The 56,022-nt window shown below is 66.5% G+C and carries 56 protein-coding genes and 1 other RNA gene (2 of these 57 only partly in view); 34 read left to right on the forward strand and 23 right to left on the reverse strand.

The window, feature by feature from the left end:
• A protein-coding gene (locus LZC94_43580; protein WXB14693.1) for a hypothetical protein crosses the window boundary here: on the reverse strand, window positions 1-162 show its 5' portion. 1,302 nt of this gene lie to the left of the window's left edge; only the first 162 of its 1,464 coding nucleotides appear in the window; its start codon is at window positions 160-162; its stop codon lies beyond the left edge, outside the window.
• 14 nt (window positions 163-176) lie between these two features.
• A complete protein-coding gene (gene rpe / locus LZC94_43585) occupies window positions 177-863 on the reverse strand; it encodes a ribulose-phosphate 3-epimerase (GenBank protein WXB14694.1) in 687 nt (228 codons plus the stop codon).
• Between the two features lie 65 nt (window positions 864-928).
• On the opposite strand from rpe, the gene LZC94_43590 reads away from it, so the two are divergent.
• Together LZC94_43590 and LZC94_43595 are read left to right on the forward strand one after the other, a co-directional pair.
• A complete protein-coding gene (locus LZC94_43590) occupies window positions 929-1,459 on the forward strand; it encodes a GNAT family N-acetyltransferase (GenBank protein ID WXB14695.1) in 531 nt (176 codons plus the stop codon).
• Window positions 1,446-1,973 (forward strand): cyclic nucleotide-binding domain-containing protein, encoded by a 528-nt coding sequence (locus LZC94_43595; GenBank protein ID WXB14696.1) that lies wholly within the window; start codon window positions 1,446-1,448, stop codon window positions 1,971-1,973. Before LZC94_43590 ends, LZC94_43595 begins: the two co-directional genes overlap by 14 nt.
• Here LZC94_43595 and LZC94_43600 read toward each other — a convergent pair whose 3' ends face one another.
• Together LZC94_43600 and LZC94_43605 are read right to left on the reverse strand one after the other, a co-directional pair.
• A complete protein-coding gene (locus tag LZC94_43600; protein ID WXB14697.1) occupies window positions 1,974-2,285 on the reverse strand; it encodes a hypothetical protein in 312 nt (103 codons plus the stop codon). It abuts the gene before it with no gap.
• Window positions 2,282-2,545: a hypothetical protein gene (locus tag LZC94_43605; GenBank protein ID WXB14698.1), complete on the reverse strand. Its 264-nt coding sequence runs from the start codon at window positions 2,543-2,545 to the stop codon at window positions 2,282-2,284. The genes LZC94_43600 and LZC94_43605 overlap by 4 nt, the downstream gene beginning before the upstream one ends.
• A 460-nt stretch (window positions 2,546-3,005) precedes the next feature.
• On the opposite strand from LZC94_43605, the gene LZC94_43610 reads away from it, so the two are divergent.
• The 4 genes from LZC94_43610 (at window position 3,006) to LZC94_43625 (ending at window position 5,560) form a co-directional block, all read left to right on the forward strand.
• The gene (locus LZC94_43610; GenBank protein WXB14699.1) at window positions 3,006-3,707 is read left to right on the forward strand and encodes an ABC transporter ATP-binding protein; all 702 of its coding nucleotides are present in this window, start codon (window positions 3,006-3,008) and stop codon (window positions 3,705-3,707) included.
• Between the two features lie 97 nt (window positions 3,708-3,804).
• On the forward strand, window positions 3,805-4,845 hold the full coding sequence (locus LZC94_43615; GenBank protein ID WXB14700.1) for a hypothetical protein: 1,041 nt from the start codon (window positions 3,805-3,807) through the stop codon (window positions 4,843-4,845).
• Window positions 4,846-4,961: 116 nt separating this feature from the next.
• Window positions 4,962-5,294: a nitrous oxide reductase accessory protein NosL gene (locus tag LZC94_43620; GenBank protein ID WXB14701.1), complete on the forward strand. Its 333-nt coding sequence runs from the start codon at window positions 4,962-4,964 to the stop codon at window positions 5,292-5,294.
• Window positions 5,291-5,560: a hypothetical protein gene (locus LZC94_43625; GenBank protein WXB14702.1), complete on the forward strand. Its 270-nt coding sequence runs from the start codon at window positions 5,291-5,293 to the stop codon at window positions 5,558-5,560. Before LZC94_43620 ends, LZC94_43625 begins: the two co-directional genes overlap by 4 nt.
• A 210-nt stretch (window positions 5,561-5,770) precedes the next feature.
• Here the strand turns inward: LZC94_43625 and LZC94_43630 are convergent, their stop codons facing one another.
• The 3 genes from LZC94_43630 to LZC94_43640 all read right to left on the reverse strand — a co-directional run bounded on the left by LZC94_43630 (window position 5,771) and on the right by LZC94_43640 (window position 8,835).
• Window positions 5,771-6,277, reverse strand: coding sequence for a CarD family transcriptional regulator (locus tag LZC94_43630; GenBank protein ID WXB14703.1), 507 nt, complete (start codon window positions 6,275-6,277; stop codon window positions 5,771-5,773).
• 530 nt (window positions 6,278-6,807) lie between these two features.
• Complete coding sequence (locus LZC94_43635) at window positions 6,808-7,947, reverse strand: Ppx/GppA family phosphatase (protein WXB14704.1); 1,140 nt, start codon at window positions 7,945-7,947, stop codon at window positions 6,808-6,810.
• 78 nt (window positions 7,948-8,025) lie between these two features.
• Complete coding sequence (locus tag LZC94_43640) at window positions 8,026-8,835, reverse strand: OmpA family protein (protein ID WXB14705.1); 810 nt, start codon at window positions 8,833-8,835, stop codon at window positions 8,026-8,028.
• A gap of 471 nt (window positions 8,836-9,306) precedes the next feature.
• On the opposite strand from LZC94_43640, the gene LZC94_43645 reads away from it, so the two are divergent.
• The gene (locus LZC94_43645) at window positions 9,307-9,654 is read left to right on the forward strand and encodes a hypothetical protein (GenBank protein ID WXB14706.1); all 348 of its coding nucleotides are present in this window, start codon (window positions 9,307-9,309) and stop codon (window positions 9,652-9,654) included.
• 208 nt (window positions 9,655-9,862) lie between these two features.
• On the opposite strand, the gene LZC94_43650 is transcribed toward LZC94_43645, so the two are convergent.
• On the reverse strand, window positions 9,863-11,467 hold the full coding sequence (locus tag LZC94_43650; GenBank protein WXB14707.1) for a hypothetical protein: 1,605 nt from the start codon (window positions 11,465-11,467) through the stop codon (window positions 9,863-9,865).
• 228 nt (window positions 11,468-11,695) lie between these two features.
• Here LZC94_43650 and LZC94_43655 point away from each other — a divergent pair, with 228 nt between their 5' ends.
• From LZC94_43655 to LZC94_43665, 3 genes are all read left to right on the forward strand, one after another.
• Window positions 11,696-11,992, forward strand: a complete 297-nt coding sequence (locus LZC94_43655; protein ID WXB14708.1) for a hypothetical protein — start codon at window positions 11,696-11,698, stop codon at window positions 11,990-11,992.
• A 198-nt stretch (window positions 11,993-12,190) separates the two neighbouring features.
• Window positions 12,191-13,063, forward strand: a complete 873-nt coding sequence (locus LZC94_43660; protein ID WXB14709.1) for a DUF692 domain-containing protein — start codon at window positions 12,191-12,193, stop codon at window positions 13,061-13,063.
• Window positions 13,060-13,890 (forward strand): DNA-binding domain-containing protein, encoded by an 831-nt coding sequence (locus LZC94_43665; protein WXB14710.1) that lies wholly within the window; start codon window positions 13,060-13,062, stop codon window positions 13,888-13,890. The genes LZC94_43660 and LZC94_43665 overlap by 4 nt, the downstream gene beginning before the upstream one ends.
• A gap of 94 nt (window positions 13,891-13,984) precedes the next feature.
• On the opposite strand, the gene LZC94_43670 is transcribed toward LZC94_43665, so the two are convergent.
• Window positions 13,985-14,605: an AgmX/PglI C-terminal domain-containing protein gene (locus LZC94_43670; protein ID WXB14711.1), complete on the reverse strand. Its 621-nt coding sequence runs from the start codon at window positions 14,603-14,605 to the stop codon at window positions 13,985-13,987.
• Between the two features lie 110 nt (window positions 14,606-14,715).
• Here LZC94_43670 and LZC94_43675 point away from each other — a divergent pair, with 110 nt between their 5' ends.
• Window positions 14,716-16,395, forward strand: coding sequence for a serine/threonine protein kinase (locus LZC94_43675; GenBank protein ID WXB14712.1), 1,680 nt, complete (start codon window positions 14,716-14,718; stop codon window positions 16,393-16,395).
• Entirely contained in the window at window positions 16,392-16,928 is a 537-nt protein-coding gene (locus LZC94_43680) for a hypothetical protein (GenBank protein ID WXB14713.1), read from the forward strand. The genes LZC94_43675 and LZC94_43680 overlap by 4 nt, the downstream gene beginning before the upstream one ends.
• Here the strand turns inward: LZC94_43680 and LZC94_43685 are convergent.
• Window positions 16,915-17,490 carry an HNH endonuclease gene (locus tag LZC94_43685; GenBank protein WXB14714.1) on the reverse strand — a complete coding sequence of 192 codons (576 nt, stop codon included), beginning with the start codon at window positions 17,488-17,490 and terminating at the stop codon, window positions 16,915-16,917. The genes LZC94_43680 and LZC94_43685 overlap by 14 nt on opposite strands.
• Before the next feature lie 178 nt (window positions 17,491-17,668).
• Here LZC94_43685 and LZC94_43690 point away from each other — a divergent pair, with 178 nt between their 5' ends.
• Genes LZC94_43690 through LZC94_43700 form a run of 3 tightly spaced genes read left to right on the forward strand, consistent with a single transcriptional unit; the run spans window position 17,669 to window position 19,821 of the window.
• Complete coding sequence (locus tag LZC94_43690; GenBank protein ID WXB14715.1) at window positions 17,669-18,229, forward strand: cytochrome c maturation protein CcmE; 561 nt, start codon at window positions 17,669-17,671, stop codon at window positions 18,227-18,229.
• A gap of 4 nt (window positions 18,230-18,233) precedes the next feature.
• On the forward strand, window positions 18,234-18,836 hold the full coding sequence (locus LZC94_43695; GenBank protein ID WXB14716.1) for a hypothetical protein: 603 nt from the start codon (window positions 18,234-18,236) through the stop codon (window positions 18,834-18,836).
• 10 nt (window positions 18,837-18,846) lie between these two features.
• Window positions 18,847-19,821 (forward strand): hypothetical protein, encoded by a 975-nt coding sequence (locus LZC94_43700; GenBank protein ID WXB14717.1) that lies wholly within the window; start codon window positions 18,847-18,849, stop codon window positions 19,819-19,821.
• 52 nt (window positions 19,822-19,873) lie between these two features.
• Here the strand turns inward: LZC94_43700 and LZC94_43705 are convergent, their stop codons facing one another.
• Window positions 19,874-20,377 (reverse strand): DUF4920 domain-containing protein, encoded by a 504-nt coding sequence (locus tag LZC94_43705; protein ID WXB14718.1) that lies wholly within the window; start codon window positions 20,375-20,377, stop codon window positions 19,874-19,876.
• Window positions 20,378-20,441: 64 nt separating this feature from the next.
• Here LZC94_43705 and sppA point away from each other — a divergent pair, with 64 nt between their 5' ends.
• Window positions 20,442-22,178: a signal peptide peptidase SppA gene (gene sppA / locus LZC94_43710; GenBank protein WXB14719.1), complete on the forward strand. Its 1,737-nt coding sequence runs from the start codon at window positions 20,442-20,444 to the stop codon at window positions 22,176-22,178.
• On the opposite strand, the gene LZC94_43715 is transcribed toward sppA, so the two are convergent.
• The 4 genes from LZC94_43715 to LZC94_43730 all read right to left on the reverse strand — a co-directional run bounded on the left by LZC94_43715 (window position 22,116) and on the right by LZC94_43730 (window position 25,544).
• Window positions 22,116-22,799, reverse strand: a complete 684-nt coding sequence (locus LZC94_43715) for a TetR/AcrR family transcriptional regulator (GenBank protein ID WXB14720.1) — start codon at window positions 22,797-22,799, stop codon at window positions 22,116-22,118. The genes sppA and LZC94_43715 overlap by 63 nt on opposite strands.
• Before the next feature lie 51 nt (window positions 22,800-22,850).
• On the reverse strand, window positions 22,851-23,702 hold the full coding sequence (locus tag LZC94_43720; protein WXB14721.1) for a hypothetical protein: 852 nt from the start codon (window positions 23,700-23,702) through the stop codon (window positions 22,851-22,853).
• A 298-nt stretch (window positions 23,703-24,000) separates the two neighbouring features.
• Window positions 24,001-24,426, reverse strand: coding sequence for a (deoxy)nucleoside triphosphate pyrophosphohydrolase (locus tag LZC94_43725; GenBank protein WXB14722.1), 426 nt, complete (start codon window positions 24,424-24,426; stop codon window positions 24,001-24,003).
• 2 nt (window positions 24,427-24,428) lie between these two features.
• Entirely contained in the window at window positions 24,429-25,544 is a 1,116-nt protein-coding gene (locus LZC94_43730; protein WXB14723.1) for an FHA domain-containing protein, read from the reverse strand.
• A gap of 159 nt (window positions 25,545-25,703) precedes the next feature.
• On the opposite strand from LZC94_43730, the gene LZC94_43735 reads away from it, so the two are divergent.
• On the forward strand, window positions 25,704-26,279 hold the full coding sequence (locus LZC94_43735) for a peptidylprolyl isomerase (GenBank protein WXB14724.1): 576 nt from the start codon (window positions 25,704-25,706) through the stop codon (window positions 26,277-26,279).
• An 85-nt stretch (window positions 26,280-26,364) separates the two neighbouring features.
• Here LZC94_43735 and LZC94_43740 read toward each other — a convergent pair whose 3' ends face one another.
• Window positions 26,365-27,279, reverse strand: coding sequence for a CHAD domain-containing protein (locus LZC94_43740; GenBank protein WXB14725.1), 915 nt, complete (start codon window positions 27,277-27,279; stop codon window positions 26,365-26,367).
• Window positions 27,279-28,979 carry a ribonuclease J gene (locus LZC94_43745; protein WXB14726.1) on the reverse strand — a complete coding sequence of 567 codons (1,701 nt, stop codon included), beginning with the start codon at window positions 28,977-28,979 and terminating at the stop codon, window positions 27,279-27,281. Before LZC94_43745 ends, LZC94_43740 begins: the two co-directional genes overlap by 1 nt.
• A gap of 123 nt (window positions 28,980-29,102) precedes the next feature.
• Between LZC94_43745 and LZC94_43750 the strand changes: the two genes are divergently transcribed.
• The 3 genes from LZC94_43750 (at window position 29,103) to LZC94_43760 (ending at window position 32,231) form a co-directional block, all read left to right on the forward strand.
• Window positions 29,103-30,026 carry an ArsA family ATPase gene (locus LZC94_43750; protein ID WXB14727.1) on the forward strand — a complete coding sequence of 308 codons (924 nt, stop codon included), beginning with the start codon at window positions 29,103-29,105 and terminating at the stop codon, window positions 30,024-30,026.
• Window position 30,027: 1 nt separating this feature from the next.
• The gene (locus LZC94_43755; protein WXB14728.1) at window positions 30,028-30,708 is read left to right on the forward strand and encodes an NUDIX hydrolase; all 681 of its coding nucleotides are present in this window, start codon (window positions 30,028-30,030) and stop codon (window positions 30,706-30,708) included.
• A 77-nt stretch (window positions 30,709-30,785) separates the two neighbouring features.
• Entirely contained in the window at window positions 30,786-32,231 is a 1,446-nt protein-coding gene (locus LZC94_43760) for a hypothetical protein (protein ID WXB14729.1), read from the forward strand.
• Here LZC94_43760 and LZC94_43765 read toward each other — a convergent pair.
• Window positions 32,121-33,590, reverse strand: coding sequence for a cytochrome P450 (locus LZC94_43765; GenBank protein ID WXB14730.1), 1,470 nt, complete (start codon window positions 33,588-33,590; stop codon window positions 32,121-32,123). The genes LZC94_43760 and LZC94_43765 overlap by 111 nt on opposite strands.
• Window positions 33,591-33,693: 103 nt before the next feature.
• Here LZC94_43765 and LZC94_43770 point away from each other — a divergent pair, with 103 nt between their 5' ends.
• Complete coding sequence (locus LZC94_43770) at window positions 33,694-34,431, forward strand: TetR/AcrR family transcriptional regulator (GenBank protein ID WXB14731.1); 738 nt, start codon at window positions 33,694-33,696, stop codon at window positions 34,429-34,431.
• Window positions 34,432-34,506: 75 nt separating this feature from the next.
• On the opposite strand, the gene LZC94_43775 is transcribed toward LZC94_43770, so the two are convergent.
• The 5 genes from LZC94_43775 to LZC94_43795 form a co-directional block, all read right to left on the reverse strand.
• On the reverse strand, window positions 34,507-35,106 hold the full coding sequence (locus tag LZC94_43775) for a hypothetical protein (GenBank protein ID WXB14732.1): 600 nt from the start codon (window positions 35,104-35,106) through the stop codon (window positions 34,507-34,509).
• A gap of 285 nt (window positions 35,107-35,391) precedes the next feature.
• Complete coding sequence (locus tag LZC94_43780; GenBank protein ID WXB14733.1) at window positions 35,392-36,240, reverse strand: hypothetical protein; 849 nt, start codon at window positions 36,238-36,240, stop codon at window positions 35,392-35,394.
• Window positions 36,241-36,693: 453 nt separating this feature from the next.
• Window positions 36,694-37,611, reverse strand: coding sequence for a hypothetical protein (locus LZC94_43785; protein ID WXB14734.1), 918 nt, complete (start codon window positions 37,609-37,611; stop codon window positions 36,694-36,696).
• Window positions 37,612-37,833: 222 nt separating this feature from the next.
• The gene (locus tag LZC94_43790) at window positions 37,834-38,196 is read right to left on the reverse strand and encodes a PilZ domain-containing protein (protein ID WXB14735.1); all 363 of its coding nucleotides are present in this window, start codon (window positions 38,194-38,196) and stop codon (window positions 37,834-37,836) included.
• Window positions 38,193-40,817, reverse strand: coding sequence for an Rne/Rng family ribonuclease (locus LZC94_43795; GenBank protein WXB14736.1), 2,625 nt, complete (start codon window positions 40,815-40,817; stop codon window positions 38,193-38,195). The genes LZC94_43790 and LZC94_43795 overlap by 4 nt, the downstream gene beginning before the upstream one ends.
• Before the next feature lie 389 nt (window positions 40,818-41,206).
• Here LZC94_43795 and ffs point away from each other — a divergent pair.
• The 13 genes from ffs to LZC94_43860 form a co-directional block, all read left to right on the forward strand.
• An RNA gene (gene ffs, locus LZC94_43800) (signal recognition particle sRNA small type) lies at window positions 41,207-41,293 on the forward strand.
• 186 nt (window positions 41,294-41,479) lie between these two features.
• On the forward strand, window positions 41,480-42,319 hold the full coding sequence (locus LZC94_43805) for an ABC transporter permease (protein ID WXB14737.1): 840 nt from the start codon (window positions 41,480-41,482) through the stop codon (window positions 42,317-42,319).
• A complete protein-coding gene (locus tag LZC94_43810; GenBank protein WXB14738.1) occupies window positions 42,319-43,431 on the forward strand; it encodes an ABC transporter ATP-binding protein in 1,113 nt (370 codons plus the stop codon). The genes LZC94_43805 and LZC94_43810 overlap by 1 nt, the downstream gene beginning before the upstream one ends.
• 63 nt (window positions 43,432-43,494) lie before the next feature.
• Window positions 43,495-44,949, forward strand: coding sequence for a hypothetical protein (locus LZC94_43815; GenBank protein ID WXB14739.1), 1,455 nt, complete (start codon window positions 43,495-43,497; stop codon window positions 44,947-44,949).
• Window positions 44,946-46,259 carry a cation:proton antiporter gene (locus tag LZC94_43820; GenBank protein WXB14740.1) on the forward strand — a complete coding sequence of 438 codons (1,314 nt, stop codon included), beginning with the start codon at window positions 44,946-44,948 and terminating at the stop codon, window positions 46,257-46,259. The genes LZC94_43815 and LZC94_43820 overlap by 4 nt, the downstream gene beginning before the upstream one ends.
• A gap of 724 nt (window positions 46,260-46,983) precedes the next feature.
• Window positions 46,984-48,168 (forward strand): PepSY domain-containing protein, encoded by a 1,185-nt coding sequence (locus LZC94_43825; GenBank protein WXB14741.1) that lies wholly within the window; start codon window positions 46,984-46,986, stop codon window positions 48,166-48,168.
• Window positions 48,165-48,431, forward strand: coding sequence for a hypothetical protein (locus LZC94_43830; GenBank protein ID WXB14742.1), 267 nt, complete (start codon window positions 48,165-48,167; stop codon window positions 48,429-48,431). The genes LZC94_43825 and LZC94_43830 overlap by 4 nt, the downstream gene beginning before the upstream one ends.
• 3 nt (window positions 48,432-48,434) lie before the next feature.
• On the forward strand, window positions 48,435-51,038 hold the full coding sequence (gene mxcH / locus LZC94_43835) for a TonB-dependent siderophore myxochelin receptor MxcH (protein WXB14743.1): 2,604 nt from the start codon (window positions 48,435-48,437) through the stop codon (window positions 51,036-51,038).
• A 22-nt stretch (window positions 51,039-51,060) separates the two neighbouring features.
• Entirely contained in the window at window positions 51,061-52,293 is a 1,233-nt protein-coding gene (locus LZC94_43840) for a hypothetical protein (protein ID WXB14744.1), read from the forward strand.
• Window positions 52,294-52,720: 427 nt separating this feature from the next.
• Window positions 52,721-52,903, forward strand: a complete 183-nt coding sequence (locus tag LZC94_43845; protein WXB14745.1) for a hypothetical protein — start codon at window positions 52,721-52,723, stop codon at window positions 52,901-52,903.
• Between the two features lie 82 nt (window positions 52,904-52,985).
• Window positions 52,986-54,497, forward strand: a complete 1,512-nt coding sequence (locus LZC94_43850) for a leucyl aminopeptidase (GenBank protein ID WXB14746.1) — start codon at window positions 52,986-52,988, stop codon at window positions 54,495-54,497.
• Window positions 54,498-54,562: 65 nt separating this feature from the next.
• Window positions 54,563-55,408, forward strand: a complete 846-nt coding sequence (gene ttcA / locus LZC94_43855; protein ID WXB14747.1) for a tRNA 2-thiocytidine(32) synthetase TtcA — start codon at window positions 54,563-54,565, stop codon at window positions 55,406-55,408.
• Window positions 55,409-55,420: 12 nt separating this feature from the next.
• Window positions 55,421-56,022, forward strand: partial view of a hypothetical protein gene (locus LZC94_43860; GenBank protein WXB14748.1) — the 5' portion only. The gene runs 157 nt beyond the window's last position; 602 of the gene's 759 nt are visible here — the first part of the coding sequence; its start codon is at window positions 55,421-55,423; its stop codon lies off the right edge, out of view.

Below are 56,022 nucleotides of genomic sequence, written 5' to 3' on the forward strand. Positions count from 1 at the left end.
TGCCGCCAGCGGGACGGTGGCCACCGGGGTCGGTGCCGGCTTGGAGCTCGAACACGCCGCCCCAAAGGTGACCAGCGACATGGCCAAAAGCGAAAGAACGGGTGCAGAAAACGCCGAAATCAATGCGCCGCGGTCGAGCCGGCGCGCGAGCCTCGTCATCACGCAGTCACCTCAACTCAGTTCGTAAGCCCTTTGCGGGCTTCGTTCAAAATAGTCGAAATGGCGCGATCGTAGGGAGGTTGGTTGAAAACGGCGTTTCCAGCCACCAGCGCCCGCGCCCCCGCCCGCACCGCGCGCTCCGCGGTGTCCTTGGAAATACCGCCGTCGATCTCCAAATCGATGTCCCGTCCCGACGCGTCGATCATCTTGCGGATGGCCGCCACCTTGGGGAGCACGCTCTCGATGAACGACTGACCGCCGAAGCCGGGGTTGACGCTCATGACCAAAATGAGGTCGGCCAGCTCCATCACATAGCGCAAGGTCTCCTCGCTCGTGGACGGGTTCAGGACCACCCCGGCCCGCAGACCGAGGTGCCGAATCCGCTCCAGGGTGCGATGCAAGTGCGTACAAGCTTCCACGTGCACCGTGAGGCCATCGGCGCCCGCCTCGGCGAAAGCATCGATGTATTTTTCCGGCTCCACGATCATCAGGTGCGTATCGAGCCTGAGCTTGGTGATTTCGCGCAGCGCGCGTACGACCAGCGGGCCGATGGTGATGTTCGGAACGAAACGCCCGTCCATGACATCGACGTGAATCCAATCCGCGCCCGCGGCCTCAACGGCGCGGACCTCCTCCGCCAGCCGTCCGAAATCGGCGGACAAGATCGAGGGTGCGATGATGATGCGATCCTTAGCCTGCTTCATGATCTTCCTTGCCCGAAAACGAATTCGGGAAGAACCTGTCTAGCGTAGTTGGTGTGGTTGGCCTATTGGCCCTGACTGCCATTTCAGCACATACGCGTCCCATGGAAACCCGTCGCATCACCAAAGCCGACTTCGATCATATCGTCGAGGTGATTGATCGCTGGTGGGGTGGTCCTATCCACGCGCAGGTCCATCCGATGTTCTTTTACGAGCTGGGCGACCATGCCCTCATCGTGGAAGAAGGCGGCATCATCATCGGATTTCTGCTTGGGTTCGTCGCCACGAGCGAGGTCGTCCGAGACTACCCCAAGGCGCCCGGCGCGGGGATAGGGGTTAAAACCGGCTACGTTCACCTGGTCGGTATCCACCCCGAGCACCGCAGGCGCGGCGTCGGGCGGCTGCTTTACAGGGATTTCATCCGCGAGTGCATCGCGGCCGGCTGTACCCGGATGAAGGCCATCACCACCACCGGCAACGAAGGATCCATCCGCTTTCACGTGGCCGTCGGCTGGGAATCGCTCGAAATGGAAGACTACGCCGGCTACAAGCGCAAGCGCATCGTTTTCACCAAAGATCTCACGAATGAGCGAGACTGATCCCGCTGCCGCCCTCTCGAGCCTGGCCCCCGTCACCGCGGCCCGGCTTCGTGAAATCGGCTTGTTCGGTGCCCTCTCCGATGAGGTCATCACCCATCTCGCAGCCTCCTTGAAGCCGCTCCACCTCGCGCCGGGCGACGCCATCTTCCGCGAAGGCGACTCGGCCCGCGAGATGTACGTCGTCCTCGACGGCGAGGTCGAAGTGCTCAAACGCAGCCGCCGCAGCCGCGACGTTCGCGTCGCCATCCTCGGCCCGAACGACACCTTCGGCGAGATGTCCCTCATCGACGTCCAAGCCCGCTCCGCCACCGTGCGCGCCGTCGCGCACACGCGCCTCCTGCGCATGGCCAGCGAAGATCTGGACTGGCTTTACCGGCACGATCTCAAGTCGTATGCCCTCATTACGCTCAACATCGCACGCGATCTGTCCCGCCGCTTGCGCGTCGCCGACGGCATCCTGGCCGACTTCGCGGCGAGCGTCCTCGACGAGTACGTGGTCGGCGGCCGTACGTAGCTAGTCGCCGTCGTTGGCGTCGGCCGCGCCAGCGTCGGAGCTCGCGTCGACGCCCGCATCCGCGGGGCCGGCGTCGGCGTCCGTGGGACTGGCGTCGCCCGCGTCGCGGGGGAGCATCGCGCCGGAGTCCCCGCGCGGGAACGATACGCCGCCCGAGTCGGGTTGGTCGCCGGGGGGAATCGGCTGCGGGTTGAGGGTGCAGGCCACCCACGATGCACCCGTCAGCATCGCGCCGAGAAGGAGCTGCGCGCTGCGGCGAAGCTTGGGCGTCCGCCGTTTTTCTCGTCCGCTCGTCCGTCTCCGGGCGCTCAAGCATCACCTCCGTCGCCGGCATCTCCGGCATCGCCCGCACTGGAGTCTCCGCCCGATCCTTCCACCGCCCCGTCCTTCCGCGTGCCGGGGCAGGGCGGCTTTTTGCACCCGCCGCCGCTGGTGAATCCTCCATCTTCCAATGTATCGCCCGGCGGAATCGGCTGCGGATTGAGGGTACAGGCCATCCATGCTGCACCCGTCAGCGCGAGGCACCCGTAGGAGCGCCACGCGCGAAGCCGCTTCATTTTTCGCGGGCTCATGCACCGTCTCCATCGGCCGCACTGCCGGCATCGTTGCCGCCATCCCCGCCATCCCCGCCGTCGCCGCCATCCCCGCCATCCCCCGCGTCGCGCCCTGCATCCCCGGCATCTCCGCGCCCGCCGTCGCTGCTCCCATCGCCACCGTTGCACCCGCCCGGGCGCCCGCCGCAATTGGAACCCGGGGTTCCCTTCCCGCCATCGTCGGTCGCCCCGGGCGGAATGGGTTGGGGATTCAGCGTGCAAGCGCCCCAGACAAACGCTAGCCCAACGGTCCACAGGACCCCGCGCCACGCCTTCGCCTGTGACTTTGCCGTTCGAGCGCCCATCGAGTGGCGAACCCCCTCATTCTTGTGGGTTTTCCCCGCCGCTGTCCTAGCATCGTCGATGCCACGCCAAATAGCCCTGCAATCTCGTGGGGCCATTCCCCTTCCCAATGACAAACGTGCCAACTTGGCGCAACATGGCACAAATGGCAGCGGCGGTTCGAGTCGAAGGCTTGGTGAAGCGCATTCGCGACGGGCGCACCCGGCGAACGATCCTCGATGGCATTTCGCTCACCGTCGAACGGGGCGAGCTGGTTCTCCTTCGCGGCCCGAGCGGAAGCGGCAAAACGACGCTCCTGGCGCTGGTCGGCGCCATGCTCTCGCCCACCAGCGGCGAGGTGCACCTCGATGGCGAGGCCACCTCGCGCCTGCGCGAATCGTACCGCGCCAAGGTGCGTCGGCAGAAGGTGGGCTTCGTGTTTCAAGACGTGGCCCTGGTCGACACCATGAGCGCGCGCGACAACGTTCTTCTCCCGTGCGTGCCCGACGGCATCGGTCCCCGCGAGATCGAGCGCGCCGACGCCCTGCTCGCGCGCTTCGGCGTGGCCTCGCTCGCGCGCACCGAGGCCCGCGGCCTCTCCGGCGGCGAGCGCCAGCGCGTGGCCCTTGCCCGCGCCCTCATGCGCGATCCGCCGCTGCTCCTCCTCGATGAACCGACCGCACACTTGGACGAGGAGCGCGCCGCATCCATCGCCGGCGATCTCGTCGCGCTCGCCCGCGAGGGCCGCGCCGTGCTGGCGGCCACCCACGATCCTCGCCTGACCCAGGCCGCCGGCGTGGCGCGCATCCTGGACTTGCACGGCGGAAAACTTCACGAGCAGGAAACCCCGGCCGCGTGAGCTTCCGGTGCCGGCCGCCGCACATCTTCGCGCGCGCCGGGTGCCCGCACGTGCGCGCGCACGTCGCATGTGAAAGAGTGACGTCCCGGGCATCGCCGTGACCGTGCACCTCGTCAACCTCCTCGAGCCTTGGGTCCTGCTCCGTTTGGTCGCCGGGGTCGTTGCCGCCGTGTTGCTCGGCCGCGCCGCCCTCGTCGCGCTGCGCGTCCTGCTCCACTTCGATCTGCAGAGCGCCAACGAAGGGCAGCTGGCCCTGGAGCGTCACGTCGAGCTCAGCTCGACCTTCGTCCGCGTGGGTACGGTGGTGCAGGTCCTCGCGCTGGTCTTCACGGTGCTCGCGTCCGATCGACTGAGCCACGGCATCCGAGGCGCCATGTGTGCCTATGGGGTGTTCCACGCCAATGAGTGGGGCTTTCCCGCGCTCTACGCCACCTTCGGCGTCGCGCTCTTCGCCGGCATCGTCGCGCAGGTCTACGCGTTCGATCGGCGCCTTCCGCGCCCCGATCTGGTGCGGCCGCTGTCGATCCTCACCTTGGCCCTCGCGCCGCTCGCCACCATCGATCTGGGGCTCACCACGCGCTTTCTCCTGGAGCTCGATCTCTCGGTCGTGGCCTCGTGCTGCTCCGTGCAGCTCGATCGCGCGACGGCCGGGAACGTGACCTTCGCCAGCGGCCCGCGCGTCGCCTCGGCCATCGCCGCGCAAGTGGCCGTCGTGCTCGCGGCGGCGGCGGCGCTATGGGCGGCGCGCCGTCCGCGTGCACCCCGCGTGACCCTCGCGGGAGCGCTGTCGATCGTGGCCTTCCCCGTCGCCATCGCGGCGGTCGTGCTCGAGGTGGCACCCTACGCCTTCGAGCTGCCCGACCACATTTGCCCCTTCTGCCTTCTGCACGCGGACGTCTTCGGTCTGGGTTACTTCCTGTTCGGCGCCATCTTCCTCGCCACCACGTGGGGAGGCGGCGCCGCGCTCGTCGCCTTGCTCGCGCGCCGCTTGCCGCACGTCGATGCGGGCATCTTCGAAGGGTTCGCGCGCGGCCGCATGCGGCGCGAAGCCTGGGCGTGGGGCTTTGCGCTGCTCTGCGCCCTCGCACCCATCGCGCGCTACACGTGGATCAACCAAGGAGCGTCGCTCTTTCCGTGAGAAGCACCCGAAGAAGCCTCGCGCTCGTCCTGGCGCTCGCCTTGGCCGCGCCCGCCGCGGTTCTTTCGGCGTGCCGCTCGCCGGCGGATGCGCGCGACCGCTGCGCTCGGTGCGGGATGAAAATCGCGAACGGGAGCCTCTTCGCCGCCGAGCTTCGAGCGGACGATGGGCAAACGCTTCGGTTCGATGCGCTGCGTTGCGCGCTGGCCGCTCGCCTCGATGGACGTCCGACCGCCACGCTCCATGTTCATGAGTACTACGACGGTCGCGTTCGCGAGGTCGACGACTCCATCGTCTTTGCGCTCGGCAGCGATGTGATGGGCCCGATGGGCTCCGATCTCGTTCCGGTCGCAAAGGCCCAGATGACGAAATTTGCCGCGGACCACGGCGCCAAGCGATTCGTTTTGCTAAGGGAGATCGATACGGCGATCCTCACGCAGATCCCATGACTCAGCCCACCGTGCCATTGCCACCAAAGCTACGCCGCGCCCTCGAGCTCGTTTATGCGCTCGAGGGGGTCGCCTCTGCCCGCATTTGGCAATGGGGCGATCGCATCGCCCTCGGCGTTCGCGCCGGACGCGCAGCGGCACCGGCCGAGCTCCTCCGTCGTGTGGAAGATGCCGTCTCCGCGCTGCGTGAGCCGGGTGAAGTCTGGGATTTCGGGCTGCTCGACGACGACATCGTCCCCGAAGCCAAGCCGGACGAGCTGACCTAGCACCCGTAGCACCCGGTTTGGCGGTTTGGCGTAACGGACTCGATGTTACGCTTTGCGCCAAGCCGCGGCGCACGTCGTCGAAGACGCTTCGCGACGCTACCGCGGCTTACGCTGTCGAGAAATTCTTCAAATGCGACCGGCGGTCTGGAGAGCCTCGAAACCCGCAGATTTCGAGGGGCAAACCTCAAAGGCAGCAGTCGCGAGAGACAATCAATTGGCGATGAAGAGCGCTTCGATTTCGGTCTTGACGTCGTCTTCGGTTTGAGCGCGCGCGACGGCAATTTCTTTGACGATCAGCCCGCGCGCGGTTTCGAGCATGCGGCGCTCGCCGAACGAGAGCTGTTTGTCGGTCTTCAGGCGATAAAGATCGCGGAGGACCTCGGCGACATCGTAAATCGAGCCCGTCTTGATCTTGTCCATGAAACCGCGGTAGCGGCGATTCCAAGTCTGGTTGTCGAACGCAATGGTGCGCTCTTTGAGAATGTCGAAGATCTCGCGGATTTCCTGCTCGTTGATCACTTGACGCAGACCGACCGCGCTGGCATTCGTCACCGGGACCATGATCTTTCGGTCCGTATCGAGGATGCGGAGCACGTAGAAGCGCTGGCGGCTTCCTGCGATGTCTTTCTCCTCGATCTTGATGACCTCGGCGACCCCTTGGGCGGGGTAAACTGCCTTGTCACCAACGTTGAATTTGACGTCCGTCCCAGCTTGCATGGTATCTCCTTGTCCAAGTGAATCGATGGGTGCGTCCGTCACTTCGCAGCTCGCGCCCCTTTACGCGCCCCCCACGTAATTGAGGCCGCACGGCGCACCGCACCCTTTCCGGGAGTACCTGCAAAGGCCGCCCGGCTCGTAACAACATCAAACTTCATCCTCGCACTGGCCTTGGGGCACCGGTCTGGTTGGGTGGTGCCTTAGGCGTTACACCTGACCTATCGGAATGGTCGACAATGCGACTGACTGGCTGGCGGGAGGAACCAGGAACGAGGTAAAACCTGGAAAACTTAGAAAACCGGAAAACTCGAGGGCTTGAAAACAGAGCTTTCGAAACGAAAACGAAACAGAAACAGACGAGTTGGAGGGCCGAGTTTCCAGTAGGTCGGGCTGCCTTCCCGCAACAGCATCCTGCAACAGCCTACCGCAACAGCTCTTCGCGACCGGTGGATATGAAGCGAGGCGAGCGCACTCTAGTTCCGTCGCCACGTGTTTGTCAAATTCTTTCAGCCGCCTTCCATTGATCGCGCTCAAATTTCGAGCGCATTTTTCGGCGTTTTTTGTGAGGGAACGCTCACCTCACCACTTAATGTAGCAGCCGACCGACAGAGCGCAACCGCGAGCCCCCAGCGAACTCCACGGTCGGAAATCACGACGGATTCCGCACCCCAGTGCTCGAGCAGCGCGAGCGCCACCAGGCCCCCTGCCACGATCACGTCGGCCCGTTTGGGCTCGAGCCCGGGCACCTCGCGCCGCGCGGCCAGCGGCAACGACGCGAGATACTCCACCACGCGGCGAAGCTCGCTCGTGGGAAGACGCTTTCCGTGCACCCGGGTGCCATCGTAGGTGGTCATCTGCATCGACACGGCGGCCAAGGTCGTCATGGTGCCGGCGATGCCGATGGGCGGCATGTCGCCGGTGAGCGGAGGGAGCTCCGCGAAGGTCGCGCGAAGCTCGCGCGTGATCGTATCCAGCTCGTCCCGTGACGGAGGATCGCTTCGCACATGGCGCTCGGTGAGGCGCACGCTCCCGACGTCGAAGCTTTTCTCGTAACCGACGGACCCGCGCCCCGCGTGACGCTCCGCCCCATCGGCCGTCGTGGATCCTTCATCGAGACCCGACGCGGCATGTGCGCCGGGGTGCTCGATGGTGCCGCGCACCACCTCGGTGCTCCCTCCGCCGATGTCGAAGACGAAGACCTCGCGCCCGTGCTCCCTGCGACCATCGGGCTCCGCGGCCTTCGATGCGGGTGCGTTCGTTGCTTCGCTCCCGGGCTCGGCGCTGGGTAGCCCGACGAGCGCGCCGGCGAATGTCAGCTCCGCCTCCTCGTCGCCGCCGATGACCCGAAGGTCCACCCCGAACACCTTCCGGATGTGCTCCTGGATGACCTCACCGCCGCGTGCGTCGCGCATGGCGCTCGTGCCCACCACCGCGATGCGCTCCACGCCAAGGCGCTTCACGATGGCCCCGTAGGCGTCGAGGCAGGCCGTGGTGCGCGCAATGGCGTCTTGGTGGAGCGTTCGCGTGCGGTCGACCCCCTGGCCCAGGCGCGTGATGGTCGCGTGTTCTTCGACCGCCTGCGGGGCGCCGTCGGGGCCTCGCTCGGCGACCAGCAGCAAAACGGTGTTGGTTCCAATGTCGATGGCCGCGATGCGGGGGGAGCTCGTCATGGCGCAAAAAGTAAAGGGTCGACCCTCTCGGATCGACCCTTTATTTCGAAGCTCGTCGCGGCCGGTGCCGCGCCGGGCTCACTTGATGTTGTTCAGATTGAGCATCTCTTCGACGTTCGGCTGGAGGACCAGCTCGACCCGGCGATTCTTGTTCCGATCGTCCTTCGACTGGTTCTCGACCGTACCCGCGATCGGATCGGTCTCGCCGTAGCCGGCCGCCGACCAGTTCTTGGGATTAAGACCGCCGCCGCCTTTGCCCGTGGGCTTGGCGCCGGGCTTGGTCGCCTCCTTCGGCGTGATCAGGTAGAGCAGCACGGTGCGGGCGCGGGAGACCGAAAGTCCCCAGTTGTCTTTGAAGGGTCCGCCGCCGTACGGTTCGTTATCGGTATGGCCGGCGACCTGGAAGATGCGTTGCGCCAGCGTCCCATCGCTCCCAATGACTTGAGCGACTTGGGCGAGCACGTCTTTGCCCGTCGCTTTGAGCTCGTCCTTGCCCGAGTCGAAGAGCACGTCGCCCGGCAGCTGGATGACCATGCGGTTGTTGCGGACGACGACCTTGAGGCCCACCTGCGTGAGCTTGTCGAGGCGCGTCTTCAGGTCACGAAAGCGCTGCTCGATCGCGGCCAGCTGCTCGGAGCGTTGCTTGTATTCTGCAACGGCCTGCTTGAGTTTGTCCGAGTCGACGCCAGCTTGCTTGAGTTGGCCCCGGAGCTCGTTGATCTCGGACTGCGCCTGGCCGTACTTCGCCTGGTCCTCGGCCAGTTGACCGTTCGCGGTCTTGAGATCGGCGGAGAGCTTGTCGATCTCGCGCTGCTTGGCGGCCATCTCTTCGTCCGTGTGGCCGCAGCCCGCGACCGTGAGCAACAACGCTGCCGATCCGGCGAGCATGCTCCATCTGAAACTCCCTCTTGCCATCACCTCCGCACCTCCTCTTTCATCAGGAACCGGCGTAAAAACGCGGCTAAATTCGTCTGTCGTGGGTTACTCGAAGTCCGTGTCGGCGAACCTAGCTTCGGGTCGTTTCGCGCGTCAAGTCGGGCATCGCTCGCGCACATGCACCTTGCGCCGAGCGTCCGCGGACCGCGCGAGTCGAGTGGCTGTGCGAAAAATCGACACCGGAGAACGAAGCCAGCCTCGGCGACATGGCATCGGAATCACCGGAATGCATGTTCGAGGGTGATTGCAAGGCAATTCTGCGCCGGCTCGGTTCGAACATTTCCGCAATGTGCGGGCAGAAAGAAAAATGATCCGAGTCAAGCTGGGAAATGCTTCGCCGACCGACAAAGCAACTTTTTTGTTTGACAACTGACGTAGGTGACCATATACGTCATGTAAATCACCTTCTAGGAGGGATAGGGAATGGCTGCGAAGAAGGCTGCGAAGAAAGCACCGAAGGCTACGAAGAAGACGACGAAGACGCCGAAGAAGACCGCCGCTAAGACGGTCAAGAAGCCGGCCAAGCGCAAGGCCGCCAAGAAGGCCGCGACCAAAAAGGGAGGGGCCAAGAAGGCTGCCAAAAAACCGGCTAAAAAAGCCGCCCCAAAGGCGGCGAAGGCGGCGAAGTCTCGTGGCCGGGCGGCTGCGAAGCGTTCGTCGGGCGGCCGCGGCAAAGCGTCCGGCGCAAAAGCTGCGCCTCCTGCTGGTGTACCGTCCATGTTGGGTGGAGCCCCCACGTCGGCTCAGGGCCTCGACGACGGCGAGGAGTAGAACCCACCGTCCTCCTTATGAGGCGAGCCCCAGTATGGGGTGGGTTAGCGAAAGGCGTCGCATTCGCATCCAGCGAACGGCGCCTTTCGTATTTAAAGGCGTTTTGAAGAGCCATCGCATGCGGGCGGGCTCTTCGGCGCCTTTATCCTTTTAAGACATCCGTCGGGTTGCACCCGTATGAGCGGGCTCTTCGGAATTGCCGTGGACGTTACGCGCCAAGGTACAATTTGAGCGCTTCAGCCGCTGCCCGCCGATCGAAGGGGACCGAGGCGAGCTCGTCGCGGCGGCCGATCTGCTCGAACAGGTCGACCAAGAACTCTTGGAACTGTTCGGCCTCTGCAATGGCCCGATGGAGCCGAGCGGGCTCGAGCAAATCCGTCTCCTCGAGGGCGGTCATGGCGCTGACGAACGCATCGATACGCGGATAATCCGCCGTTCTCAGCAGCGGATACCCCATGGCCCGGAAGTAGGCGAGGAACTCGCGCACGAACTCCAGCGGCGATACCCCGCTCCAGCGCACTTCGCCGGCGGGGACCGCGCGGGCCTTCTGCGCAAAGGCGCGGACGATCTGCGCGAACATCCAGACATCGCGCCGCAAACGCTCCGAGAGGTTGCGGCGCGCGGCATGATCGTCGAAGACGCCTTGGGCCTCGAGCCGCGCACCGAGGGTCGCGCAGAGAAAGAGAATCCCGTTCTGGAGCGCCGGCCGCAAGGTGTGAATCACTTGCAGGGTCGCGCGCCGCACGTCGCCCTCGGCCACGGAGAACTCGGGCGCGGGGAAGTCGTGCTCGAAGGCGCGGCGCAGCTCGAGCCGCAGGTTGGCGGCGAGGCCCTCGAGGGATGCTTTGATGTCGAGCAAGCGATGGCCGTCCGCCAAGAGCGACTCGTAGCGCTGCCCGATGCGGCTGGCGGGCACGTTGAAGAGGTCGCGTTCGTAGCCCTCGGCGAGCAAACGGCCGGCGCGGTGCCGCAGATGGCTCGTGAGCGCGCGCGCGTCGGAGCGAAGGACGCTCATCACCAGGTAGATGATCCCCGTCGTACGCCGCGGCTCGCGCGGATCGCGGGTGGTCGCCTCGAGCAGGCCGAGGTAACGCAGCATGCGAAAGAGCGACAGGAACGTGAGGGCGATGAGCCTTCGCGCGTGATCCTGGGTGACCGAGCGGGTCAGCTCCAAGATGCGCTGGTTGGTGATGCGGTCGAACTCCGGCCGAAACTCCAAGGCCGAGAGCGAGTTGAAGTAAACCGACTGCGCCACCTCGCGCTGCGCCACGCCGAGCATCGCGTAGAAGGTGCGGAAGGGAACGCGGGGCAGCCGGGAGATGCCGCTGGCGACCTCGATGAGATTCGTCATGGCATGGCGCATCACGAAGAGCGAGCCGGCGGGGGAGTCCTGCGTCAGGTTCTCGGAGACGAGCCGCGAGCGGGCGCCGTCGTCGGGGAGCACCGTCTCCAGGTAACGCTGAAAGACGAAGGAGCGCTCGCGATCCATGAGCAAGGTGCGGCAGAGCACGATGATGCGCCCCATGGCCTCGCGGACGAGCGCCACCGGCTCGCGAAAGTCCTGGGCCACCACCGGCGTCCGGCGGGGTGCACCGGGGTGGTTGCGGGGATTGGCGAAGCAGGCGAGGCCCTTGAGCAGGATCTCCAGCTCGAACAGGTGCTCCTCTTTGCGCTCGGCCGAGAGCTGTGAGAACCACGCTTCGCGCGCGTGCGCGTGCTCCCGGCGCAGGCCCCGCGTATCGCGGAGCAGGTCGGCGTAAGCGTCGCGGTCACCCGGGGCGCGGGGCGGAACGAGCGAGGTCGTGTAGGCCACGGAAGAGACGAAGGATACCACCAGTCGCCTGCGGCCCGTCTGGATCGCGGCACGTTCTCGGAGCGGGTAGGATAATCGATGGAAAAAAGCACCACGGGAAATTTGTGGCCTCCCACCGGGATACCTCAGTAGCCTTGGCGCGTATCCTCGGACGAACTCGGCCCGAAACGACTCGGCCGAGATGCAGAGGATTGAACCGCGGCTTCGCGGGCAATGGAGGATGATCACATGAAGATCGGCAAGGTTCTCGCGGTGTCTGCTGTTTCCGGAATCTTGATGGGCGTCGCGGGATGTGGAGGCGAGAAGGCAGCAGCCGCCCCCGCGGCCGATCCCGCAACGACCTCGAGCGAGAAGACGAGCTGTGGCGGCAAAGACGGTTGCTCCGGAAAGGCCGCCCCCGGCTCCGCGGCAGCGCCCGCCGGCTCCGCAGCGCCGGCTGCGGGCTCGGGCGAAAAGCACAAGTGCGGCGGCAAGGATGGTTGCGGCGCCAAGAGCGGCACCACCACCACGCCCAAGGTGAACTGAGCTCCTTCTTTTTCGAGTAGTCCGCTCGCCGTCGCAGTCAATGTCACGTAGGGAGGCAAACGAGCCTCACCGATACATGGCGCGATGGACTGCGACGGCGAGCATCATCACGTGCAACGTGGCGCCTCCTACGGGCGCACTCGTGCGCACACCCGAAGGACGGACGGACGGAGCCGGCGAGCAAGCATTCAGGGGCATATGAGCTTTCGTGACAGGCACTCCATCGGGGATCTCGGCGTCGGCGTCGGCGCGCGGGCGAAGCACTATCCGCAGATCCTCGGGCCGGACGATCCGAAGGTCGATTGGTTCGAGATCATCAGCGACAATTTCCTCGTCGGCGGAGGGGCTCCCCAGCGCAACCTGGAGCGCCTGCTCGCCCGTTACCGGGTCATTCCCCATGGAGTTTCGCTTTCCATCGGCGCGAGCCACCCGCTCGATCGCGACTACCTCGGGCATTTGAAGGCGCTCGTCGCCCGGATCCGGCCGCCGTGGGCGTCCGATCACCTCTGTTGGAGTGACGTGCCCGGCGCCAATCTGCACGATTTGTTGCCGCTCCCATATACGCGCGCGGCGCTCGCGCACGTGGTCTCCCGGGTGCGGGAGGTGCAGGATTTCCTCGAGGTGCCGTTCGCGCTCGAGAACGTGTCGAGCTACATGACGTACCGCGCGAGCACCATGCCCGAGTGGGAGTTCCTCGCCGAGGTCGCGGAGCGCGCCGACTGTGGGATCCTGCTCGACTGCAACAATGTGTACGTGAGCTCGTTCAACCACGGCTTCGATCCGAACGTGTACATCGACGCCATTCCGGCCCATCGCGTGGTGCAAATTCATTTGGCCGGCTACACCGATCGGGGAGCCTATCTGCTCGATACGCACTCGCGACCCGTCGCCGATGCCGTGTGGCAATTGTATCGAAGGGCCATCCGCCGCATCGGGCCGACCTCGACCTTGATCGAGTGGGACTCGGATCTTCCCGACTTCGACGTCCTCGTCGCCGAGGCCTCCCGGGCGCGCCGCATTCGCGACGACGTCTCCGCCTCGGAGCGCGCCCTCACGAAGGTGGCTTCGTGACCGCGAAGACGCCGGCGGCTCCGGGCGGCGCGTCGCTCGAGTCGTTGCAAGCGATGCTGGCCGAGGCCATCCTGGCCGAGCGTCCGCTGGCGGAGGAGCCCGAGCTGCGGTCGCGCGCCGAGCGGGTGGCGACCGGCAATGGGCGGCTCTCGCCCGCCGACCAAGTCGAGATTTACCGCGAGCAGTTCTGGCTTCGCCACGAGGGCTCGCTCGAAGAAGATTATCCGACATTGCGGCATTTGCTGGGCGCCGAGGGCTTTCAGGAGCTTTGCCGCGCCTATTTGCGGGCGCACCCGCCGCGGGGCTTTTCCTTGCGCGATCTGGCCGGCGCCATGCCACGCTTCGTGACGCGCACCGCGCCGTATTGGGAGGACGCGCTCCTCGCCGATTGCGCGAACACGGAGTGGGCGTTCATCGAAGCGTTCGATGCGCCGGATGCTCCGCCCTTCGACCCTTCCGTTCTCACGAGCACCGACGAAGATGCCTGGGCGGGGGCTCGTCTGGTGTTCCACCCGTCGGTGCGGTTCCTCGCGCTTTCGTATCCGGCGCACGAGTTTCGTGCGGGCGTGCGGCTCGGCGAGGAGCCGGGGCGCCCCAAGTCGAAGCGGACGTATTTGGTCGTGCATCGGGCGAACGATGCCGTGCACTGCACGCCCGTGGAGCCCATGGCGTTTGCGCTTCTGGAGCGGCTCGCGCGCGATGTGCCGCTGGGGGAAGCGTGTGAAGCCGTGGCGGCCGCCGATGAAGATGCGGATATCGAGGCGAAGATCGCGCCTTGGTTTCAGGCGTGGGTGGGGGCGGGGTGGATTTGCGAGGTGCGGGTTTGACGTCGCCGCTCTTCGTGTGACGCCGCCCTCACGCGACCCCACCCTTTAGCGCGACGCCGCCCTTTAGCGCGACGCCGCCCCTAGGGTGCAGCGCTTATTTCGACGGTGGCGTTGCCCGTTGGGCGCCGCGGGGGTGGAAGTTGAATGGGTAGTGCATGCGCGACTCGAACCCCTTGGGGCTCTCGGCGAATTTGATCTTTTGGATGATGGCCACGATGCACTTGCCCAGGCTCTCGTCGTGGATTTGGCTTTTGGCCTCGTCGACGGAGGCGTCGGTTACCACGCCCTTGGGGTCGATGGTCCACTTGACGTCGAGATCGCCCTCGAGGCTCGGGTTGCGCTTGAGTGCGTCGTCGTAGCATTTGCGGGCGTCGTCGCGGCGGGCGCCGATGATGGCTTGGACGTCCTCGCGTCGGCGGCCGACTTCGCCTTCGGCGCCGGGCTTCGGGGCGCCCGTGCCTTTGGTCTCCATGGTGGTGGTCGACGTGGTCGTCAGTTTGGCGCCTTGGAGATCGCCGTTGCTGTTGAGCGTGGAGGTCGTGGTGGTGGTGGGACCGGGATCGACGGGTGCAGCGGGCGGGGCCGCAGCGGTGGCGCTGCTGGAGCCGGGCTCGCCGGAGGGGCTCTTGGGCCCGTCGGCGGCGCCAGAGGATCCGCCGCATGCTGCAACGAGGGACGAAACGAACGCCATGGTGGCGAAAAACGGAGTGCGCATGGGAAAACCTCCGACAATACCGGACAATCTCGGGTCTCGGATGAGCACCATGCTATCACGAAGGTGGACGCGGCGGACTCCCTGCCGCATCATGCAGATGGGTCGGGACGGTGCGAAAGATCCCTTCCATCCCGCCGTTGCGCGGACGCTCCAAGCCACCGCCGCTTCCCTCGGTTGGCGGGTCGAGCTCCGCGCGCCCGGCCGAGCTGCCGCGCGCGGGTACGTACGAGCTCTTGTTGGATCTGGCCTCCGGCGGCATGGCCACCGTGTTCCTTGCGCGCGCCCTCGGCGCGGGGCCGGATACCCCGCTGGTCGCCATCAAGCGACCGCATCGGCACCTCGCCAAGGACAAGAGGTTCCTCTCGATGCTGCTCGACGAAGCGAGGCTCGCGTCGGCCATCGATCACCCCAATGTCGTCAAGGTGCGGGAGCTCGCGTTCGAGCAAGGCGAGCCCTTCATCGTCCTCGACTACGTGGAGGGCGCCTCGCTCTCCGAGCTGCGCAAAGAGCTCTCGGCCGCCGAGCGCGCCCTCGATACGCGCGTGGCCGTGCGCATCGTGCTCGACGCGCTCGCGGGGCTCCACGCCGCGCACGAGCTCACCGATCCCACGGGCCGCCCGCTGGGCATCATCCATCGCGACGTCTCGCCGCACAACGTGCTCTTGGGCTCGGACGGGCGGGTGCGCCTGACCGACTTCGGCATCGCCAAAGCCGAAGATCGCATGCAGGAGACGCGCACGCACGAGGTCAAAGGGAAGCTCGCCTACCTGGCACCCGAGCGCATCGACCGGCGCCGCACGTGCACGAAACAGAGCGACATTTTCTCGATGGCCGTGGTCCTTTGGGAGTGCCTCGCCGGAAGGCGCCTGTTCCGCGGTGAGGAAGCCCTCGATACCCTGCACGAGGTGATGGAGGCGCCCATCCCGCGCCTTCGTCAGCTCGGCGCCGATGTCCCCCTGGCGCTCGACGAGGCCATCGCGCGCGGCCTCTCCCGCGATCTCGCCAGCCGTTATGCGACGGCGGCCGACTTCGCAGAGGCCATCGAGCGGGCCGCGGGGCCGGCCAACGTGGGAACCTGCGCGGACGTGGCGCGGGTCATGGCGGCGGTGTTCGGATCGAGCCTTCGGCACCGCCACCAGGAGATCCGCACGGTGCTCGGCAGCGACGAAATGGCGAACCGTTTGCTCATGGCGACCGGCATCACCCCGCGCACCGCGCCGCCGCCCGGCACCCCGCGAACGAACCCCGCCCTCTACGCGGCCGTCGCCCCGCCCGCGCCGAGCGAGCGTTACGCCTACGGCAATGTGCGGGACATTTTGCCGTCGGGTCGCGGGCGGAAACGCTCGTGGAAAACGATCGGCGCCATCGCGGTCGGCGGCATCGTGGGCGGCGTAGGGGTGCTCACCTTGTTCTCGAGCCTGCGCGCACCTCGCGACCCCGAGGCTTCACCGAGCACCGTGCTGCCGTCGTCATCGCCGCCGTCGTCCCCCTCGTCCCCGTCATCGCCGCCGTCCCCGACACCGTCCCCGACACCGTTGCCCGAGCCGGCCATGATCCCCTCCGCGGCGATGGGCGCGGCGCCCGCGGGCTCCCTCGAGGCGAACCGGCTCGCGAGCGACAGCGAGAGCCTGGAGCTCCCCTTGTCGGCAGACGACCTCCCCGCCTCGCCGCCGTCGTCCTCCTCCACACCCAGCGCGGGAACGAAGCCGGCCCACGAGGGGAGCAAGCCACGGCCCGGACACCCTCCGCAGGTGGGGACGAAACGAAACGGGTTCACCAAGCTGAAATGACCGCACGCGAAGGCGCCCGACGGCTCTTCTCCCGCGCTCTTCTCGTGCTGACGCTCGCGACCTGCGCGGGTCTTCCCATGGCCGCGTGCCAGGACGAGCTCCTCGCCACCACGCCCTGCGGCGCCATTCCCACCGGCGGATGCCCCCGACGCGGCGACGCCTGCCGCGATGCTACCTGCGCGGCGCTCTACACCTGCTCGGCCGATGGCGCCTGGACCCGCGTTCAAACATGCCCCGCCCGCGACGGCCGCGCGGACGCGGCGCCCTCCGACGCGGCACCCCTCGACGCGACGAGCGCCGATCCATCCGACGGATCCGCCATGTACCGCGATGCGAGCGCCCTCGACGTGCCCGGCGCCTCGGGCGGACCGGGTTGCCGCGCCCTCGAGCCGCCCGACTGCCCGCTGGGGCGCATGGCGACATGCCCGGAGGATCGGTGCTGCGGCTGCGAAGAGCTCTTCGTGTGCCGTGGCGGCGGTTGGGAATCGTGGGGCGTCTGCGAAGGCGGCCGGTTGGTCGCTAACTCGCCTTGAGGAACGGATCCCACTCTTTGTAACGGGAGCTGGCGCCGAGCAGGAGCTGCGCGCAGGTGGACCATTTGGGCCGGAAAGGGCGGCGGGCCAGGCGCATGTTGGCTTCGTCGGGCGTCTTCCAACCCTTGCGCAGGTTGCACACGCGGCAGGCGGTGACCAGGTTTTCCCACGAGTCCATGCCGCCGCGGGAGCGCGGTAGCACATGATCGATGTTGAGCTCGCGCAGCGGCGGGCGCTTGCCGCAGTACTGGCACTGGTGCGCGTCGCGGAACATCAAGTTGCGGCGCGTCAGTCGGACGGTCAGCCGCGGGGTCCGGTCATAGCGATGTAGGTGCAAAATTCGTGGCACCCGCAGGTGGCCACCGACGATGGGAACCGCGTCATCCTGCGCGCGCACGGGGAGCATGCGCCAGGTGTCGAACGCGTGTGTTTCGCCATCATCGTCGAGTGCGTGCGCAGCGTCTCCATAAAGGAGGACGAATGCGCGGCGTGCTGTAGTCAGCTGAACAGCCTCGAAATGTCGGTTTAGCACCAATACCGGAATCGTGAGCACGTCGCCCATGACCAAGCCACTAGGAGTGTAGCACGCACGTTCGGAGGCGCAGGTCCCACGCCGGGAATCGATGGACTTTCCGATCGAAAGTCGGCGCCTTTGATGCGCCCGGGCCCAATCCAGGTGCTAGAAGGTATGCAAGTCGGTTTGACGGTTGAACGCTTGGGGCTAAATTCGGACGGCGAACATGGGACACGACCAACTCGAAGGCAACGACGCGGAAAAAGACGATGGCCTCGAGGTGCCCATTCGCGAGGGCCGTCGCGGTCGCGCCCCGAAGGTCGACGAGCAAGCGCGCAAGCGCGGCGTTTTGATGGTCGTGGGCATGGTCGGGCTCGGTGGTCTGCTGGCCGCGGTGTTCCTCACGCAAATGAAGGACAACGCGATCTACTCGAAGCCCGTGGATGAGCTCGTGGCCAACAAAACGCGGTTCGCAGGCCGCCCGGTGCGCGCCGAGGGGAACCTCGTTCACGGCACCTTGGTGAAGCGCGAGCAGCCTTGCGAGTACCGCTTTACGATCACCAAGAATGGCGTCGATGTGCCGGTTCGGTTTCCTCAGTGTGTCGTGCCCGACACCTTCCGGGACGTGCCGGACATGGATCTCGGGGTCACCGTCGAAGGGGAGCTCCGCGCCGACAACACCTTCGAGGCGACCAACGTGCTGGCGAAGTGCCCGAGCAAATACGAGATGAAGGAGCGCGCAGGGCGCGGCGAACAAATGCCGCACGCGCAGGTGAACGGGACGTAAATCCGTGACGGGTCCCATCGGCTGGATGGCCGATTACGCCGCACGACACGGCTTTCGCTACGAGCCCGACGCCGACGAGCGCTGGATGCGGGCGTGGGAGCCCTACACCACGGTGAAGGTGCCCACCCGCTACGAGCATGCCCTTCAAGCCACGGGCGATCATGCCTCGATGACCCTGGCTCGCATGGTCATGTCGTTCGAGACCGTGCACGCGGGCGTGACGCACACCCATGAAGCCTCTGCGTGGATCGCCATCGCACAAGACGTGCGCATGGACTCCGTGGCCGCCGCAACCTCGGACCCCGGTCGCACCTTTGGTGAGTCGTTCGACCTGGTGAGCATGCCCCGCCGCCCCACGGGCGATCGCGTGTTCGATGGCAGCTTCGCGACATTTTCGCCGACCGCTGAAGAGCTTGCACGCGCCATCGGTCCGAGCTTGCGCAAGCTCGCATTGGGTTGGCGCATTCCTCTGCACTTCGAGCTTCGCAAGGGGGGATTCGTGATCGCCCCCGTTACCCTGGCGCCCAACGCCGAGGGGCTCTCGTGGTTGGTGCATGCGGTGCATCTTTTCAGCGAGAAGGCAACCAAGCACCGTGCATCCGGGTAAAGTACAGCGCATGCGCTTTTCGCTTCGCCCTTTGGCGTTGACGATCTTGCTCGCGAGCACGGTGGGCGTCCCTGCGTTTGCCCAGCAACCGCCCGCGCAAACCTCCGATCCTGCTCCGGGTCCGAGCCCCGGCGCGCCCCCCGCGTCTCCGTCCACCGGTTCCCCCGTCGGTGGTTCCTCGCTCACGACGTCCTCGCTCACCATTTACCCAGAGTGCAAGAACAACCCCACCGAGGCCGAGAGCGAGGCCGCGCACGGTGCTTACCTCGCCGGCAAGGGATCGTTCGACGAGGCCGACTACGTCACCGCCGTGACGTATTTCAAAGACGCCTACCGCCGCGATTGCACGAAGCACGAGCTCCTGAACGCGCTCTCGCGCGCCTACGAGCTCAAAGGCGACCGCGCGGAGGCCATCAACGCGCTCGAAACCTACCTTCGTCGCGTCCCCCCGAACGCCCCCGGCAACGACGCCATCCAGCGCCGTCTGGTCGCGCTCAAAGCACAATCCACCACCGCCTCCACTCCGCCGCCGACCCCCGTGCCCGCGGGCCCCGCATCGACGGTGTCCCCCGCAACGACTCCCCCCGCGCCCTCCGATCCGGTGCCGGATCGACCCGCATCGACGCACACGGTCTACCCGTGGATCGTCGCCGGCGGCGGTGTGGTGCTGATCGCGGCCGGCGTTTCGGTGTGGGCCATCGGCACGAGCCAGATCAATGCGTCCAAGGACGACGCCAAGGCGGCCAAGTGCGATGGTACGCGCTGCCCCGAGGGGGTCGACGTAAAGCCCTTTCAAGACAAGAACGACAGCGGCGCGACCAAGCGCGGCATCGGCTTTACGCTCATGGGCGTGGGCGCCGCCGCCGTGGCGGGCGGCATCGTCTGGCACTTTCTCGAACCGAAGCTGTCGCCATCGCGCAGGGTGCAAGCGCGCCCCGATCTCGGCCCGGGCTATGCGGGCCTCTCGCTCGGCGGCTCGTTCTAGGCGGCTGTTCTAGGCGGTTTCGTTCTAGGCCGCGCGTTCGACGCGCGACGGGCTACAGCAACTCGACGCCGGTGGCATCGAGCTCGAGCTGGGCGCCGGTGGTGGACATCTCGTCGCACTCTTTGCCGTCTTTGGTGAGCACGATCGTGCCTTGCACCTTGGCTTGTTTGCCGCTCGAGGACCGGGGAACGAAGAACGCGTGACCGTGCATGCGAACATTCGCGTGCTGCTGCGTGTCGACGATTTCCATCCAGCAGCCGCGCTCCTGGCAGACGGCGCGGACGGTGCCGGTGGTGGCGATGGTCTTGCCTTTGAACGAGGCGGGGTTCTTTGCAACATCGGACAAAGAGACGAGTTGTGCGGTGACCGGCTCACCCAGCTTGATGGCGGCGTTGGTCTCGCGCGCGGTCTCCGCCTGGGCGGTGCGCTCCGCGCTATGCGCATGGTTCGCCTCGGCCGCGTGCGTGGGCTCGGCCGCCGGATCCGCGCTCATTTTGCAACCGCCGGCGCCGAGGGCGAGCGCCAGAAAAATCACCCGCCATGAAGACGTACGCATGGCTACCTTTGTAGCACGGATTTACCCGGCGAGACGGCCTCGTCGGCGTCCGTGAGATGGTCGAATGCTCTTCATTCTTCGTTTAATCCTGCAGTTCTTCCGTCTTCTCGTGTGGCCGCTGGCGGTGTTGCGCCGGCGCAAAGCGGCGCCCCCGAGGGCGTACGTGCACTTGGAGATCGATGGGGCGGTGACCGATGTGGCAGGGCCCAAGCGCCCATGGGAAGCGTGGGTCCGCAAGCCTGTGCTCACCCTTCACGGGGTGGCGGAGTTGATCGATGCGCTGATCGACGATCCGAACCCGCGCGGGCTCTTGGTCACCTTGAAGTCGCTGCGCGCGGGGATGGCCACCGCCACCTCGCTTCGCGCCCAGCTCGCGCGGCTTCGCGACGCCGGGCGCGAGGTCGTGGTGCTCCTGCCCTTGGGCGGCGACACGCGCGAGTTCTATGTGGCCACCGCCGCCACCCGCATCTTCGTGGGGCCGCGAACCGCGCTGTCGCCCATCGGATTTGCCATCAACGCGCGCTACGTGCGCGGCGCGCTCGAAAAGGCGGGCCTCACCCCGGAGGTCTTCGCGCGCGGCACCTACAAGAGCGCGGGCGAGACGTTCGTGCGCGACTCGATGAGCGAAGCGCAGCGCGAGCAGATGGAGGCGCTCCTGGCTACGTTCTACGACGAGCTGGTCGACGCCGTGGCCGAGGGACGTCACCTGGACGTGGACACGGCGCGCGCGCGCATCGATGCTGCCCCCTACACGGCGGCCGACGCCGTTTCGGCAGGGCTGGTGGATGACACGGCGTACGAGGATGAAATCGCCGACAAGCTGGGCGGCTCCGAGGCCGCGCGAGTGGTGCCCGCGGCGCCGTATTTGCGGGCGCGCATGGGGGCTCGGCTGGGCCCGATTTTGCCGCAGCCGGTCATCGGGGTGGTGCGCGTGCATGGTCCGATCGCGGGGGACAACCCGCTGCACATGTCGTCGGTGGCCAGCGACGAGGCGATCATTCAAGTCGTTCGCCGCGCGCGGCAGGATCCGGCGGTGCGGGCGGTGGTGCTCCACATCGATTCGCCTGGCGGAAGCGCGCTGGCCTCCGATCGCATTCACCACGAGCTGGTCCGCTTGGCCGCCGAAAAGCCGCTGATCGCCTGTATGGCCAATGTGGCCGCGAGCGGCGGATACTACGTGGCGGCGCCCGCGCACGTGATCGTGGCGGAGCCTACGACCGTGACGGGATCCATCGGCGTCATCGCCGCGCGCTTTACCCCGGAGCCGCTGCTCTCGCGCCTCGGGATCCACACGAGCAGCCTGCGGCGCGGCGCGCACGCGGGGTTGCTGGATCCGGCGGGGCCGCTCACCGACGACGAGCGCGGCGCGATCGAGAAGGAGATCGACGGCATCTACCGCGGGTTCGTTCAGGTGGTGTCCGACGGGCGCAAGAAGACGGTCGATGAGGTGCACGCCGTCGCGGAAGGACGGGTGTGGGTCGGCCGCGATGCGCGCACGCGGGGCCTGGTGGACGAGCTGGGCGGCTTCGAAACGGCGCTTCGCCTGGCCCGCGAACGTGGGGCCGAGGGACGCAAGCTCGCTCCGCGGCTTTTGCGGCCGCCGCGCTCCCCGCTTCCTCCGCTCTCGGCCGAGCACCGCGAGCGGCGCGTGGCGCGCGCGGCGTTTGCGCCGGTGGTGCGGCTCCTCGGTACGCTGGGGGTGGAGCCGAGCGCGCTGGTGCAGGGGGTGGTGCTGGGATCATCCCGCGAGCGGGCGCTTCTCTGGTTCGAGCTCGGCGGGTACTTTTCGCGGGTCGACTGAGTCGTTCGGGCAGGGTTGCTTTTGCAGCCCGCGGAAGGCCACCGCGACCAGCGCCTCGGCGTGCAAATCGTCGAGGGGCGCATGGCCGACCAGGTGGCGATAAATCATGGGGCCGAAGATGAGGTCCAGCGCGAGATCGACCTCGATGTCCTCGCGGAGCTCGCCGCGGGCCACCCCGCGCTCCCAGATGATCCGCACCTCCTCGCGCCGCGAGCGCAAGAACCGCTCGCGGAACAGGGCGAGAAACTCGGGATCGCTTTGCCCTTCGGCGATGAACTGGCGAAACATGGCGCCGTGCGGGGTCGCGTAAAAGCGAATCACCGACTCGAGCTCCAACGTGAAGTCATTGAGCGCCGAGCCCGTGTCGGGCGTGGGGACGCTCCGCCTCATCGAGGAGAGAAATGCGTCGAGGGCGACGAGGTTCTTGTTCGGCCACCACTTGTAGAGCGTGGCCTTGCTCACGCCTGCGCGCTGCGCGATGGCGTCACACGTTACGTCGCGGAGGCATTTCGTCTCCAGCAGCTCCATCGTGGCCGACAGGATGGAGCTCTCGCAAACATGGCTGCGTTGGCGTCCGCGCGGCTTCGGCTCGGTTTCGGGGATGGATGCTGTCTTCGCCATGATTGAAAACTGTACGTTTAGTTTCTGGTTGTCGCAAAATTTTTTTAGGACTTACGGAGACATGCGGCGAGCCGAGCCGGTGCCGGCGGTCATGGCCGCGGGCGCGGGGATCGCGATCGGGCGAACGTTCGGGGAAGGCTCGTAGACGCTCGAGGGAACGTACGTCACCGTGGGGGCGGCCAGCTTGGCGGGGGCTTGCAGCGTGGCCGCGTTGGTGGCGGCGGGCATCGACAAGGTGAAGGGGCGGTAATTGGACGAGGGCTGGTACGAGGTCGAAGGGTCGTAGCTGGCGGTCGCGGTGCTCATGGTGGCGGACGTCGTCGTCGTGGTGGAGATGGGCACCGGCGCCGCGGCGACCTTGGTCGGCGCGATCAGAACGACGGGGCGATAGTTCGGCGAAGGCTGGTACGACGTCGAAGGATCGTAGCTCGAGGTGGTCGGCGCCTTCGCGGGGGCGGCCGGCGCCTTCGCAGGGGCAACCGGGACGGTGGCGGACGTCACGCTGGTGGTCGAGGTGACGGGGCCCGGCTTGGCGGCGGCCGTTTGCACGCTGCTACCGACGGCGCCGGTCAGGCTCACGGGCGGCAAGACGGCGAGGGGGCGCGAGTTGGGGGAGGGTTGATAGAAGCTCGAAGGGTCGTAGTTGGTCGACACCACCTGCGGCTTCGCAGCTTGCGCGGCGCGGGTTTGGGTGGCGGTTTGCGCGGTGCGGGTCTGCGCGCTGCTGCCGACGGCGCCGGTCACGCCCACCGGGGGCGCCACGGCGAGGGGGCGCGAGTTGGGGGAAGGTTGATAGAAGCTCGAAGGGTCGTAGCTCGTCGTCTGCGCGAACGCGCTGGTGGCGCTACCAACCAGGCCAAAGGTGAACGTGGCAACGAGCGAGGCGATACGGAACGAGTTCATGACGGCATTCTCCAAGGGTGATTCGAAACTGAACGTTTCGTTTCGGACAAGGGATAACCTAAACTGGACGTTTAGTTTGACAAGGCCTCGGCGAGTTTTTCCTTCGCTCGCGCGAGGCGAACCGGGTCCTCCCCGCACGAACGCGAAGCGAGCGCAACATGGTTGCGCACGCACGGTCGCAGCGAACGCGGCGGTGTATGCACGCAGCGTATGCACGCGGCCGCCCCGAGCGCGGCGAGGGCCGGCGCATCGAGCGGCGTTTCAGCGTGGAGGGTCGGTCTTGCCTAGGAGTACGCGGTCAGCGCGTCGAGGTTACGCCCAAAAGTGCATCCATCGATGCTTCGTCGGCGGGCGTGAACGGGTACTGATCGAACTCGGCGCTCAGCACCCACTTGAAGCCGTTCACGGCGCGCGGCTCCAAGGAGGGGGACATGAGCGTGCACTCGTACAGAAACAGATCGACCACGTAGTGCTCGTAGGGGTGGCTCACGAAGGAGATCAGCTTGCCGCACTCGATTTCGGCGCCGAGGCGGTGCATCACCTCACGGCGGAGGGCCTGCCCGTCGGTTTCGCCCGGCTCCACACGGCCGCCGGGGAACTCCCACATGAGGGGGAGAACCGCCGTGGCTCGCCGCTGGGTGATGAGGTAGCGGCCATCTTGCTCGAGCACGGCGGCAACGACCCGAATGGTGCGCGGCGCGGTCATTTGGCGGATCTCACTCACACTCACATGGTAATTCGGAAAAGCTGTTGACCCATTAGGAGCACGTCGCCGTTTTGCACCTCCACTTCCTCGCGGAGGCGGAGAAAGGTGCCGTTCGAGCTGCCGAGATCCGTAAGCGTCAACTTTCCCCCCGCGTAAGCCAGATGGCAATGTAGGCCGGAGACGTAGCCGTCCTCGGGGAAAAGGATGTCCCCGCGCTCGCGCCCCAGGTGCACCCCCGCTTCAGGAACGGGGAAGGCATTGCCGGTGGTGTCGCGCCCGATGATGAGCGCGATGCGGCCCACGTAACCCTTGGAGGGAGCTCCCAGCCGTTCGACGCCGTCGGGCGAGGGGCTAAGGGGGTTGAGCGGTTCGAAGCGGATGATCTCCTGCCCGATGCGAAAGATGTCGTTTGCCTGGAGCTCGACGGGGGCGTCGCGCAGAAGTTTGCGGTACACGCCATTGAGGGAGCCCTCGTCGCGCACGTGCAACCTCGCGTTCGCCTGCCGGAAGCTCGCGTGGCGCGGCGAGAGGTAGCTGTCGCCCGCAAAGATGCCGCCGGTGTCGCGGCCCACCGTCGTGTTCGGCGAGGGCAAGGTGAAGTTCCCCGCCTCGCTGCCATCGGCGCGAAGGGCCGTGAGGGTGATGCTGCCCGAAACGGCGGGCGCGGGTGCCGGCACCGAGCGCGCCACCGGCGCGGCGCCCAGGCGAAAGCCGCAGGAGCCGCAAAAGACGTTGTTGGCCGCGTTCATGTGGCCGCACTGCGGGCAGCTCATGCTTCCGCCTGCCGCGCCGGGCGGCGGGGTTTGCGATGGGGGCGAGGCGGCAGGGGCAGCGGCCATCGAGGGAACCGAGGGGGCCGGCGCGGCCGATTGCGCCATGGGCGGGGGGGCGCCGGTGGGAATGGACGCGACTTGCTGGATCGGTTGCGTCTGCGGAAGGGAGGGTCCCGAGCCCGGCGCGCCTCCGCCTGCCGCGGCCGCGGGGATGCGCCCTGCCGAAGCGGCTTTTACGCCGTGCGGCGGTGTCGACGACGAAAAGGCTTTCGGGGCCGCTTCACGCGGGAGCTCTGCACCGCAGCCGAGACAGAACTTGTAGTGGTCCTGGTTCTCCTTGCTGCATTTCGGGCAAACAATCACAAGGGCCTCCCGAGCTCATAGGCGAGGGGTGGGTCCGTGCTACATGCACGGGACCGTCCGGTTATGCTGAATTGAGTATCCCGCGGTCGGCCGAAGGCGGTCAAGCGCGTGAAGACGGCCAGGCTTTCGGTCCGGGGAGCCTCGTGATAGCACCCCAGCATGCCCCAAGCCCAATTCCACCCCATCGAAGTCCCCGGATCCGGAAAGCTCTACGCTCGTTTTGTCACGAGCGAAGGCAATATCGTCGTCGAGCTCGAGGAGGAGCGCGCGCCGAACACGGTGAAGAATTTCGTAGGCCTGGCCACCGGCAAGCAAGAATGGCAGCACCCGGGCGACGGAACGCCCCAGAAGGGCGTCCCTCTGTACGACGGCACCATCTTCCACCGTGTGATCCCCGAGTTCATGATCCAGGGCGGCGATCCCCTCGGGAAGGGTATCGGCGGGCCTGGCTACAAATTCAAAGACGAGTTCCACCCGCAGTTGCGCCACAATAAGCCCGGCATTCTGTCGATGGCCAACTCCGGCCCCACCACCAACGGCTCGCAGTTCTTCATCACCGAGATCCCGACGCCGTGGCTGGACGACAAGCACTCCGTCTTCGGCCACACGGTGGCCGGGCTCGATCTGGTCAAGAAAATCACCCACCTGCCGCGCGGCCGCAACGACAAGCCCAACACCGACGTCGTCCTCACCAGGGTCGAAATCTTCCGCAGCGACAGCGTCCCCACCTCCTGATCGATACGCTTCGCCGAAGCCTGGACCGCCTCGGGCGATCTGGGCTTCGCCCTCGTTCCTTTGGCTCGAGGCCCGCCTCGGGCCGTTAACGTGCAAGTGCGGGTGCAGGTGCCGGAGGCTCGCCCGCGCCATTTGGCGGCAGGGGAGCGCGCAGCGCCTCGAAGGCGGCCACCTTTTCCGCGCGCCGCGTCGAGAGCTCGCGCAGGATGCGTGTTCGTACGGTGGCCGGGAGGGCGTGCTGGCGCTGCATGACCACCAGGGCGACGTCGAGATCGTGAACGTCGCCCAGCACTTTTTGTAGCTTCACGGCCGGCTTGCGCAGCGCGCGCAGGGGCTCGGGCAGCGCCTCGTCGAAGAACTCGACCGTGTAGCGCAGTTGTTTGCACGCGATGCGCAGCGCGTGCAGCTCCTCGGGCTGGTACTTCTCTTTGCGCGCCAGGCGCTCGGCGTTGGTGAGCGCCACCTCCACCTTGCGGCGCGCGAACCACTGGAGATCGCGCTCGCGTTTCGGGTGGACGGGCAGGATCAAGAGCGCGTGGAGCATGTCCTCGGCGTGCGCCAGATCCTTCGAGGAGACGCGGGCGATGACCGTCCTTCGCAGGCCCCGCGCGCGCGTCGCCCGGCGCTTCTTCCACGCGTCGAAGGCCGGGTGCCGGACGGTGAGCGCCGCGAAGGTCTCTTCGAGCGCCTCCTCGTCGCGCAGCGCGCCCGTGGCCCGATGGATCTCCACGAAGGAGGTCCGCACGGCGTCGGCCAAGTGCCGGCTGTAGAGCGGGCGCGCGAGCTTCAGCAAGGTGCGCAGCTGGCGAAGGTACACGCGAAAATCGTGCACCGCCTCCGGATCGGCGCCGGTGATGATGCGCTGCGCGCCCTCGCGCACGCCCTCGTCCAGCGCGCGCAGCTTCGCGCCCACGTGCGCGCTGGCCGGCACCAGCGGGTGCGGCTCGGGGAGATCGGTGGCGACGTGCGCCAGCTCGGGGAGCGGGGTGGTTCCATCCATCAGCGTGAGCCCTCCCCGCTGCGCTCGCGCGGCGAGCCCGGGTCGTCGAGGTGGTGCACCGACACCACGGTGAGCGGCTTGAATCCCAGCGCCTTGAAGAGGGTCCGGCGCACCGCGAGCCGCGCGGTCTCCGCGATGGTCTCGTCGCTCGTGCGCGCCACCTCCCGCGCGAGCTCCTGGCCCACCGACGCCACCACCTCGCGCCGCGTTTGCGTCACGATCTCTGCGTCGAGCGACTCGTCGAGCACGCCGCGGGTGGTCACCTTCACGTCGTGCACGCCGGAGCGCCCGAGCAAAACCACCACCACGGCGCAGCCCGACTCCGCGAGCCATGCGCGCTCCCGCAGCGCCTGGGCGGGGATGCGCCGCCCGGCAAAGGTCGGCACCCGGCCCGTGAGGACCCGGTCTCTTCGCACCAGCCGCGGATCGGCCGCCTCGCCCTCGCCGCGCGCGACCTCCACCACGTCGCCGTTTTCGATGACGCAGACGTCCGGCACCCCGCACTCGCGCGCCAGCTCGGCGTGGCGCATCAAGTGGTGAATGGTCCCGTGCACGGGGATGAACGTCTTGGGGCGCACCAGCTCCAACATGCGCCGCTGCTCACCGCGGTGGGCGTGCCCGCTCACGTGGATGTTGCGATCGGTCACCCGCGTGCGCACCACCACCCCGCGCCGCAAAAGCTCGCCGATGACGGCGTACACCTCGGGCTCGTTGCCCGGGATGATGCGGCTCGACAGGGCGACCACGTCGCCGGGGTCGAGCTTGAGATACGGGTGCTCCCCGCGCGCCAGCCGGGCCAGCGCGGCGCGCCCTTCGGCCTGCGTTCCCGTGGCGAGGCCCAGGATCTTCTGGCGCGGCAGCTCGTTCACGCGCTCTTGCGGGAACACCAGATCGCTCGGCCAATCGAGGTAGCCCGTGTCGTGCGCCACGCGCGTGTGCGTCAGGATGCTGCGCCCCAAGGGCACGATGCGCCGCCCGGTGCGGCGCGCGATGTCGCCGAGCATGCGCAGGCGGTGCACGTTGGATGCGAAGAGCGCGACCACCACCGCGCCCGGGGCCTCGGCCACGATGGGCTCGAGCGCATCGCCCACCGTTTGCTCGCTGCCCGCGCCGCCGTCGGAGTCCACGTTGGTGGAGTCGGAGAAGAGGAGCGCGGTGCCCTCGTCGCCGAGCTCGCGCAGGCGCTCGTGGTCGAAGACCTCGCCGTCGGGCGGGTTGTCGTCGATTTTGAAGTCGCCCGAGTGGACCACCAGGCCCGCGTCCGTGCGGATGGCCAGCGCGGTGGCGTCGGCGATGGAGTGCGTCACCCGCACCGGCTCGACCTCGAAGGAGCCGACCGGGTAGCGCGTGCGCGCCCGGGTCTCGATCAAGCGGGCGTGCGCCAGCACCTCGTGATCCGTGAGCCGCTCGCGCACCAAGCCGAGGGCGTAGGGAGGGCCCCACACGGGGACGTCGAAGCGCCTGAGCAGATAGGGGAGCGCGCCGATGTGATCTTCGTGGCCGTGCGTGATGAAGACGCCCGCGATGCGATCGCGGTAGGCGTCGAGCGCGGAGAAGTCGGGGTGCACCACGTCGATGCCGAGCCCTCGGTCGTCGAAGGTGATGCCGCAATCGATGAGCAGCACCTGCCCGCGTTGCTCCAGCGCCAGGCAATTCATCCCGATCTCGCCGAGCCCGCCAAGGGGAAACACGCGTAGCATCAGCCGTTCCCCCGACCGAACTCCCAGCTTAGCCTCCGGGCGGCCTGTGCGCGGGACCCGGAACCCGACGACGAGGTTCGCGGCCGGTTACGCCTTTTGGTGGAGTAGGGTAAAGATGTGGCGGTGTCGGCTTTCGAAGACAAACGGTTTCTCATCGTGACGGGCAAAGGTGGCGTCGGCAAAACGACGGTCGCCGCCGCCGAGGCCGTGGCTCTGGCGGCCAAGGGCAAGCGCGTGCTCGTGGCCATGTGCAACGCCAAAGAGCGGCTGTCGGTCATGCTGGGATCGGACCTCGTCGGCGAAGAAGTGTCGGAGGTCGCGAAGAATATCTGGGCCGTGAACATGAACCCCGAGCGAGCCCTCGAGGAATACGGCCTGATGACCCTCAAGTCGAGGGTGCTCTACAATATCTTGTTCGACAATAAGTACGCCCGGAGCTTTTTCCGAGCGGTTCCGGGCATGAGCGAGTGGGCCATGCTCGGAAAAGCGTGGTGGCATACGACCGAAACGCGAGCCGACGGCTCCCCGCGGTTCGACGTGGTCATCCTCGACGCGCCGGCCACCGGGCACGGGCTCGATATGCTGCGGGTCCCCAAGGTCATCGTCGACGTGGTGCCGCCCGGGCTCTTGCGCCGCGACGCCGAGCGCGCGATGGAGCTGTTTCGCGACCCCAAGTTTTGCGCGGTCATCCTGGTGACGTTGCCCGAGGAAATGCCCACCACCGAAACGATCGAGCTGGCGGCGGCGCTCACCCAGGAGCTCGGCATCCCCATTGGAAAGGTGGTCGTCAACGGGGTGTTGCCCCCGCTCTTCTCGCGCGAGGAACGTGCCGAGCTAGAGCGCGCCATTTCTCCATCCGACAAGGTGCGCAACGCGGGCGATGGATCGATCGTCGCGGGCCGCGATCGTGCTATCCGTGAGCGCGTCCAAGCGGCGAGCCTCGCCCGATTGTCGCGCGAGCTCCCCGTGAAGCCGGCGTTCCTGCCGCTGCTTTTCGATAACGCTTCCACCCCTCACGCGATCCACGAGCTCGCCAAACGCGTGTGACGTGCCGTTTACGTACCCCTATCCGCGACCGGCTTTGACCGTCGACAACGTCGTGTTTGCGCTGCGCGCGCGCGACCTGGCGGTGCTCCTCGTGCGCCGTAAGAACGCGCCGTTCCAAGGCGACTGGGCGCTGCCCGGTGGCTTCGTCGACGAGGGCGAGCCGCTCCATGCGGCCGCTCTGCGCGAGCTCGAAGAGGAGACCGGCATCTCCGGTGTGACCCTCGAGCAGCTCGGCGCCTACGGCGATCCTGGCCGCGATCCGCGCGGGCATACCGTGAGCGTGGTGTTCTACACGTTCGTCATCTCGGAGCCGCGCCCCGCGGCCGGCGACGATGCGGCCGACGCGGCGTGGCATCCCCTGCGCAGCTTGCCCATTGCGCAGCCCTCCAGCACCCGCCGGCGTCGCGCGGGCGACGTCAAGCTCGCGTTCGACCATGCGCGCATCATCGAAGAAGCGCGTGTGCGCCTTCAGGAGCGATTGCACACCCCGAGCCTCGGCACCGTGTTCCGGCTGGTGCCCACGCATTTTACGTTGACCGAGCTCCAACGCGTGTACGAAGCGGTGTTCGGCCGTACCTTGGACAAGCGCAATTTTCGCGCGCGCCTCCTCGAGTCCAAGGCGGTGAAGGCCCTCAACGCGCGCAAGGACGGGCGGGACCAACTCTATCGCTGGCGCCCGTAGTTGTATTTTTCGTATCGGGAGTATCGGGAGTCGCACCCCCGACCTCGGAACGACTGCGGTAGGCTACGGGGCCATCCATGCCGCCTTCTCCTCCCGCGTTCCTTCCCGTCAGCGCCCTGTCCGTCGAGCTCGAAGCGTACGTCGCGGTGACCGCCTCCATCCACGCCGGCTTCGCCGACGCGCGCACCACCTTCGAGTGCGTCCTGCCGCCGCTTCGCGACGCGGGGTTCTTGGTGCTGGCCGGGCTCGAGCCGCTGCTCGACGCGCTCGAGCGCTTCAAGCTGAAGAACGACGAGCTCACGTGGCTCGAGACCTTGGGCGCCGTCGACGCCGAGGCCAAGCGAAGGCTGATCGACATGCGCTTCTCGTGCGACGTCGACGCGGCCCTGGAAGGGACCGTGGTGTTCCCCGGCGAGCCGGTGCTCACCGTCGAGGGGCCGTTCTGGCAAGCGCAGCTCGTGAGCGCCCTCGTTCGCGGCGGTCTCACGTCCTCCACCCTGACCGCCACCCGCGCGGCGCGTTGCTTCCTCGCGGCCGACGGCGCCGAGGTGATCGAGGGCAGCGCCACCACCGCGCACCGCCTGGGCGGCAACCCCCTCGGCGCGCGCGCGGCATACATCGGCGGCGCCAGCGCCACCACGTGCGCCCTGGCCGCGCGCCGCTACCGGCTCCCCGTGCGCGCCTCGCTCCCGCGGCAGTTCGCGCTGGGCGACGCGAGCCCGCGCGCCATGTTCGAGTCGTGGCTGCGCGCCTCGCAGGACAAGGCCATCCTCCGCATCGAGGGCGGCGAGTCGGAGATGGTGGTGCGCGGGCTGGTCGACGCCGTGAAGAACCGCGCCGCGCAGCCCTCGTGGCACCAGGGCGACATCGCCGTGGAGATCGCGGGGGGCGATCACGCCGAGATGGCCCACCTGCTCATCGACGCCTTCGCCAAGGCCGCCCTCGGCGAGCCGGTGATCGTGGCGTCGGGCGATCTGGACGAACACGCCATCGCCGACTTGCGCCGCCGCGAGACGCCGATCTCCGCGTACATCGTCCCTTCCTTCGACGTGGACGACGGCACCTGGCCCGCCCGCTACGATCTGACGGCCATCGAGTCGAACGGGCAATGGTCGCCGCGCATGCGCCGCGGGAGCACCGTCGCCGACAGCGGCGATCCAGGCCGCAAGGTGGTCGTGCGCTATGTCGACATGGACGGGCAGCTCCTGGCCGACGTGGCCCACGCGACCAACGAACGCGTGCAGAATGCAAGCGATGTGGAGTTCGTCGACCGCTCCACCGGCTTCCCCGCGCGCCTCGCGGCCGCCGCCGGCGCCCCGCTCCTCACCAACGTGATGCGCGCCGGCAAGCGCGTCTCGGCGCCAGAGCCCGCGCGCACCTTGCGCGAGCGCACCACGGCCAGCTTGCTCGCGCTACCCGAGCGTCACCGGAGGCTTCGCACCCCCGCGCTCTACCCCGTCGGCACGACGCCGGCCCTCGCCGCGATCAAGCAGGAGCTCCTGGGGCGCCCCGTCTCGGGCTGACGGCGCGCGCGGCGTGATCATCATCGGCATGCCGTGGCGCGGCCGCAATGTCACCACCGGCTCGGCCGCGACGCGCGCGCCCGGCAAGAGCTCCAGCCGGTAGCGTTGCACGATCATCGCCAGGAGGATCTGCGCCTCCATCATGGCGAACGCGTTGCCGATGCAGACCCGCGGGCCGCCGCCGAAGGGCAGGTACGTGTAGCGAGGCCTCTCCGCGCCCGAGAGAAACCGCTCCGGATCGAAGCCCTCGGGGTTCTCCCAGTACCGGGGGTGGCGGTGGAGCACATAAGGAAAGACGCCGATCTGCGTCCCTTTCTCGATGGTGTACCCGCCGATGACGTCGTCCTCCAAGGCCGCGCGCTCGAAGCTCCACACCGGCGGAAGGATGCGCATCGACTCTTGAAGGACCGCCATGGCGTACGGCATCTTGCTCAAGTCGCCCCGCGCGGGCCTGCGCGTTCCCAGCACGGCGTCGATCTCGGCCGAGACCCGGCGCGCCACGTCCGGGTGCTTCGAGAGCAGGTACAAGGTCCACGACATGGCGTTGGCCGTCGTCTCGTGGCCCGCGGTGACGATGGTCATCACCTCGTCTTTGAGCTGCTGATCCGTCATGGCCTCGTTGGTCTCTTCGTCGCGCGCAGCCATGAGCATGTCGAGCAGATCGCGCTTGTCCTCGCCAGGGCTCCGCCTTCGTTCGGCGATGACACCCCGCACCAGCCCGTCGAGCGCGCGCATGGCGCGCCGGAAGCGGAGGTTCTGCGGTGCGGGGACCCACAGCGGCATTCGGAAGGGATTGGACGCGTAGTCGGCGGCGAACCGCACGGCCACCGCCATGGCGTCGCCGATGCCGGCGGCGCGATCGTCGAGGCTCTGGCTCAAGAGCGTGCGCCCCACGATGTCCAACGTCACGCGCATCATCTCGTCGTGCACATCGACGGTGGCGCGGTCGGCGTACGCTCCCCACCGCACCAGCATCTCCGCGGTGGCCTCCGTCATGCGCTCCACGAAGGTGGCGAGCCGCTCGCGATGAAAGGCGGGCTGGGCCAGCTTGCGCTGCCGGCGCCAAAAATCCCCCTCGCTGGTGACGAGCCCTTGTCCGAGCACCAGCTGGAGCGCCTTGTAGTTCACGCCCTTGACGTAGTTCTTCGCGTTGTCGACCAGCACGTGCTTGATCGTCTCGGGCGAGTTGAGCATCACGTACGTGTAGGGCGCGAAATCGAAGCGCACGACGTCGCCGTGCTCCCTGGCCGCGTCGCCGAAGAAGCCGAGCAGATCCCGCATGGCCTCGAAGCCAAGCCCGAAGAAGGGCACCCCGCCGCGAGGGCCCGGCGGTCGCTTGGTGTCGGTCCGTTTCCCCATCGCGCGAATCTCCCGGCCTCCAGGCTCGAAAACGAAGCGCCTCATGAACATGAGGGCAACCTCACGTTTGACAAGATTGTGAGCTTGCCCTCCAATTTGTCAAGTGACGACATCGTCCGGAGCCTCCGGTGCGCGGCGTATTCCCCTGCAGCAGCGCAGTCGCGAGCGGCTGGAGCGCATTTTGGAGGCGGCGGCCTCGCTCTTCATCGAGCGCGGCTACGACGCGGCCACCATGGAGAACATCGCCGAGCGCGCGCAGACGTCGATCGGCTCCGTGTACCAATTTTATCCGAACAAGCGCGCGATCTTCGACGCGATGGCCGTGCGCTACATCGAGCTGGCGCGCGAGCGGTTCGAGGAGCTGCTCGTCAGCTACGCGCGCATCGAGCGCTGGGACGAGATGCTCCACCAGGCCATCGACGCGTTTGCCGCCTTCGAGCGCTCGGGGGTGATCATCCGCGCCGTCTGGCTCAATTGGCAGATGTCGCCAGAGTTTCTGATCGCGGGCGAGGCGCTCAACCGCGAGTTCGCCCGCCGGGTCGAGACCTTTTTGGCCGAACGCGCCAAGGAGCTGCCCGCCGAAAAGCGCCTCCTGGTCGCCACCATGCTCGTGGAGCACATCACCGCCATGATGATCGTCTCCGTGCGCCGCAACGACGCCCTCGGCGAAGCGGTCATCGCCGAGACGAAGGTCCTTCTGCGCCGCTACCTCCGTCCGTATCTGGGCTCCCCTGGCGGCGACGAGCCCCGCCGCAAGGCGCGCAAATCCTCCAAATCTTCCGAGTCCGCCAAGCCCGCCAAGTCCCCCAAGTCCACGAAGCCTCCGAAGCCGCGCACATGACGAAGCCCTTTCTCCCGCGCGGATAACCGGGGAAGAAAGGGCTCCTGGGGCTTCTAATCGGTATTTCGGTCCGATTTACTTCTGGAGCCACTGCTGGGCGCGCGTCTCCACCACGTCCCAGTTGATGTTCTCCCAGAACTTGTTCAGGTAGTCGGGGCGCTTGGTCTGGTAGTCGAGGAAGTACGCGTGCTCGAACTCGTCGAGGATGAGCAGCGGGATCGCTCCCCAGGGCGTGTGGTTCTGGTGCTGCTCGACCACGTAGACGTGGGTCTTGTTGTCGAGGAGCGAGTGCGCCCACACCGACCAACCCACCGGGGCGACCTTGCCGCCGCCGAGCAGCTGGGCCTTGAAGTTGTCGAGGCTTCCAAAGTCCCGCGTGATGATCTCGAGGGTCTTCTTGCCCGGCGACGTTCCCTTGCCGCCGATGTTCTCGAAGTACCACTCGTGCAGGATGACCCCGTTGTGCGCCCACGTCTCGCGGCGCTTCAACTCACCCCACTCCGAAAAGTGCGGATTGGCTTTCGATACGTCGGCCTTCTCGAGGGCCGCTTGGATGTTGTTGTACTGGGTGACGTAGCCTTTGTAGAGCACGTCTCTGTGCTCGGTGAGCGCCTTCTCGGAGAGAAAGCCTTCTACCTTGCCTTCCAGCGCATAATTCTTCGGATCAATCGCCATTGGCTCCTCCGTTTCTTTGCGGTTCTCTTTTCTTCGGGAGAACGGAGTCTAGGCACCGGGCGACGATGTGGAAAGAGGGAAGCGTGCCTGTCGAAAGAAGCGCGCGCAGCTCACGAACGCGGACAAAAGAATAACAAAAAGACAAAAGAACAGAAAAGAAGAAGAGCGCCTCCTCGTGACCGAAGGCGCTCCTCCCGTGTGTCTACCCTGTTGTCGTTGTCTCGTTAGGCCGCTCCCGGCCGAGGTATCGAGCCACCTCGGCCGAAGGAGCCGAACCTTTGGTTATCAGTGATCGCCGTGCGCGCAGGTGACGTCCGCGTGCACTTGGGCGACTTCCGCCTCGATGCTGTTGAGCAGCTCGACGTACAGAGCGGCTGCGTCGATCGTCCCGCCATCGGCGGCCTGGAAGTTGACGACGATGCGGCCGAGGTCGAGACCGAGAACGTCCTTCAGGTTGATCTCGGCGTTCGGGCCCACGCCGATGGTGATCGGCTTGCCGTTGATCTTCACTTCCGCGATCGTGCTGGACGCCTTGGTCTGCGCGTTGCCCTTGCTGTCGCACCATGCGCTGGCGCTGGTGTCCGCAGCCGTGTAGCTGATGCCCAAGGTGAGCGCGCCGTCATCGCCAAAGAGACCGTCCAGCAGGTCCTTCAGGCCGAGGTTCTCGAGGAGCTTGCGCAGATCGAGATCGAGCACGCCGACGTCGGCGTTGTCGCTGAGCACGTCGGCCAGGAGGCCTTCGGCTTCGGCGTTGAGCAGGGTGCCGGCGGCAACCGACGCGCGAGACGTCGCGCCGCTGTCCGTGCCCTGGGTCGATGCGTTAGCCGCAGCGTCGCGGGTGAGATTACCCGCGTTCACGCGCGCCACGGTCTTCGCAATGGCCGCTCCGTCTTGTCCGAGTTCGCCCGTATCCGACGACAGTTTCTCCGGGATCAGGTTCGCGAAGCTGGTGGGCCCATGGGGCTTGCCAAGGTTGACGCGAACTGCCACCGCGCGGCCCGAGATGGACTTGGGCTTGCCGCCCTTGGCCGCCTGAGCTGCCGGATCACCCGTCAATTGATCGCTCGAAGAGCTGCCGGTATCGCCAGAGGCGCAACCCATGATGCCCATGGTGGCAGCAAAGAATCCAATCATGGCCGTGCGAACGAGTTTCGATGTAATCATTGTTTCCCCCCCCGACGTCCGCTCACTTATTTGCAAGCGCACGTCCTTGGCCATTCTGATGCGAGGTGGGTGCAAGTCGCTGCGCCCAATGCACACCAATGTGGGGAAAAACTCGAAGGTAGGCCGAGTCCGCTCCAGCCTTCGCCGCGCTCGGTAATTACCGAACGCGTCGCTCTTCTTCTTCTTCTCTTCTTCTCTTCTTATTAGGGGGATTGTGGGCCTCTTTCCTGTCGGGCACGGCAGCGCGAATCGGGCGGCAATGGCCGCGAGGCCCACAAAACGAATCTGGATTTCGCTCCGGCATCGCGAAGGGGAGCCCTCCCATCCCCTTCGGTACTCCGTGGCGAAATCCAGATCGCGGATACGTGGTGCGTCACCCGCGGTCACGAACGCGGGTGACGCCTACGCGATTGGATTCGTTGCTCAGCGTTTGGGGCAGCTGCCGCCGCCGCCGCCCGACGCGCAGACCACGCCCGCTTGCGCGCGCGCCACCTTCACGTCGATCTTGCCGTCGAGGATGTTCACGTGCAGCGCCGTTGCGTCGATGCTGCTCGCTCCGCCGTCCCCGGTGGTGGTCTGCTCGTTGAGCGTGATCGTCACCAGGCCGGGGAGATCGAGGATCTTCTGATTCGGTCCGAGCGTGATCGGGATGGGCGTGCCGCCGACCACCAAGTTCGCGAGGACGGCTTCGGCCGACGAGTGGGCCTTGCCCTGCGCGTCGCACCACGATTTCGCGTCTTCCTGGATGACGTCCGCCTGGATGCCGCCTGCGAGCGGGCCCGTGAAGATCACGGCGAGCAACTCGTCGTTGATGCCGAGCGATTCGAGCAGATCCTGCAGGTTGATGGCGACGGTGCCCCCGCGTCCATCCTCACCGAGGATCTCCTTGAGGAACCCGTCCGGCGCCGTGTGGAACAGCGACGCGTTGGTGACCGCGGCGGTCGACGATGCTTCGCCGCCCTTGCCGCGCGCCGCGGCGTTGGCCGCGCCAGCTTGTGCGACCGCGCCGCCGTTGACCGTCGCGGCGCTCTTGGTCACGCTGCCCCCGGAAGACGGGAGCGCCTTGGTGTCCGTGAGGACGGCGGTGCCGTCCCACGACGTCGTCGACGGGTTCTGGATGTCGACGCGGACGCTGACGGCGACCGCGCGCGCCGAGAACGACTTGGCTGCCCCGCTCTGATCCGGACCACCGCCCGGGCATTGCGGATTTACGGCGTCGCCCGTCAAATTGTCGCCTTGTTGCCCCGAACCCGAGTCTCCCGAGGCGCACCCGACGATAGAGGCCGCCGCGAACATCACTCCCAGCAGCCCGGTATGGACCAATCCCCTCACCTTATTCATGATGTATCCCCCCACTCATGAATGCCCCTACGTTCAATCACGTATCGGCATTGTCTGGCTGTTAGGATGCGCCGCACTTACGGGTGGGTTTCATTCCGACTCACGACTTTCGGAGGTCGTGATCACCTTTCGTCGCGCGGCGCCCGCCGCGTCCACCAACGCGTACGAACGCGGCCACGATCGCGTGCGAACGCGGCCACCATCGCGCGCGAGCGAACGCGGTCAACCCGCTGATCGGTGCGTCAAAAGCTTCTCGATCAAGTCCTTCGAGTAGGCGGCGAGCTCGCGGAAGACCACGCCCATACCGGGCGGATCCTTCTCCACGCGCACCACTTCGCCGATGCCCTCGATGGTCTCGATATCGTCCATGATGACGGTGAAACGCAGGTTCACGCGGGTGCCGACGGGTAGCACGCTCGTCGATTTGATGAACACTCCGCTGGCCGAAATGTTGGTGACGTACTCCTGAATGAACGCGTCGAACGACTCGAATTCCTTGTTGATCGTGACGCGCTCTCCGATTCGCTTCTCGCCCTTGTCTTCCTTGTCGCCCTTGTCTTCGTCGCCCATCTCGGTCCTCTTCATTTCCCTTGAAGGTCGAATTGTTCGAGATGGTACTCTTTTCGGGCAACCACCGTGATCTTGCGCATGTAGCGGTTCTCCGCGTCGATGACCGCCTCTTTCTCCTTGGTGGCAAGCACGTCGGCCACCGCGGGGTGCGCGTTCACGAGCACCGTGTAGCCCGGTAGATCGGCGCGTTTGCGCCGGATCTCGCGGAGGATCTCGTAGGCGATCGTCTCCTTCGATTGGAGCTGGCCGGTGCCATCGCAGTAAAAGCAGGGCTCGTGGAGCAAGCGACCGAGGCTCTCGCGCGTGCGCTTTCGCGTCATCTCGATGAGGCCGAGATCGGATATGCGATTGAGCGTGGTCTTCGCTTTGTCTTTTTGAAGGAGCTCCTCCAGCGACCGCCGCACTTTTTCGCGGTTTTGATGCCTCTCCATGTCGATCAAGTCGAGGATGATGAGGCCGCCGATATTGCGGAATCGAAGCTGGTAGGCGATCTCGTGGACGGCCTCCAGGTTCGTCTTGAGGATGGTCTCCTCCATGTCCTTCGAGCCTTTTCCGACGAATCGACCGGTGTTCACGTCGATGGCGGTGAGGGCTTCGGCCTGATCGATAATCAAATATCCGCCGGACGGGAGCGGCACCTTGCGGGAGAGCGCGCGGCCGATTTCGTCTTCGATTCCATAGGCATCGAAGATGGGCTCGTCTCCCGAGTAATAGATGATGTCCTTCAGGCGATCGGGGGCGAACATCTCCACGAAGCGGCAAAGGCGCTCGTATTGATGGCGGTCGTCGATGACGATCTGGTGCACTTCGTCGGTGAACAGATCGCGCGCCGTCTTCAGCACCAGATCGAGCTCGCTCATGAGGACGGCCGGCGCCCGCGCGCCCTCTTCCTTCTTCTTGGCGATCTCTCCCCACAATCGAACGAGGTAGCCGACGTCTTGTTTGAGTTGCTTCTTGGTGAGCCCCTCGGCCACCGTACGCACGATGAGACCGCCGCTCGGCGGCTTCACCGTCTCGATCGCCTCGCGCAGCCGTGAGCGCTCTTTCTCCGAGCCGATTCGCTTGGAGATGCCGATGTGATCGACGGTCGGCAGGTACACCACGTAGCGGCCCGGGAGCGAGACGTGGCTCGAGCAGCGGGCGCCCTTGGTGCCGATCGGATCTTTGGTGACCTGGACGATGATGTCCTGGCCCTCACGCACCACCTCGCGAATCGGCGTCGACTTGGAGATGCGGTTGTTCATGCTGATGCGATCGCCGCGCGATCGGCCGTCGCGGCCCTCACGCCCGCGATCGCCGCCTCGATCCCCGCTGCGCTCCCCGCGATCCCGGTCGCGATCGCGTCCGCGGCGGTGGCGGGTTCGCTTGTTGCCGCCTTGCGCGTGCGCGCCGCGGGTGCTTCGCTCGTTGGAGGCGCGTGGCGGGCTGGGGGCGCGGGGGACGGGCGCGTTGGGATCGGTGATGGTGAAGCCCGGCATGCCGGGGAAATCGGGCAGCGGCTCCAAGGTGGCGCGGGGGCCTTTGTCCCCGTGGCGTTTGCCGCGCCGGCCGCGCGGTTCTTTGCGCGCGGGCGCCTCCCAGGCGGGCGTCTCCTTCGCGGCGGTGTTCGAATCGCCCAAGACCGCGGCGAGGGGGCCTTCGTTGGCGTTGATGGCGCCTGGCGCGTTGTCGTCGTCGAGGGGATCGGCTGCATCGGCCGCTTCGAGCGCGATCGATGGCGACGAGGTGGCCGGCTCGTCGAGCGACGTTTGCGGGTGCTCGTCGCAGGAGGGGGCCGTGGAGGCGGCGATTTCGTCGTCGTCTTCGAGATCGTCGTCGTCCTCGAGCTTGTCGAGGGCTGACAACGAGCTGGGAGAGCTGGGGGAGCTGGGCAGATCGACCCGGGAGTCCTCGTTGAAGTCGTCGCCGAGATCGACGGTCGACGCGCCCGCGGCGAGGGAGTCCTCGCTGAGGGGGCCTTCGAAGATGCGGGGCTCGTCGTCGCCTTCGTCGGCGTCCTCGTCTTGGTCGTCGCTCTCTTCGCTCTCTTCGCTCTCGCCCGCGATGTCGTCGCCCGAATCGTCGCCGAGGGACTCCAGGCTGACGCGCGAATCCTCGATGCGGTCGAAGGTGGACTCCGCGTCGTCCGGGCTGGCGTCGTCTGCGTCGCCGTCGCCTCGTGCGGCGCCATTGGCATGCTCGGCGAGGCCAGCTTGGTCCGCGATGTTGGCGAGGTCGCTGTCGCTCTCCCGCGCCTCGAGGACGGCGGAGACGTCGGCGGCCGACTTGGCGGTTGGGGGAGGGATCGCGTCGAGGGTTTCCTCGGCCTCGGCGTCGAGCTCCTCGTCGCCGGTCACCTCGGGAAGGGCGGCACCTTCCTTGACGCGCTTCTGGCCGCCGGCCAGGTACGTTTCGAAGTCATCCGGTCGGATGAGGTCTTCGACGTGAAGGAACGCCGCGCGCTCCTGGCCGATATCGACGAAGGCGGCTTGAAGACCGGGCAGGACGCGGGTCACCTTGCCCAGGTACACATTTCCTACTGTGTACGCGCTCTTACCTCGCCGTTCGATGTGCAGCTCGGCGATGATTCCCCCCTCGATGAGGGCTACGCGTGTTTCTCGGATATCGACGCTGATAACCAGGATGTTCTTCGACATGAAGCGCTAAAAACTTTCCCGCCCATGCCTCGTCTCCGCCCGCGCACGAGCCCGCCCTCCCATTCCAGGTGGCGTGCTCCGTCCTCGTTATCGCGAAAATAAAGCCCTGAGCGCATTTCGGTTCCCGTCCTTACTTGAGAGGAGGCCGGGTTGAATCCGGGAGAAAACCTCCGAGGGCCTCGGCTTGAAGGGCAAGCGCGACAGGAAAAACCTGGGAAGTCCTGGGAGGTAGGCGCGGCAAAAACCTGCGGGGCCTGTGAAAATCACGATACCCCTAACACGGGCAGTACCAGAGCTTCCGACCTGGGGCCACAGATTTCTCGATCATGTCACTCGCCAGCAGCCGAAGGAGCTGCTAGAGATGGCCGACAGTTGCGGTTGGCCGCAGTTATGGCCTCACCGACTTGGAAACGTGAACCCCGCCAGGCCCGAGAGGGAGCAACGGTAGCGTGGAAGAGTGTGGTGGGGCCTTTCCCATTTGGGCCTTTGCTCCTCGAACCGTCCGTTTTTCGAGCCTGCCCCTCCTGGCGTACACGTCGCGTCGCGTCTTCTGGCCCCATCGCACGGGTGCGCGCGGCCGATTAGGTGTTCGGCCTTGGGTCGGGTATCGTCGGGCCCGACCGAGGGTCGTGGCCATAGGGAACGAGGATGAGGAGAGCGGAGTGACAGCACTGAACGAAGTCGGGCTCATCGCATCCCGCGAGATCCGAAAGAACCTGCGGAGCCTGAAAGGGCTCACCATGGTGGTTCTTTCGCTGCTCGGGGCCATCGCGGTCGCGAGCATCATTGCCAAGGGGCAGAAGATGGACGAGGTCAACATTGGCCTCGAGCGCCTCCATGAAATGCAAGAGGCGGTGCTCACCAAAAAGTACGATGACCCCGCGATGGGGCAGTACCTCGGTGGCGCCCCCTTCGTTCTGATCTCCCTGCTTTTCATCAGCATCTGGCTTAGCCCGCTCCTGGTCACCATCCTGGGCTTCGACGCGGTCGCCGCCGACCTGCAGCATCGCACCGTGCGTTATTGGACGGTGCGCTCGCGGCGCGCTTCGTACTTCGTCGGCAAGGTGCTGGGGCTGTGGGGTGTGGTGGCGGCCATCACCCTGGTCATGCACGTCTTGATCTGGTGCGCGACCTTGATCATCGGCGGCGCAGGAACGGCCGCGCCCGGGGCCACGTTTTCGTGGGGCTTTCACTTTTATCTGGTGACCTTGCCCATCGCCGCCGCGTGGTGCGGGCTCGCTACTTTGATTTCATCCCAGTTCCGAACTCCCATCCTCGCGCTCTTCGTGGTCGGCGCCGTCTTTGCAGCCCTGTGGGTCATCGACGTGATCGCGGTGTTCAGAGAGGTAAAGTGGGCCACGTACTTCTACCCCAACTCGTACGACGCGCTCCTCCTGTCGCCCAAAGGTGACCAGGTCGCGCTGGGCGCGCTGGCTTGCTTCGGCATCGCGGCGTTGACCACCGCCGCCGGTACTTTCTTCTTCACGCGGAGAGACGTTTGATGTCGCCCGAAACCTCCGAACCGAACGCAGACCCCGTCGCGTCGCCCGCGGCGGCACCGCCTGCACCGTCCGAAGTCTCCGAAGACGCGCAGCCCAGCCCGAAGCCGGCGAAGAAAAAGAAGGTCACCGAGGCCGCCGTGCGCATGAAGCACGTCACCAAGCGGTTCGGCGCGAAGCTCGCGGTGGACGACCTTTCCCTCGAGATCCGCGCCGGCCGCGTGTACGGCCTCATTGGACCCAATGGCGCTGGCAAGACGACCACCTTCTCCATGCTGGCCGGCTACCTGCAGCCCACCAACGGCGAGATCGAGGTGCTCGGCTACGATCCCCACCACGTCTCGGAGTTGAAATCCCGGGTCGGCGTTCTCCCGCAGGACGCGATTCTGCCCCCGCTCGACAAGGTCGGTGAGTTTCTCGTCCACATGGCCCGCCTTCAGGGCACATCCCGCGATCGCGCCGAGTCGATGGCGCGCGCGGTGCTCGAGGAGGTCGAAGGGCGCGACTGGTGGAACCAGCGCTGCTCCAGCTTGTCGCACGGTATGGCCAAGCGCGTGCAGCTCGCGCAAGCGCTCCTGGGCGATCCCGAGGTGGTGCTGCTCGACGAGCCCACCGGCGGCCTCGATCCGCGCAGCGCGTACGAGGTGCGCCAGCTCATCAAGGCCCGCAAAGGGCGCTGTACCCTCATCGTATCGAGCCACAACCTGCAGGAGCTCGAAGAGATCTGCGACGGCGCCGCCATCCTCGATCGCGGCAAGCTCATTGCGTCCGGCACCATCGCGCAGCTCACGGGCGCCTCGGAGGAAGTGCACATCAAGCTCGGTCGCGCGCCGCGCGGTATGGCCGCCAGCGCCTACAACGCTACATCGGCGGAGGGCGTGGTCTCGCGGGGGATCCAGCGCGTGCGGGATCTGCCCATCGTGAAGCGCGCCGATTACGACGACGAGAAAAATGAGCTCGTCGTGTACTTCGAGCGTGGCCCCGAGCTCGACGCGGAGGCGGTGATCGGCCACGTCCTTTGGGCGCTCTTGCAGGAGCAGGTTCGCATCAGCGGTGTGAGCAAAGGTCGCGGGCTCGAGCGCCGCGTGATGGACCTCACCGAGGATGAGGGCTGAAAAGCACGGCGCGCAAAGTTCGCGTGCCGTGAGACCCAAGGGCATCGGTTACACTCCCAGCGGATGCTCGCCGCCGCCCCGCAGCAACCCCATCAGACGGCGTTTTTACGGGTCATTCTAGGTCTCGCGCTCGCATTTGGTCTGGCGATCGTCGCGGCTCATCCCTTGGTGCGCCGCATCGAACGGCGCCTCGGGCTCACGGTGCTGCTCTCGAGCGGCATTCCCTTCATCGCCATGGGGGTCATCTTCCGGCTCCCCGAGGTCGGCATCCTCACCGACGAGGTGGTGGCCGATCTGCGCCCGGCGCTGGAGTTCGGCGTGGGTTGGCTCGGCTTCGTGGTGGGCATGCAGTTCGATGTGCGCGATCTCGACTTGGTGCCCCTGAAGACGGGCGCCGTGGTGGTGGCCGAGACGCTCGTTCCATTCGCCCTCACGGCCCTTGCATGTGCAACCTTTCTCGCCACCCTCGATCCCAGCTGGTCGCTCTCGGATCAGAGCACCTGGAAGGAGGGCTTTCGCGAGGTGGTCACCCACGCCCCCTTGCGCGATGCGCTCGCCCTCGGCGCATGCGCCGCGCAAGCGGCACCCGTCGCCGCCGTGGCCATCGCGCGCGGCTCGGGCTCGCGCGCCGCGAAGATCCTGTCGTATGTCACGCAGCTCGATGACGTGGCGGGCGTCCTGGTCCTCGGCTTCATCTGCGCGGCGTTCCGGCCGACGGACGCGGTGGCCGCGTGGAAGCTCCCGCACATCGCCTGGATCTTCGTCACCCTCGGCATGGGCGGCGTCTTCGGGATCTTGACCTACGCGCTCATCCGCAGCGCCAAAAACGCGAACGAGGAGACGGCGTATCTGCTGGGCGCCATCGCCCTCTCGGCGGGGATGAGCGGCTACCTGGCCATCTCGCCGTTGGTCACCTGCGCCATCGCGGGTGCCTTGCTCACCAACCTGCCGCACAAGAACTTCGACCAGCTCAAGGCCACGATGCTCCAGGTCGAGCGGCCGCTCTACCTCATCTTCCTCTTGATCGCCGGCGCCATGTGGGACGTGACCGCCTGGCAAGGCTGGCTGCTCGCCCCCGTGTTCGTCGCCGCGCGCGTGGGCGGTAAATTGATCGGCGCGCACGTGGCCAAGATCACGGGCCCCGAGGGGCTCCCCGACGCCACGACCTTGGGCCTGGCCCTCGCACCGCAATCTCCCGCCGCCACGGCCACTGTGGTCAGCTACGCCACGATCTACAAGCCGCACGCCGCCGAAGGGCAATCGGTGGGCTGGCTCATGACCGCGTGCATCGCGGGCGGGCTCCTGACGGAGCTCTTGGTGCAGACCACCGTGCGCCTTCGGGGCGGCCTTCGCATCGACCTCCGCGGCTCCTCCATGGTCTCGATCCCCGCCGCGCTCGATGTGTCGGGCTCGATCCCCGCGGCCTCCGAGGTCTCCCCGGCGCCACCCGCTCCCGATCCACCTGCGATGACGGAGCCCCCGCCGCCCGACGCACCCCACGAAGGAGGTAGCTCGTGATCCGCGCCGTCCTGCTCCTGGTCATCGTGGTGATCCTGATCGCGGCCGCGCGCTCCTTTCTGCCGGAGGAGACGTCGTTGGTTGGCTCGGGGGCCGCGCTGGCCTTTGGCTTCGTGCTCCTGGCGGCGCTGCAATCGGGGACCATCTTCGCCTCCTTCCGCCTTCCGCGCCTGACCGGCTACTTGATGTGCGGCTTCATCGCCGGCCCCAGCGTCCTCGATTTCGTCACCGAGAGCATGGTGCGCGATCTGAAGCTGGTGAACGGCGTGGCCATCGGGCTCATCGCGCTCTCCGCCGGCGGCGAGCTGAATTTCAAGCGCCTGCGGCCGAGGCTCCGCGCCATCGTCTCGGTGGGCGCCGTCTCGCTGCTGCTCGCCATTTTGTTCATCTCCACCGCGTGCTTTCTCCTGAGCAGCCAGCTGCCGTTCATGGCGGGCATGAGCGTCTTTCACCGGTTCGTGGTCTCGCTCACCATGGGCGTCGTTCTATCGGCGCTCTCGCCCGCCGTCACCTTGGCGCTCATCGCCGAGACGGGCTCCTCGGGGCCCATCAGCGAGACCATCCTCGGCATCGTGGTCCTGGCGGATCTGGCCATCGTCCTCTGCTTCGCCGGCGCCAACGCGCTCGCCAACGCCGTGTTCGGCGCCGTCGATGGCAGCGCGGGCGGGGGCGCGGGTGAGCTGATGGTCCACCTCTTTGGCTCGATGGGCGGCGGCGCCGTGCTCGGTCTGGTGCTCGCGTTCTACTTGAAGACGATCGCGCAGCGGGTGGCGCTCTTCGTGTTCGGCATATTGTTCCTGTGCGCCGAGGCCGGTGCTCGGCTGCACCTCGATCCGCTCTTGATGTGCCTGACGGCGGGGCTCTTTTTGGAGAACGCCACGGACATCGAGGGGGCGAAGCTGGTGCACGACATCGAGTCCGCCTCCATGCCGGTCTTCGCCGTGTTCTTTGCCGTCGCGGGCGCGGGCTTGCACTGGGACGTGTTCAAGCGCGTGATCTCCGTGGCCGTCGTCCTGGCCATCGTGCGCGCGATCGCGCTGCTGCTCGGCTCGCGCATCGGGATGGCGCTCGGCAAGGTGCCGGCCGCGCACCGCAAGATCATTCCGTACGGCACCCTGTCGCAGTCGGGGGTCGCCATCGGCTTGTGCGTGCTCTTGGCGAAGCACTTCGCCGGGTGGGGGGAGCATGCGTCCGCGTGCTTGCTCGGCGCCGTCATGATCAACGAGCTCATTGGGCCGGTCCTCTTCCGTGGCGCGCTTCTCCGCAGCGGCGAAGCGGGCCGCCGCGAAGCCGTCGCGGGCTCGCACTGAGACGCGAACGCGCCGTGAGCTGACGCGCCGTACGTCGTTTTCGCGACGTACCCTGACGCGAGGTACGCTGTTCTCGCGACGTACCCTGACGCGAGGTACGCTGTTCTCGCGACGTACCCTGACGCGAGGTACGCTGTTCTCGCGGCGTACCCTGACGTGACGGATACCGTTCTCGCGACGTACCCTGACGCGAGGTACGCTGTTCTCGCGGCGTACCCTGACGTGACGGATACCGTTCTCGCGACGTACCCTGACGTGACGGATACCGTTCTCGCGACGTACCCTGATGCGCCGTATGCCGTGGCGCCGTATGCCGTGGCGCCGTACGCCCTCACCGCGAGCCGCCCGTGAAACGCGCCTTCACCTGAGGCTTGACGCGCCACAGCAATTCATGTAGTTGGAGGTAGTTGAAATTGAAATTCATTTGTGTTTTCACAAAATGCCTGCAGATGTGAAGGCGACTTCGGATGAACGCGCGACCCTCCCTCATCTCGATGACCGCGATCGCGGTCCGCGACACGATGCTGGCGCCGTTCGATCCCCAATTTTTCGCTAGCACCTTTGGCGTCGCCGACCCGCGGCATGCGGGGCTTTACGCTCGGGCGGACCCTGCCAAGGACTTGAAATTCAAAGGAACCCTTCAAAATCCGTTGCAGCCTTCGAGCTACCCCCCGTATCTCCGCGGGTCGGGGCGGTCCGAGCCCGCTTTCCAAGGGATGCCACAGTGATTGCTTCTGCCATCAAAACTTGGTTTCTCATTCACAAGTGGACGAGCCTGATCTGCACGGCGTTCATGCTCCTTTTGTGCGTGACGGGCCTGCCGCTGATCTTCCACGAAGAGATCGACCGCGCGCTCGGCTATGTGGCCACCCCCAAGGAGATGCCGGGGGAGGCCCAGCGCGCGAACGTGGACGATATGGTGGCCGCGTCCCTGGCGCGCAAACCGGGACACGCCGTGCAGTTCCTCTTCGAGGACGCGGCCGAGCCGGTGTGGTACGTGCGCTTGGGCGAAACGGCGGCCGCGGAGGAGCCGTCGGCCGTGTACAGCTTCGATGCGCGCACGGGTGAGTACCTGAACGAGTACCCGCTGAATCAAGGGCTGACGAACGTCCTTTTGCGGTTGCACGTGGATATGTTCGCGGGCCTCAAAGGAACCTTGTTCCTCGGGTTCATGGGCTTGCTGCTCGTTGCTTCGCTCGTGTCCGGCGCGGTGCTCTATGCGCCATACATGCAGAAGCTCCACTTCGGCACCGTGCGGCGCGATCGCTCGCCCCGTCTCAAGTGGCTCGATCTTCATAACCTGCTGGGGATCGCCACCTTGGTGTGGTTCCTGGTGGTGGGAGCGACCGGTGTGATCAATACGTTGGCCATCCCCGTCTTCGGCTGGTGGCAAACGACCGAGCTGGCCGAAATGACCGCTCCGTACCGCGACAAGCCGCCGCTCGAGTCGATTGGCTCGCCGCAAAAAGCCATCGATTCGGCGCTCGAGGCGCTGCCGGGGACCAAGCTGGGGTTCATCGCCTGTCCGGGCAATCCCTTTGCGGGCCCGCACCACTACGTGGCCTTCATGAAGGGCACCACGCCGTGGACGTCGAAGCTGGCCAAGCCGGCCTTGATCGATGCTCGAACGTCGAAGGTGGTGGAGACGCGCAGCTTGCCCTGGTACGTGAGCGCGCTGCTCGTGTCGCAGCCGCTGCACTTCGGCGACTACGGCGGGCTGCCCCTCAAGATCCTGTGGGCGGTGCTCGATACCCTCTCCATCGTGGTGCTCGGCAGCGGGCTCTATCTGTGGCTGCGGCGGCGCAATGTCTCGTTCGAGGCGTGGGTTCGCACCATGCAGGCCGACAAGGAGGACAAAGAGCACGAGGAGCCGGTGGTGGGCGCGGGAAAGCAGGCCACGGGCGCATGAAATCGTCGTCGGCACCGGCATCGCCGCGCACGCGCACCCTGACGTCGAAGGAAATTTGGCGCGCGCCGATTTGGCTCGGGGTGATCACGGTGGTGGGGCTGCTCGCCGCGCTGTTCTCCGATGGCGTGGGGGATGGCGCGTCGTGGCTGGCGTTGGCCGTGCCCTCCGCCGTCTCGATTTGGTTTGCGGTTCGTCCGGCGCGTGATGCGCGCAGCACGGATCCCACGCGGACTGCACGTCCAACGCGTCCCACGCAGAGCTGATCGATGCGGAAAATTCATTCGTACGTGGCCGCGACGGCCGTGGCCTTCGTGTCTCTTTTGGGTGGCGGGGGAATGTCGTATGCGCAGGATGCAGGTGCGTCTTCCGATGCGCAGGCTGCTCCCTCGTTTTCTGGTGCGCGTGCGCGTGCGCAGGCGCCGGCGGTGTCGGGGGTCGAGCCGCCTCGGGTGGTGGAGTTCGTGGAGGCGGAGTATCCGGCCGAGGCGAAGACGCAACGGATCGAGGGGCGCGTGGTGCTGCGGCTCTCCGTCGATACCGAGGGGCGGGTGACGGCGGCGGAGGTGGCCGAATACGCCGGCCATGGCTTCGACGAAGCTGCGCGTGCGGCGGCGCTGCGCTGGCGGTTTTCTCCGGCGCGTCGCGATGGAACGCCCGTGGCGGTCCGCATTTCGTACCCGTACGAGTTCCGTCTTCCCGCGGAGCAATCCGCGCCGGAAGCCGCGCCCGCGCCGGTGGCTGCGCCTGCGCCGGTGGCTGCGCCAGCGCCGGAAGCTGCGCCCGCGCCGGGGGGCGCACCCGCGCCCGAAAAAGGCGTGGCCGAGGTGACGGTGCGCGGCAAATCAGAGGCGGATCGTTTGCGGCAATCGGCGCAGGCGGTGCACGTCATCGAGGTGGAGCAGGCGAAGCGCCAGACCGCCGATCTCGGCGAGGTGCTGGCGCGCTCGCAAGGCATCGGCGTGCAGCGCGGCGGCGGGCTCGGCTCCCAGATGCGCTTTTCGCTCAATGGGCTCACCGACGATCAAGTTCGCTTCTTCCTCGACGGCGTGCCGCTCGATCTCGCGGGCTACCCCTTTGGTCTCGCCAACGTACCCGTGAACCTGATTCAGCGCGTCGACGTGTACCGGGGCGTGGTCCCGATCCGTTTCGGCGCGGATGCCCTCGGCGGCGCCGTCAACCTGGTCAGCGATCGCGAAACGCGCGGCACGCATGGCTCGGCGTCCTATCAAGTCGGCTCCTTCGGCACGCACCGCCTCACCCTCGGCGTGCGTCACCTCGACGAGCCGAGCGGGCTCTTTGCGCGCGCGGCGGGCTTTTACGACTACGCCAAGAACGACTACGCGGTCGACGTCGAAAGTGCGGCTCCCGACGGCCGGCTCACGCCCGTCCGCGTCGATCGCTTCCACGATGGATACCGCGCGGCGGGCGGCCATTTGGAGGTGGGGTTCGTCGATCGCCCATGGGCCAAGAGCCTGCGCCTGAAGGTCTTCGTCACCGACTACACCAAGGACCTTCAGAACAACGTCTTCATGAAGGGCGTCCCTTACGGTGCCGGTGACTACGGGACATTGGCGGCAGGCGCCACCCTTCGCTACGAAAACACCTTTGCCACCGAGGTTGGCCGCATCTCGATCGACGCGCTCGGCGGCTACACGTATGGGCGCACCTTTCTGCACGACGTAGACGGGTGCGTCTACGACTGGTTCGGCCAATGCACCCATCCAAACGGCGTGGGCGCCGGTCAAATCCAACCCGGGCGACCGCGCGACCAGACCTTGTACGACCACGCCGCCTTCGGGCGCGTGAACGTCGGCTGGCGGCCGCGTGGAGGGCACGAGCTGCGCATCTCATTATCGCCCACGTACACCACACGCACGGGCGACGAGAAGCTCCCGCTCAGCCCCAACATCCCCGAGCCCATCACCGCCAAGCAGCACATGTTCGCGCTGGTGAGCGGCATCGAATACCAAGTCGATCGGTTCGACGGCCGGCTCGAGAACATCGCGTTCGTCAAAAACTACCTGCAGGTGCAGCGCGCCCAAGAGCTCCTCGCCAGCGGCGTGTTCGTCCCGAGCGACCGCGAGACGAACCGCTTCGGCGCCGGCGACGCGCTCCGGTTTCGCTTCACCTCTGGCCTCTACGCGAAGGCATCGTACGAGTGGGCCACCCGCTTGCCGCGCGCGGACGAGGTCTTCGGCAACGGTGCGCTCATCAAGAACAACTTGGCGCTACGGCCCGAGGTCAGCCACAACATCAACCTCGGCTTGACCGTCGATGCGCGCGAAACGCCGGCCGGCGCGCTTCGGGGTGACGTGAACGGCTTCGTCCGGGAGGTGAGCGACCTGATTTCGATGCAGGGCGACTTCCAGGGCTACATGTACCAGAACGTCAACGCCGCGCGATCGGTGGGGGTCGAGGCCGCGGCAGGGTGGACGTCGCCCGGCGACTACTTCGTCATCGACGGCAATGTCACGTATCAGAGCTTTCGCAACACCTCGCGCGAGGGCTTGTTCGGCGCTTACGACAACGATCGCATCCCCAACCGGCCGTATCTCTTTGCCAACGGCTCGGCGCGCCTTCAACTCCGCAAGGTGCGACGTCCCGATGACGAGCTCGCGCTCATTTGGAACACGCGCTTCGTGCAGGGGTTCTTCTTCAACTGGGAGAGCGCCGGGGACCCGAACGACAAGCCGAAGATCCCCGCGCAGCTGCTCCACGCCGTCGCGCTCACCTACGGCATCCATAGCGATCCGCTGTCCGTGAGCTTCACCGGCGAGGTGCAAAACCTCACCAACGAAAAGGCCTACGACTTCTACGGCGCGCAGCGCCCTGGGCGGGCCTTCTTCTTCAAGATGACCGCAGATCTCTAATTCATCGAAAGGAACACCCATTATGAAGAAACTCCATGGTGCGGGCGGGGCCTTGTCACTCGTCCTCGCGGGCCTCCTCGGGACGGCGAGCGGCTGCGGGAGCGACAGCAACGACACGGGCGGCGGCGGGTTGAAGGGGACCACGCGCTTCGCCGTCTCCAGCACGGTCTCCAACAACGACAGCAACGCCGCGGGCTATGTGACCATCCTCGACTCCCTCGAGCCGCGCGCGAAGCTCTCGCTCAAAAATGCGCGCGAGTTCGTAGGCCAGTCCGACATGTGGACGTACGAAGGAGCCGTCTTCGTCGCGAGCGGCGACGAGCCGAAGGTCACCAAGTTCACGGTCGGCGACGACGGCCGCCTGGTGCAACAGGGCCAGGCCCTCAGCTTTGCGGCTTACGGCTTCCAGCCGGGCGACGCGGCCTTTTGGTACAACCGCTTCATCAGCCCGACCAAGGCATACATGATCCACGGCACGGCGGAGTACGTGGTCTGGAATCCGGCGGAGATGAAGATCATCGACAAGTTCAACCTCCCCAAGATGGAGCCGCGTGATGGGATGATCCCGCGCGCCGCCTTCATGGACCGCGGCACCGTGGTCCACAACGGGCGCCTGTACCAACCGCTCTATTGGACGGACGAAGGCTGGGAGCGCCGCCCCGACGACTCGAAGATCGCCGTGTTCGACGTGAACACCAACCAGTTGATTCAGCTGCTCTCCGCCCCGTGCCCGGGGCTCGACGTGGCCACCCTCGACGAATCCGGCAATATCTATTTCAGCCCCTGGACCGGCGGCGCCGCCGTTCACTTGGTGCTCGAGAACGCCGCCACGTGCGTGGCCAAGGTCGACACCAACACATTGAAGGTGTCCGTCGAGTTCAACTTCAAAGACGTGACCGAAGGGCGCGAGGGCTCCGCCTTTTATTATGCCGGCAAAGGCCAATTCGTCATGTCCGTGTTTCACCACGAGAAGGTCGATGTGGCGGGCGCCAAAAAGCCCTTCGACATCATCCACGGTTTGAATTGGCACATTTGGAGCTACGATCCCAAGTCGCATAAAGCCACCGAGGTGAGCTCCATCGGGTGGAACAGCGGGGCCACGTATTGGACCCGGGTCGACGGCGCGCCGTATGCCCTCATCCCTGGGGCCAATTATGCGTCCACCATCGTCTATGGTTTCAATACGGCGGACTCCACCGCCACCAAGCTTTTCGATACCGATGGTTGGATGACCCGCCTCTTCAAAGTTCGATAGTCGGCGCGCTCGTGCCTTGAGATGATGGCGCTCCTGCTCGCGCGCGACACGGCTGCCGCCCAGCGGGGCACCCGCGCGCGGCGCAACCTCGCGCGGCCCGGCCATGGGCGGGCTGACCCGAACCGCCTCATTTGCACCTCTCGACGCCACGAAGCTCGTGCCAGAAACGACCACACCCGCCTACGTGAGCGACGTCCACGCGCGGGATCGCGGTCGAGGCCTCGTCCGTGGGGACAACGGCCAAATCGTGCCGACCTGTCGCCACCGCGACCCCGACTCCAGCTTCGACCGCACGGATTTGGTCGTCGCGCCACGGGCTATGCTCCCGGCAGCCGGCGTTGCAGCCGCTCGAGCACTTCATCCGCCGGGACACCAAGAAGCGCGATGTCGTTGCCCTGGACCACGCGCTCTCCCCGCGAAAAAATCGATGACCGGGCGAATTTTCGTGGCCAACGCCGATTGGCACACCCATGGGGCGGCGGCGCCCGACTTGGGCATTGGAGCGTATCGCAATGCCGCCATCCTCGATGCCGTCATGCGGCGCGAGGTCGACGCGCTCCCCGAGCACACGGCCTACACCCGGTTTGCATTGCCGGAGGCGCGCCCCTAGCGGCGCCCCACGCGGGCACCCCGCTCGATCGCGCAGAGAAACGCTTTTGCGGTGGGGACAAAGCGCTGTATTTGGGAGAGCCATGGCCCTTTCCCTCTCCATTCGCTCGGCGCAACCACTGGAACTCGAGGCGGACGTGACCGTCTTCGGTGTTTGGGCGTTCGATCCGTCCAAGAAACTCCCTGACGCCATCAAAGACGTCGATCGAGCCCTGGGGGAGGGTGGCCTTCTCGCGCTCGTCAAAAAGGAAGAATTCAGCGGCAAGCCGGACCAGTCGCTGTCCATCCCGACCCTCGGCCGCGTCCCCGGCATCAACCGCATCGTCTTTCTCGGCCTGGGCGATCGCGCCTCCGTCAAAGACCCCGAGACCCGCACCTTCGCCGCCCGCGCGGCGCGCGCTGCATTGGGCGATCGCGCCAAGTCGTTGGTGGTGGTGCTCCCCGAGGGCATCGAGAAGCACCTTCGCGCCGTGGGGGAGGGGATCGAGCTCGGAGCCTACCGCTTCACCAAGCACCTGACCGGCGACCGCCGCCCCAAGGAGGTGCTCGAGACGGTCACCTTCGTCCTGTCGTCGAAGAAGTCCGGGGATGGCAAGGCCGATGGAAAGAAGGACATCGCGCTCGGCCAAAAGATCGCCTTCGGCGTCAACCTCGCCCGCGACTTGAGCAACGAGCCGGCGAATATCCTCACGCCCGCGGCCCTCGCCAACGAGGCGCAGAAGATGGCCAAGGCCAACGGCCTGAAAATCGAGATCTTCGACTACAAAGAGATCCAGAAGCGCGGCATGGCGCTCATCGACGCCGTGGGCCGCGGAAGCGTCAACGAGCCCCGCTTCGTGCACATCTCGTACACGCCGGCCAAAAAGGCGAAGAAGAAGTTCGTCTTCGTGGGCAAGGGCATCACCTTCGACACCGGCGGCATCAGCATCAAGCCGGCGCAGGGCATGGGCGAGATGAAGCACGACATGTCGGGCGCCGCCAACATGGTCGGGTTGATGGCCGCGGTCGCCGCGGTCAAACCCCATGTCGAGGTGCACGCGCTCATGGCGTGCGCGGAAAATATGCCCAGCGGCAACGCCTACCGCCCCGGCGACGTGTGGCCTTCGCTCGACGGCAAGAGCGTCGAAATCATCAACACCGACGCCGAAGGCCGCCTGGTCCTCGCCGACGCGCTCGCCTACGGCGCCCAGCTCGAACCCGATCTGCTCGTCGACAACGCCACCTTGACCGGCGCGTGCATCGTGGCGCTCGGCAACACCTACTCCGGCTGGTACGCCAACAGCGAGGACGCCATCCGCGACTTTTCGGACGCGCTCAAAGCCTCGGGCGAGCAAATGTGGCGCATGCCGCTCATCGAGGAGCTCCGCGAGCAGCTCAAGAGCGATACGGCCGATCTCAAGCACATGGGCGATCGCTCCGGCGGCTCCATCACCGCGGCGCTATTTTTGCGCGAGTTCATCGGCAAGACCAAGAACTGGGTGCACGCCGACATCGCCGGCCCCGCCACGTCGGACCGCGCCACCGGCTGGAACGCCAAGGGCGCCACCGGCCATGGCGTGCTGACGTTCCTTTCGCTCATCGAAAAGGCGGGATAGAAGGCGGAGCCCGACGAGCGGGTGCGCTGCAGCCGCTCCGTCGTACCCGTAGTATGGGAGAAGCCGTGGTAGACGCCGTCGATCTCGAAAAGAAGCTGAGTCGCGCCATGGGGCGCGCCATCGGGGATTTCAACATGATCGCCGAGGGCGACCGGATCCTGGTGGCGGTCAGCGGCGGCAAGGACAGCTACACCATGCTGCACCTTCTCCGTCAGCTGCAGGAGAAGGCTCCGGTGAGCTTCGAGCTGGAGGTGGTCAACATCGATCAAGGCCACCCCGGCTACCCGGCCGACGTGCTGCGCGACTACATGGCGCGCGAAAACCACCGCTTCACCATGATCGAAGAGGACACCTACTCGATCGTCACCGAGAAAATCCCGGCGAACAAAACGTATTGCTCGCTCTGCTCCCGTCTGCGCCGCGGCATCCTCTACCGCGTCGCCACCGAGCTTCGCTGCAACAAGATCGCGCTCGGCCACCACCGCGACGACGTCCTGCAGACCTTTCTGCTCAACTTTCTCTTCGCCGGCCAGCTCGCCGCCATGCCGCCCAAGCTGGTGGCGAGCACGGGTCACATCGTCCTGCGCCCGCTGCTCTATTGCGCGGAGGAGGACATCGCCGCCTTTGCCGAGGCGCAAAAGTTCCCGATCCTCCCGTGCGACCTTTGCGGCTCGCAGGACAATCTGCAGCGCAAGGTCGTGGGCCGCATGATCGACCAGCTCGAGCGCGATCGCCCCGGCACCAAGGCGAGCATGCTCGCGGCCCTTCAGAACGTGCGCCCCAGCCAGCTCCTCGACCGGAATTTATGGGCCCAGCTCGGGCTCGAGGCCGCGCGCGATCTCCCCGAGTCGGGCGGAGAATCGGGCGCCCCGCTCATCATGGCCACGCGCCTCGCGCGGCATGTTTCGTAGAGGCACGAAGACATGGCGGCGAGCGACACCCCCACCCCCGCCGAGGACCAGGACCTGACCGAGCGCATACCGGTGCGCACCCGTCCACGTTTGTTCGAGCTGGGCTCCGTCGCCCAGGCCAGCGTCCCCGGCGCGTATGCCTGGTTCGTCACCGTGGTGCCCACCGCATGGTCGCGCGGCGCACCTTGGTCGGCGAAGCTGTTCGCCGTCATTGGCGTGGCGCACGTCATCGGCGCCGCCTTGCTCGAACCCCGCTGGCCGAAAGGTGCGCGCATCGCCTCGGTGTGGGGGCTCGCCACCACCAGCGTCATCGTGTGGGCGCTCTGCCCTTCCGCCCTCGCCTCCACCCGCTTCGACACGGCGCGCGGCATCACCGGCATGATTGGCTGGGGACTTTTCGCCTATGCCTCCGCGGCCCCCGCGGTCATGCGCTCGCCCATTTCCATCGTGGAGGATGCCGCGCCGCTCAAACCCCGCGGCCGCGTTCCATGGGGCGGGAGCATTTTCATCACCATCGGCACCGTTCTGGCGACCGCCCTGCAATTCATCGGCTGGCAGACCACGTCCTCCCCCGAGCGCGCCGTCCTGGTCCGGCTCGTATGCCTGGCGCTGGG

It is taken from the genome of Sorangiineae bacterium MSr11954 (genome assembly GCA_037157815.1).
Taxonomy (GTDB): Bacteria; Myxococcota_A; Polyangia; order Polyangiales; family Polyangiaceae; genus Pendulispora; species Pendulispora albinea.

Excerpts from the sequence above, each read along its gene's own strand:
- LZC94_43765 (WXB14730.1), bottom strand. The coding sequence starts at position 33,590 with ATGGGGAAACGGACCGACACCAAGCGACCGCCGGGCCCTCGCGGCGGG.
- LZC94_43670 (WXB14711.1), bottom strand. The coding sequence starts at position 14,605 with ATGCGCACTCCGTTTTTCGCCACCATGGCGTTCGTTTCGTCCCTCGTT.
- LZC94_43655 (WXB14708.1), top strand. The coding sequence starts at position 11,696 with ATGAAGATCGGCAAGGTTCTCGCGGTGTCTGCTGTTTCCGGAATCTTG.
- LZC94_43640 (WXB14705.1), bottom strand. The coding sequence starts at position 8,835 with ATGCTCGCCGGATCGGCAGCGTTGTTGCTCACGGTCGCGGGCTGCGGC.
- LZC94_43790 (WXB14735.1), bottom strand. The coding sequence starts at position 38,196 with ATGAAGAGGACCGAGATGGGCGACGAAGACAAGGGCGACAAGGAAGAC.
- LZC94_43745 (WXB14726.1), bottom strand. The coding sequence starts at position 28,979 with ATGCTACGCGTGTTTCCCCTTGGCGGGCTCGGCGAGATCGGGATGAAT.
- LZC94_43605 (WXB14698.1), bottom strand. The coding sequence starts at position 2,545 with ATGAGCCCGCGAAAAATGAAGCGGCTTCGCGCGTGGCGCTCCTACGGG.
- LZC94_43685 (WXB14714.1), bottom strand. The coding sequence starts at position 17,490 with ATGGGCGACGTGCTCACGATTCCGGTATTGGTGCTAAACCGACATTTC.
- LZC94_43760 (WXB14729.1), top strand. The coding sequence starts at position 30,786 with ATGCCGCCTTCTCCTCCCGCGTTCCTTCCCGTCAGCGCCCTGTCCGTC.
- LZC94_43630 (WXB14703.1), bottom strand. The coding sequence starts at position 6,277 with ATGCAAGCTGGGACGGACGTCAAATTCAACGTTGGTGACAAGGCAGTT.
- rpe (WXB14694.1), bottom strand. The coding sequence starts at position 863 with ATGAAGCAGGCTAAGGATCGCATCATCATCGCACCCTCGATCTTGTCC.
- LZC94_43645 (WXB14706.1), top strand. The coding sequence starts at position 9,307 with ATGGCTGCGAAGAAGGCTGCGAAGAAAGCACCGAAGGCTACGAAGAAG.
- LZC94_43715 (WXB14720.1), bottom strand. The coding sequence starts at position 22,799 with ATGGCGAAGACAGCATCCATCCCCGAAACCGAGCCGAAGCCGCGCGGA.
- LZC94_43775 (WXB14732.1), bottom strand. The coding sequence starts at position 35,106 with ATGGCGATTGATCCGAAGAATTATGCGCTGGAAGGCAAGGTAGAAGGC.
- LZC94_43700 (WXB14717.1), top strand. The coding sequence starts at position 18,847 with ATGCGCTTTTCGCTTCGCCCTTTGGCGTTGACGATCTTGCTCGCGAGC.
- LZC94_43795 (WXB14736.1), bottom strand. The coding sequence starts at position 40,817 with ATGTCGAAGAACATCCTGGTTATCAGCGTCGATATCCGAGAAACACGC.
- LZC94_43780 (WXB14733.1), bottom strand. The coding sequence starts at position 36,240 with ATGATTGGATTCTTTGCTGCCACCATGGGCATCATGGGTTGCGCCTCT.
- LZC94_43850 (WXB14746.1), top strand. The coding sequence starts at position 52,986 with ATGGCCCTTTCCCTCTCCATTCGCTCGGCGCAACCACTGGAACTCGAG.
- LZC94_43735 (WXB14724.1), top strand. The coding sequence starts at position 25,704 with ATGCCCCAAGCCCAATTCCACCCCATCGAAGTCCCCGGATCCGGAAAG.
- LZC94_43830 (WXB14742.1), top strand. The coding sequence starts at position 48,165 with ATGAAATCGTCGTCGGCACCGGCATCGCCGCGCACGCGCACCCTGACG.
- LZC94_43740 (WXB14725.1), bottom strand. The coding sequence starts at position 27,279 with ATGGATGGAACCACCCCGCTCCCCGAGCTGGCGCACGTCGCCACCGAT.
- LZC94_43660 (WXB14709.1), top strand. The coding sequence starts at position 12,191 with ATGAGCTTTCGTGACAGGCACTCCATCGGGGATCTCGGCGTCGGCGTC.
- LZC94_43625 (WXB14702.1), top strand. The coding sequence starts at position 5,291 with ATGACTCAGCCCACCGTGCCATTGCCACCAAAGCTACGCCGCGCCCTC.
- LZC94_43690 (WXB14715.1), top strand. The coding sequence starts at position 17,669 with ATGGGACACGACCAACTCGAAGGCAACGACGCGGAAAAAGACGATGGC.
- LZC94_43720 (WXB14721.1), bottom strand. The coding sequence starts at position 23,702 with ATGAACTCGTTCCGTATCGCCTCGCTCGTTGCCACGTTCACCTTTGGC.
- LZC94_43610 (WXB14699.1), top strand. The coding sequence starts at position 3,006 with ATGGCACAAATGGCAGCGGCGGTTCGAGTCGAAGGCTTGGTGAAGCGC.
- LZC94_43840 (WXB14744.1), top strand. The coding sequence starts at position 51,061 with ATGAAGAAACTCCATGGTGCGGGCGGGGCCTTGTCACTCGTCCTCGCG.
- LZC94_43810 (WXB14738.1), top strand. The coding sequence starts at position 42,319 with ATGTCGCCCGAAACCTCCGAACCGAACGCAGACCCCGTCGCGTCGCCC.
- LZC94_43815 (WXB14739.1), top strand. The coding sequence starts at position 43,495 with ATGCTCGCCGCCGCCCCGCAGCAACCCCATCAGACGGCGTTTTTACGG.
- LZC94_43635 (WXB14704.1), bottom strand. The coding sequence starts at position 7,947 with ATGACGAGCTCCCCCCGCATCGCGGCCATCGACATTGGAACCAACACC.
- LZC94_43680 (WXB14713.1), top strand. The coding sequence starts at position 16,392 with ATGACCGCACGCGAAGGCGCCCGACGGCTCTTCTCCCGCGCTCTTCTC.
- LZC94_43845 (WXB14745.1), top strand. The coding sequence starts at position 52,721 with ATGACCGGGCGAATTTTCGTGGCCAACGCCGATTGGCACACCCATGGG.
- sppA (WXB14719.1), top strand. The coding sequence starts at position 20,442 with ATGCTCTTCATTCTTCGTTTAATCCTGCAGTTCTTCCGTCTTCTCGTG.
- LZC94_43595 (WXB14696.1), top strand. The coding sequence starts at position 1,446 with ATGAGCGAGACTGATCCCGCTGCCGCCCTCTCGAGCCTGGCCCCCGTC.
- LZC94_43785 (WXB14734.1), bottom strand. The coding sequence starts at position 37,611 with ATGAATAAGGTGAGGGGATTGGTCCATACCGGGCTGCTGGGAGTGATG.
- mxcH (WXB14743.1), top strand. The coding sequence starts at position 48,435 with ATGCGGAAAATTCATTCGTACGTGGCCGCGACGGCCGTGGCCTTCGTG.
- LZC94_43705 (WXB14718.1), bottom strand. The coding sequence starts at position 20,377 with ATGCGTACGTCTTCATGGCGGGTGATTTTTCTGGCGCTCGCCCTCGGC.
- LZC94_43620 (WXB14701.1), top strand. The coding sequence starts at position 4,962 with ATGAAAATCGCGAACGGGAGCCTCTTCGCCGCCGAGCTTCGAGCGGAC.